45 protein-coding genes and 4 pseudogenes are annotated in these 57,671 nt (G+C 41.7%); 41 read left to right on the top strand and 8 right to left on the bottom strand.

Translation table 11 applies throughout. The features are described 5' to 3' along the window. The first annotated feature begins 25 nt into the window (after positions 1 to 25). From HEQ19_23090 to HEQ19_23080, 3 genes and pseudogenes are all read left to right on the top strand, one after another. On the top strand, positions 26 to 397 hold the full coding sequence (locus HEQ19_23090; protein WYM03557.1) for an IS607 family transposase: 372 nt from the start codon (positions 26 to 28) through the stop codon (positions 395 to 397). 41 nt (positions 398 to 438) lie between these two features. Continuing rightward, the gene (locus tag HEQ19_23085; protein WZI66992.1) at positions 439 to 1,617 is read left to right on the top strand and encodes a transposase; all 1,179 of its coding nucleotides are present in this window, start codon (positions 439 to 441) and stop codon (positions 1,615 to 1,617) included. Between the two features lie 131 nt (positions 1,618 to 1,748). Beyond that, positions 1,749 to 1,928 (top strand): annotated as a pseudogene (locus HEQ19_23080) (pyridoxamine 5'-phosphate oxidase). A 12-nt stretch (positions 1,929 to 1,940) separates the two neighbouring features. Here the strand turns inward: HEQ19_23080 and cysE are convergent. Together cysE and HEQ19_23070 are read right to left on the bottom strand one after the other, a co-directional pair. Continuing rightward, on the bottom strand, positions 1,941 to 2,705 hold the full coding sequence (gene cysE / locus HEQ19_23075; GenBank protein ID WYM01960.1) for a serine O-acetyltransferase: 765 nt from the start codon (positions 2,703 to 2,705) through the stop codon (positions 1,941 to 1,943). Positions 2,706 to 2,986: 281 nt separating this feature from the next. After that, on the bottom strand, positions 2,987 to 3,490 hold the full coding sequence (locus HEQ19_23070; protein WYM01959.1) for a hypothetical protein: 504 nt from the start codon (positions 3,488 to 3,490) through the stop codon (positions 2,987 to 2,989). A gap of 878 nt (positions 3,491 to 4,368) precedes the next feature. On the opposite strand from HEQ19_23070, the pseudogene HEQ19_23065 reads away from it, so the two are divergent. After that, positions 4,369 to 5,001 (top strand): annotated as a pseudogene (locus HEQ19_23065) (IS5 family transposase). A 274-nt stretch (positions 5,002 to 5,275) separates the two neighbouring features. Here the strand turns inward: HEQ19_23065 and HEQ19_23060 are convergent. Continuing rightward, positions 5,276 to 6,934, bottom strand: a complete 1,659-nt coding sequence (locus tag HEQ19_23060) for a DUF3352 domain-containing protein (protein WYM01958.1) — start codon at positions 6,932 to 6,934, stop codon at positions 5,276 to 5,278. A 23-nt stretch (positions 6,935 to 6,957) separates the two neighbouring features. Here HEQ19_23060 and HEQ19_23055 point away from each other — a divergent pair, with 23 nt between their 5' ends. The 7 genes and pseudogenes from HEQ19_23055 to HEQ19_23025 all read left to right on the top strand — a co-directional run bounded on the left by HEQ19_23055 (position 6,958) and on the right by HEQ19_23025 (position 12,199). Further along, positions 6,958 to 7,122, top strand: coding sequence for a hypothetical protein (locus tag HEQ19_23055; GenBank protein ID WYM01957.1), 165 nt, complete (start codon positions 6,958 to 6,960; stop codon positions 7,120 to 7,122). 89 nt (positions 7,123 to 7,211) lie between these two features. Continuing rightward, on the top strand, positions 7,212 to 7,571 hold the full coding sequence (locus HEQ19_23050) for a rhodanese-like domain-containing protein (GenBank protein ID WYM01956.1): 360 nt from the start codon (positions 7,212 to 7,214) through the stop codon (positions 7,569 to 7,571). Positions 7,572 to 7,637: 66 nt separating this feature from the next. After that, positions 7,638 to 7,760: pseudogene (locus HEQ19_23045) on the top strand (zinc ribbon domain-containing protein). 506 nt (positions 7,761 to 8,266) lie between these two features. Further along, positions 8,267 to 9,343 (top strand): heat-inducible transcriptional repressor HrcA, encoded by a 1,077-nt coding sequence (gene hrcA, locus HEQ19_23040; protein ID WYM01955.1) that lies wholly within the window; start codon positions 8,267 to 8,269, stop codon positions 9,341 to 9,343. A 202-nt stretch (positions 9,344 to 9,545) separates the two neighbouring features. Beyond that, positions 9,546 to 11,024 (top strand): transposase, encoded by a 1,479-nt coding sequence (locus tag HEQ19_23035; GenBank protein WYM03556.2) that lies wholly within the window; start codon positions 9,546 to 9,548, stop codon positions 11,022 to 11,024. Continuing rightward, positions 10,999 to 11,181 (top strand): hypothetical protein, encoded by a 183-nt coding sequence (locus HEQ19_23030; GenBank protein ID WYL98128.1) that lies wholly within the window; start codon positions 10,999 to 11,001, stop codon positions 11,179 to 11,181. Before HEQ19_23035 ends, HEQ19_23030 begins: the two co-directional genes overlap by 26 nt. A 157-nt stretch (positions 11,182 to 11,338) precedes the next feature. Beyond that, positions 11,339 to 12,199 carry a DUF4231 domain-containing protein gene (locus HEQ19_23025; protein WYM01954.1) on the top strand — a complete coding sequence of 287 codons (861 nt, stop codon included), beginning with the start codon at positions 11,339 to 11,341 and terminating at the stop codon, positions 12,197 to 12,199. A gap of 102 nt (positions 12,200 to 12,301) precedes the next feature. On the opposite strand, the gene HEQ19_23020 is transcribed toward HEQ19_23025, so the two are convergent. Beyond that, positions 12,302 to 14,572: a transglycosylase domain-containing protein gene (locus HEQ19_23020; protein ID WYM01953.1), complete on the bottom strand. Its 2,271-nt coding sequence runs from the start codon at positions 14,570 to 14,572 to the stop codon at positions 12,302 to 12,304. Between the two features lie 437 nt (positions 14,573 to 15,009). Between HEQ19_23020 and HEQ19_23015 the strand changes: the two genes are divergently transcribed. Further along, the gene (locus HEQ19_23015; protein ID WZI66991.1) at positions 15,010 to 15,657 is read left to right on the top strand and encodes a hypothetical protein; all 648 of its coding nucleotides are present in this window, start codon (positions 15,010 to 15,012) and stop codon (positions 15,655 to 15,657) included. A gap of 73 nt (positions 15,658 to 15,730) precedes the next feature. Here HEQ19_23015 and lspA read toward each other — a convergent pair whose 3' ends face one another. Both lspA and HEQ19_23005 read right to left on the bottom strand, forming a co-directional pair. Beyond that, the gene (gene lspA, locus HEQ19_23010) at positions 15,731 to 16,207 is read right to left on the bottom strand and encodes a signal peptidase II (protein WYM01952.1); all 477 of its coding nucleotides are present in this window, start codon (positions 16,205 to 16,207) and stop codon (positions 15,731 to 15,733) included. Between the two features lie 122 nt (positions 16,208 to 16,329). Then, positions 16,330 to 16,917 carry a biotin transporter BioY gene (locus tag HEQ19_23005; GenBank protein WYM01951.1) on the bottom strand — a complete coding sequence of 196 codons (588 nt, stop codon included), beginning with the start codon at positions 16,915 to 16,917 and terminating at the stop codon, positions 16,330 to 16,332. 244 nt (positions 16,918 to 17,161) lie between these two features. Here HEQ19_23005 and pstS point away from each other — a divergent pair, with 244 nt between their 5' ends. The 13 genes and pseudogenes from pstS to hpsA all read left to right on the top strand — a co-directional run bounded on the left by pstS (position 17,162) and on the right by hpsA (position 36,607). Next, positions 17,162 to 18,337, top strand: coding sequence for a phosphate ABC transporter substrate-binding protein PstS (pstS, locus tag HEQ19_23000; protein ID WYM01950.1), 1,176 nt, complete (start codon positions 17,162 to 17,164; stop codon positions 18,335 to 18,337). A 96-nt stretch (positions 18,338 to 18,433) separates the two neighbouring features. Then, positions 18,434 to 19,384, top strand: coding sequence for a phosphate ABC transporter permease subunit PstC (gene pstC, locus HEQ19_22995; GenBank protein WYM01949.1), 951 nt, complete (start codon positions 18,434 to 18,436; stop codon positions 19,382 to 19,384). Positions 19,385 to 19,404: 20 nt separating this feature from the next. Next, positions 19,405 to 20,286, top strand: a complete 882-nt coding sequence (gene pstA, locus HEQ19_22990) for a phosphate ABC transporter permease PstA (protein WYM01948.1) — start codon at positions 19,405 to 19,407, stop codon at positions 20,284 to 20,286. Between the two features lie 55 nt (positions 20,287 to 20,341). Further along, positions 20,342 to 21,148, top strand: a complete 807-nt coding sequence (gene pstB / locus HEQ19_22985; protein ID WYM01947.1) for a phosphate ABC transporter ATP-binding protein PstB — start codon at positions 20,342 to 20,344, stop codon at positions 21,146 to 21,148. A gap of 233 nt (positions 21,149 to 21,381) precedes the next feature. Next, on the top strand, positions 21,382 to 21,774 hold the full coding sequence (gloA, locus tag HEQ19_22980) for a lactoylglutathione lyase (protein ID WYM01946.1): 393 nt from the start codon (positions 21,382 to 21,384) through the stop codon (positions 21,772 to 21,774). Positions 21,775 to 21,834: 60 nt separating this feature from the next. Further along, positions 21,835 to 21,951: pseudogene (locus HEQ19_31280) on the top strand (hypothetical protein). Positions 21,952 to 21,960: 9 nt separating this feature from the next. Beyond that, the gene (locus HEQ19_22975; protein WZI66990.1) at positions 21,961 to 22,296 is read left to right on the top strand and encodes a hypothetical protein; all 336 of its coding nucleotides are present in this window, start codon (positions 21,961 to 21,963) and stop codon (positions 22,294 to 22,296) included. 142 nt (positions 22,297 to 22,438) lie between these two features. After that, positions 22,439 to 25,108: an ATP-dependent chaperone ClpB gene (gene clpB / locus HEQ19_22970; protein ID WYM01945.1), complete on the top strand. Its 2,670-nt coding sequence runs from the start codon at positions 22,439 to 22,441 to the stop codon at positions 25,106 to 25,108. A 649-nt stretch (positions 25,109 to 25,757) separates the two neighbouring features. Further along, on the top strand, positions 25,758 to 26,798 hold the full coding sequence (locus HEQ19_22965; GenBank protein ID WYM01944.1) for a glycosyltransferase family 4 protein: 1,041 nt from the start codon (positions 25,758 to 25,760) through the stop codon (positions 26,796 to 26,798). 5 nt (positions 26,799 to 26,803) lie between these two features. Continuing rightward, complete coding sequence (locus HEQ19_22960; GenBank protein ID WYM01943.1) at positions 26,804 to 27,991, top strand: glycosyltransferase family 4 protein; 1,188 nt, start codon at positions 26,804 to 26,806, stop codon at positions 27,989 to 27,991. 389 nt (positions 27,992 to 28,380) lie between these two features. After that, entirely contained in the window at positions 28,381 to 30,372 is a 1,992-nt protein-coding gene (htpG, locus tag HEQ19_22955) for a molecular chaperone HtpG (GenBank protein ID WYM01942.1), read from the top strand. A 285-nt stretch (positions 30,373 to 30,657) separates the two neighbouring features. Beyond that, positions 30,658 to 30,894 carry a 50S ribosomal protein L28 gene (gene rpmB, locus HEQ19_22950; GenBank protein WYM01941.1) on the top strand — a complete coding sequence of 79 codons (237 nt, stop codon included), beginning with the start codon at positions 30,658 to 30,660 and terminating at the stop codon, positions 30,892 to 30,894. An 877-nt stretch (positions 30,895 to 31,771) separates the two neighbouring features. Continuing rightward, entirely contained in the window at positions 31,772 to 36,607 is a 4,836-nt protein-coding gene (gene hpsA, locus HEQ19_22945; GenBank protein WYM01940.1) for a hormogonium polysaccharide biosynthesis protein HpsA, read from the top strand. 143 nt (positions 36,608 to 36,750) lie between these two features. Here hpsA and HEQ19_22940 read toward each other — a convergent pair whose 3' ends face one another. Beyond that, complete coding sequence (locus HEQ19_22940) at positions 36,751 to 36,936, bottom strand: hypothetical protein (GenBank protein ID WYL98127.1); 186 nt, start codon at positions 36,934 to 36,936, stop codon at positions 36,751 to 36,753. Between HEQ19_22940 and hpsB the strand changes: the two genes are divergently transcribed. The 16 genes from hpsB to HEQ19_22860 all read left to right on the top strand — a co-directional run bounded on the left by hpsB (position 36,909) and on the right by HEQ19_22860 (position 56,739). After that, positions 36,909 to 37,580, top strand: coding sequence for a hormogonium polysaccharide secretion pseudopilin HpsB (gene hpsB / locus HEQ19_22935; GenBank protein WYM01939.1), 672 nt, complete (start codon positions 36,909 to 36,911; stop codon positions 37,578 to 37,580). The two genes, HEQ19_22940 and hpsB, sit on opposite strands and share 28 nt — an antisense overlap. A gap of 33 nt (positions 37,581 to 37,613) precedes the next feature. Further along, positions 37,614 to 38,609: a hormogonium polysaccharide secretion pseudopilin HpsC gene (gene hpsC, locus HEQ19_22930; protein WYM01938.1), complete on the top strand. Its 996-nt coding sequence runs from the start codon at positions 37,614 to 37,616 to the stop codon at positions 38,607 to 38,609. Between the two features lie 26 nt (positions 38,610 to 38,635). Continuing rightward, positions 38,636 to 39,346, top strand: coding sequence for a prepilin-type N-terminal cleavage/methylation domain-containing protein (locus HEQ19_22925; protein WYM01937.1), 711 nt, complete (start codon positions 38,636 to 38,638; stop codon positions 39,344 to 39,346). Positions 39,347 to 39,941: 595 nt separating this feature from the next. Further along, a complete protein-coding gene (hpsE, locus tag HEQ19_22920) occupies positions 39,942 to 40,901 on the top strand; it encodes a hormogonium polysaccharide biosynthesis glycosyltransferase HpsE (protein ID WYM01936.1) in 960 nt (319 codons plus the stop codon). A gap of 174 nt (positions 40,902 to 41,075) precedes the next feature. Then, positions 41,076 to 41,732, top strand: a complete 657-nt coding sequence (locus HEQ19_22915) for a type II secretion system protein (GenBank protein ID WYM01935.1) — start codon at positions 41,076 to 41,078, stop codon at positions 41,730 to 41,732. Positions 41,733 to 41,764: 32 nt separating this feature from the next. Further along, a complete protein-coding gene (locus tag HEQ19_22910; protein WYM01934.1) occupies positions 41,765 to 42,403 on the top strand; it encodes a TIGR04282 family arsenosugar biosynthesis glycosyltransferase in 639 nt (212 codons plus the stop codon). 622 nt (positions 42,404 to 43,025) lie between these two features. Next, positions 43,026 to 43,865 carry an HpsJ family protein gene (locus tag HEQ19_22905; protein ID WYM01933.1) on the top strand — a complete coding sequence of 280 codons (840 nt, stop codon included), beginning with the start codon at positions 43,026 to 43,028 and terminating at the stop codon, positions 43,863 to 43,865. Positions 43,866 to 43,981: 116 nt separating this feature from the next. Then, positions 43,982 to 44,869, top strand: a complete 888-nt coding sequence (locus HEQ19_22900) for a glycosyltransferase family 2 protein (GenBank protein WYM01932.1) — start codon at positions 43,982 to 43,984, stop codon at positions 44,867 to 44,869. A 762-nt stretch (positions 44,870 to 45,631) separates the two neighbouring features. Next, the gene (nusB, locus tag HEQ19_22895) at positions 45,632 to 46,273 is read left to right on the top strand and encodes a transcription antitermination factor NusB (protein ID WYM01931.1); all 642 of its coding nucleotides are present in this window, start codon (positions 45,632 to 45,634) and stop codon (positions 46,271 to 46,273) included. 132 nt (positions 46,274 to 46,405) lie between these two features. Continuing rightward, the gene (gene ftsY, locus HEQ19_22890; GenBank protein ID WYM01930.1) at positions 46,406 to 48,091 is read left to right on the top strand and encodes a signal recognition particle-docking protein FtsY; all 1,686 of its coding nucleotides are present in this window, start codon (positions 46,406 to 46,408) and stop codon (positions 48,089 to 48,091) included. A 1,004-nt stretch (positions 48,092 to 49,095) separates the two neighbouring features. Next, the gene (locus HEQ19_22885) at positions 49,096 to 50,487 is read left to right on the top strand and encodes a PP2C family protein-serine/threonine phosphatase (GenBank protein ID WYM01929.1); all 1,392 of its coding nucleotides are present in this window, start codon (positions 49,096 to 49,098) and stop codon (positions 50,485 to 50,487) included. A gap of 118 nt (positions 50,488 to 50,605) precedes the next feature. Next, positions 50,606 to 51,151, top strand: coding sequence for a photosystem II reaction center PsbP (gene psbP, locus HEQ19_22880; GenBank protein ID WYM01928.1), 546 nt, complete (start codon positions 50,606 to 50,608; stop codon positions 51,149 to 51,151). A gap of 102 nt (positions 51,152 to 51,253) precedes the next feature. Continuing rightward, complete coding sequence (locus HEQ19_22875) at positions 51,254 to 51,847, top strand: nucleoside triphosphate pyrophosphatase (GenBank protein ID WYM01927.1); 594 nt, start codon at positions 51,254 to 51,256, stop codon at positions 51,845 to 51,847. Between the two features lie 1,111 nt (positions 51,848 to 52,958). Next, a complete protein-coding gene (locus HEQ19_22870) occupies positions 52,959 to 54,380 on the top strand; it encodes an HlyD family efflux transporter periplasmic adaptor subunit (protein ID WYM01926.1) in 1,422 nt (473 codons plus the stop codon). Between the two features lie 233 nt (positions 54,381 to 54,613). Beyond that, positions 54,614 to 55,771, top strand: a complete 1,158-nt coding sequence (devC, locus tag HEQ19_22865) for an ABC transporter permease DevC (GenBank protein WYM01925.1) — start codon at positions 54,614 to 54,616, stop codon at positions 55,769 to 55,771. 251 nt (positions 55,772 to 56,022) lie between these two features. Beyond that, positions 56,023 to 56,739, top strand: coding sequence for a DevA family ABC transporter ATP-binding protein (locus tag HEQ19_22860; GenBank protein WYM03555.1), 717 nt, complete (start codon positions 56,023 to 56,025; stop codon positions 56,737 to 56,739). A 45-nt stretch (positions 56,740 to 56,784) separates the two neighbouring features. On the opposite strand, the gene HEQ19_22855 is transcribed toward HEQ19_22860, so the two are convergent. After that, the gene (locus HEQ19_22855) at positions 56,785 to 57,603 is read right to left on the bottom strand and encodes a hypothetical protein (GenBank protein ID WYM01924.1); all 819 of its coding nucleotides are present in this window, start codon (positions 57,601 to 57,603) and stop codon (positions 56,785 to 56,787) included. Between the last annotated feature and the right edge of the window lie 68 nt (positions 57,604 to 57,671).

Raw genomic sequence — 57,671 nt, 5'->3', positions numbered from 1 at the left:
TGATTTAATTAGTCAAGCTCAGGCAATGGAACAGTTTGTACTCGCCCAAGGCGTTGCCATCACTGATTCAATTCAAGAGATTGGTGGTGGCTTAAATTTTAAGCGCCCCAAATTTTTACAGCTTGTGCGTTTCGCTATTCAGGGAGAAGTCAAAGTAATATATGTAGCACACAAAGATCGACTTTGCCGATTTGGATTTGAGTTAGTCGAACAGATTGTGTTGTGGGGAGGTGGTTTAATTGTTGTTGCCAACGCCGAAACCTTGTCTCCTCATGAAGAGTTGACCCAAGATTTGTTATCAATTATCCATTGCTTTTCATCTCGTTTGTACGGGCTGCGAAAATACAAGTCGAAAGTAAAAAAGATTGTTGACGGTATTGATCCTTGTACAGAATGAAGTATACTTAGTTTTGTAGACAAGTTTACTAAGATTTAGTTATGTATGCTATCAAACGAGAATTAAAACTGAATAAAGTTGAAACCTCCTTGATGCGTGGCAATGCTGGGTTTAAGCGATTTGTCTACAACCTTGGGTTGGACTTGCTCACAGCTTCTTGGAGTCTTGAAAACGTGAAAGCGTCTGACTCCAAAAGAATTGATGCCATTAAGAAAGTATTTACCCAAATCACAATGCTTCGTCCTGAGTATGCATGGATGAAATCATATCCATCCACTGTTTATCAGTCAGCATTCATTGATTTAAAAAATGCTTTTTCGAGATGGCGTGAAGGTAAGTCGGGCTTCCCAAAGAAAAAATCAAAAAAGAAGGGCGATTCCTTCACTGTTTACAAAACCTCTGGTATTTACCCAGAAAAAGGTAAACCTGCCTTACCCTTTACCAATCGAGTTGTGATTAAACCAGGTAAGCGAATTAATTTACCTGGGATGAAAACATTTAGAATTAAAGAACGAATCAACTTCATCTGTAGTTCTCAAACTTTTACAGTTTCAAGAAGTGCCAATAAGTGGTTCGTTTCTTTCGTATTGGATGCCGAAAAAATTCCGCCTATTATTCATCCAATCGAAAAAATTGGTGTGGATTTGGGCGTAAAATGTCTAGCAACAGCAACGGACGGTTCAAAATACGAGATGCCTGCTTCTACCACAAGAGCGAAAACCAAGCTCGGTAAGATTCAGTGGCGTAATCGCAATAAAGTCTTAGGAAATAAAAAGCTTAAGATCGTTGCATCAAAGAAAGCTCGTAGTTTTTATCTGAAAGTGGCTCAATTGAATGCGCGTATCGCTAATATAAGACAAGATACAACGCAGAAAATGACGACTTCTTTAAGTCGAAAGGCTTACATAATTCGGATTGAAGATCTCAACGTCAGCGGGATGATTGCCAATCACAAGTTAGCCAATGCTATAAGTAACAACTGTTTTTACGAAATTCGTCGTCAGTTTATTTATAAGCAGGCTCATTATGGAACAAAGGTAGAACTTGTAGATAGATGGTATCCAAGTTCTAAAACTTGTTCTAAGTGTAATTCTATCCAAGACATGAAGTTATCAGACCGAATATTTAATTGCAAAGTTTGTCAGCATTCTCAAGATCGTGATGAAAATGCTGCCAAAAATCTTGAGAATGCCCCTAAAAATAAAGTACGGTTGGCTTGACCGAAACTTAACGCCTGTGGACAAGAAGTAGCCGACTACCTTGGATGAAGCAGGAAGCAGACCCTCTAGAAATACTTATTTCTAGTTGAATGGTGAGACTTGAATAAGTTTAGCCAAGTTTTGTAGAGCAGGAGAAAGCCGCATTTACTCCACCACCACCCAACCCCAATCAGCCATTACCTAATTTTTGTCTATTGCTACTTGAACCTGTGCAAGTAGATCATTTAGAGTTGCGCGGTGAACCACAAAATCGCTGGCTATACTTACGGGACGATAACCACACTTGGTCTAGCCAAGAAATTAATCCTTGACGGCTCACTTTCTCAAATCCCTGCACCATCGAGGAATTTCTGAATCGCGTGATCTCTGAGGTTACACTGAAGAGCATCTGTTGGTAAATTACCTTCGTCATAGGCTAATTTACCCACCAAAACCGGAACTTTTGCAGAAGAGTAAAGGGGCTTGAGAGTTTGTATTTGTTGTTCTAGAGACTCAATGCGGTCAACTAAAGCGCGAATCACTTCGGCTTCAGAATCTGGTAAGTTGTTATGTTCTAGGGGAGCAACGCGCACACCAGAACGGTAGACAATCCGACCGGGTACGCCTACAACAGTGCAATTAGAAGGTACATCCCTGAGAACCACTGACCCGGCGCCAATGCGGACATTATTACCGATTTGGATATTCCCCAGGACTTTCGCACCAGCACCCACAACGACATTTTCGCCTACAGTGGGATGGCGCTTGCCACTGTCTTTACCAGTTCCACCAAGGGTGACACCTTGATAAATTAAGGCATAGTCGCCGATGATCGCAGTTTCGCCAATTACTACACCCATACCGTGGTCAATAAACACCCCTTTGCCAATTGTTGCGCCTGGGTGGATTTCAATCCCTGTGAAAAATCTACCTAAGTGAGAAATCAGACGGGGAATAAAAGGAATACCAATAATATGCAGCCAGTGAGCGAGCCGATGGCATAACAGGGCTTGCAAACCAGGGTAGCAAAACAAGACTTCCAACAAATTACGGGCAGCTGGGTCACGTTCAAATATGATACGAAAGTCGGTAAGCAGTGTAGATAGCACTAGTTAATACCCTCGGAAAGCAAAACGAGCTACACTGCTATATTATCGGTTAACGGTTGACCAATCCAATTTTAGATTTTAGATTTTAGATTTTAGATTTTAGATTGTTTCGGTATCTTGCAGGCTCCGCAGAATTTTAGATTTAATCCAAAATTCAAAACTTGTACTGAGCTTGTCATTGGCGTAGCCTCTGTCTACGACACGCTTCTCTTCTTAGGCTCCGCCAACGCGTAAAGCCTGCGGCATAGCTTTGCTTAAGCGTAGCGTCCCGTAGGGAACGGTCATTTGTCATTTGTCAGCTGCACTGTCAGAGTGTAGTTACGCCTAACGTCAGAATTGAATGTACCTACCCAAATTTTATAAATTCCTTTTTGCCATGTGCGGTCTGGAATACTAGCATCTTTACTCTTACCAGTGTCATCGCCGCAATGAATTTTATTTTCCTCTGGTCCTTGGATAACTAAAGTAGTGTCATAACCACCACTGTTGATGAGTATTTGTAGATTAGAAAAGTCTTTTTCCAAAACCAAGATGTGATCGGGAGTGGTATCAGCATACCCAACGCAAGCATTCTTATCGTCATCGCGGTTACGAATCGCTGACAAGGAGTAAGAACCCCCTGTGTAGCCAGAAACAGTTACTTTTTTTGTTGTTTGAAAATCTGATGACAGCTTGATGGGATCAAAATTTGCTGTCTGTGCGATTACAGGCGTAGCAGTGATCGCTGTCAATATAGCCAAAACCCAGCCGGCTCGAAACAGAAGTCGGGGGCGATGATACTTCATAGCAGCCCTCCAACAGGCTATTAAGTAGTTATTCTCTATACCTAGAGTAACAAAAAAACCGTGATTTCCCATAAGATGTGCCAGATTTTAATGTGCCACAATCTAGCGTTGTGAAAGAGCAGGGGGAGACTTGTACTCAGCGGAGCCGTTGACGTAGCCTCTGTCTACGACACTCGTCCCGCTCTTAAGGTAGAGAAATATGGGGGGATGATTGAGGTCTAAAGGCTCAACCCGGATTTCTCACAAGACCTAAGAAAACAAGGGTCAAATAAAATTCTGCATCTAGATTAATGGCTTAATTGCACAAAGAATATATAGCTTAACCATCGGCTATGCACGCTCTGCGAACGCAGAGAAGACACAAAGTATTTTTAAGTCAGTCAGACAAGGAATAAAGATAAGTTTTTGTTGTAATTAATTAGTTAGAAGATAATTTTTAATGATTGAAAATTACAAAAAGACGTTGTTTTCAAAACTTAGCAGAAATGCCCTATATCAGATGTTTATTGTCAATCCATAAGTCCTAATTTTATCGCTACATCAATACGCAATTTCTATTTTGGCGCAAATAAATGTTACCTTTAATCTCGGCAATCCATTATTATCTATTGCTTATTTGGTAAAGCTTTCAGGCATATTTATTTTTTTGTTTTTTGAAATATAGTTTCTTCTGCTACAACAAATTCATTTAATATTCGTCATATAAAAAATATTGATATTTGGTAGACTTGTAATTTTTTTCAAATAAAACTAGAATCTATGCATGTTAAGTAAAGCTAGTTGTTATCTAAGAGGTTGTTTGAAAAGTCGGGGATGTTGTAAAAAAGCTCTCTCGGTATAAGCTGTGAATAGATATTAGACAGCACCGAGAGAGCAACATGAGTAAAGCATACCCCAGCAATCTGACCAGTGCCCAATATGAATTTCTCAGTGATATGATTCCAGAACCGAAACCCGGTGGTCGCAAGCGTGAAGTTGATATGTGGCAAGTCCTCAACGCCATCTTCTATGTTCTAGTTGAGGGAGTCCAATGGCGAGCCTTACCCGGTGATTTTCCTGTGTGGCAGACAGTGTACACCTATTTTCGCAATTGGCGCAAAGATGGGACGTGGTTGAAAATTCATGATAGTCTGCTCTATTGGATTCGGATTGAACAGGAGCGCCATCCGAGTCCGTCGGAGGCGATTATCGACAGTCAAAGTGTGAAAAGTGCCGCGATGGTAAGTCAATCCGTAGGCTTTGATGCAGGCAAGAAAATCAAGGGACGCAAACGATTTATGACAGTCGATACCTTGGGGCTAGTTTTGCGAGTCTTGGTCACGGCAGTGTCGGTGAGCGTGTTCGCGTTAGCGTCCCGCAGGGAAGGAGGTAAGCAAGTTCTCAAACGAGTCAAGCAGTCTCAAGATCAGGTATTTCGCTTGACAACCATTTGGGTAGATGGCGGCTTTGATGGTGAGCCTTTCATGCAGTGGGTAATGAACTTTTGCCGATGGATTGTGCAGGTGGTTCTCCACCGGATAAATTTTAAAACAGCTAATAAGGGTTTGTTGGGTTACTCTGCGGGAACGCCTTGGCGCAGCCTCTCATATCATGTCCGCTTAATTACTTACTAAACCTGAAGAACCCCAAAGAGCCAAAGCTGTGCTTTGTCTCCCCTAAGCGCAAGCGCTTAGGGGTTGGGGGTGGGGTGTTTTATTATGGGTAATTGACCGGACATGATATCATAGAGAAGGGCGAACGCAAAGCCTCAACCCAACCTACGATTTTCTCCTAACTCCAAACTCCTCAAGGCTGGATTTGGAAGAAGATACCACCTTTGAGGAATCCGCTATCGCTACCGTAACTACTAACTGTGAGCGATCGCAGGTTGTGGAATAATGGTTTACCTACTATTTCTACTAGTTTGAGTATCGGTTGTTGACGCTCTAAAAGTTTTTGAGTTTTTGTCCAGTCCAGATATATATAACCTTGGTTGGGTTGGGGAATGACCGCGATATTATTTTGGAAATTGGGGTTTTCAATCAGGGAATCTTCCTTAGCTATCAGGATTTCGTTGATTGTTTCCAAGTTGGAAGCGAAAATTTCGTAATTTCCCAGGGTTGTATGTACAGCCTGTACTTTCGCCTCGATACTAAAGGATGGTTTGTCTTTGGTGTCGGTTTGTTGAGTAGCAGGTGTTAACTCTGTCCAGGCGAAGATTTTTTGCTGATCGAGGCTGAGGGAACTAGTGTTAAGTCCATTGGCGGAGGCGATCGCATCTAAATGAGCAATACCTTCTGATAATCCTGGGGATTTTTCGACGACAAACACCCAATTGGCTATTGTTTGCTCCTTTTGGGCTAATAATGCTATGGCGTATTCTCTTTCTACCCAACTGAAAATATCTTGTGACAAGTTTAGACCCCAGCGTTTTTGCAGATCTGCTAAGGGTTTGACTAATTTAGAAGTTATATCTTCCCCAGCACCATATAGCGTTGTTGTCGCTTGTCTTGTGAATTTGGCTAAATCGCTGTCTCCCAAATTGCTCAAATTGGCGCCAGCAATTACCAAGCCAGCAGATTCAGGAATATATTGCAATGCGCCTACAGGTTGAGCCAGTGGCGCAGATGGGGGTACGATTTCTGTTACACTCAGAAGGCTAGTTTCTGCCAATAATCCTTGAGGATTCAATACCAAAGAAATAATTTGGCTAGTATAAGTTGGTTCCCTCAGTTCTAAACCTTGCCATTTGGCGACAATTGGCAGATTCAGGAAGGCTGTAGCCAAAGCACCTTTGGGTAATTGTTGGATAGTTTTTTGATATTCGCTAGAACTGCTTAAATTTACATCGGGAGCTTGGACGTTATTAATAGCTTCCCGCAGGACTTTGGGATCATTAGCAAACAATACAAAACCATTGCCAACAAATGCACCAGCTAGCAGGTCCTGCAATGGTGGCTGATTGTCATAAAGCAGCTTCACACCATTATATTCTTCGGTGGCTAAGTTTCCTCCAGCTAATACCCGCTTAGAAAACAACAATTCTAAAAACTCGCGGCTTTTCTCTGGTTGTCTAGTTGCTAGTACCATGAGATACCCTGGCTGCTGTCCATTCTCTGGGTCGCGATCCAGGTCTAAGCTGGTGACAGCCAATGTAATTTCATTCCCTAACCAGGGTTTAATATCTTGTTCGTAATTTATGGCACTATTAGCCAATAAACTGGTTTTGAGTTGAGAAACTTCTCCTTGACGCTCCAAAGCCTGCAGTCGGTCTGGATTATCCAGCAATGACACCATCACCGGAGCAAGTTTCGATACAAATATAGCAGCACCAGGCTGGGAGGTAGGAGCAATCAGGCTAACCGGACTTTTGGGAAAAAACCAGTAAAAGCCAGCAATAACAATCACTATCAGTGCGATCGCACCAGCAACTAAAAAACCAAATAATGAGCGTTGGCTATTCACATTAGACCTGTCTTAATTGGGAAATGGGGATTGGGGATTGGGGATTGGGGATTGGGGATTGGGGATTGGGGATTGGGGATTGGGAAATGGGGATTGGGGATTGGGGATTGGGGATTGGGAAATGGGGATTGGGGATTGGGGATTGGGGATTGGGGATTGGGGATTGGGAAATGGGAAATGGGGATTGACAAATGACAAATGACAAATGACAAATGACAAATGACAAATGACAAATGACAGCCGTTATAAATAATATAGGATTGTTTACAAAAAACTTATGACAGGGAAATCTTTTAGTCAACCCATTACTCAAATTAGTGTAGAGGATCTGGCAGAACGTTTGTCTGCTGGTGATTCTAGTATTCAGTTAGTGGATGTGCGCGAACCCCAAGAATTGGCGATCGCTAGTATTGAGGGTTTTGTTAATCTACCCCTGAGTGAATTTGTCGAATGGGGCGATCAAGTCCCTACTCTCTTAAATCCCCATGCTGAAACCCTTGTACTTTGTCACCACGGTATTCGCTCTGCCCAAATGTGCCAATGGTTACTTGCTCAAGGATTTACAAATGTTAAAAATATTTCCGGTGGTATTGATAACTACTCCCGGTTAGTTGACCCTACCATTCCCCAATATTAGCTCCCATACTTCTTCACAAGCCAGGACTGTAGTAATTGTGGTGCTAGAGTTCAGAAATCCCTAAGCACTCGTACCCATTCCTGTCCACATTGTGGATATGTATCCCAACGAGATGTGAATGCAGCCAAAGTAATTTTAAGTCGTGCAAACGCTACCGTCGAGCAGACGGGAAGTAACGCTTTTTCGTGATGTTCCCTCTACTTCTATTGGTCGCATCGCCCTTGGCGTCTCCCCTTGGGAGAAGACCTGTAAAAGCAAGGAACGTCAGTGACGCTGGAATCCCCCGGCTTTAGCCGTGGGGAGTGTCAATTAAACAGATAAAATATATCTGAAAAACATAAAAAAATTAGTATCTAAACTAACAATTTTATGTATAATAATATGGGAAAATACGGGTAAAAGGTGCATAGCTCAACCTAAATACAGAGTAGCCATCTCAGACTGAGTACAAAACACTACTACCTACCTATTGCCTAGCGCCTTGTTCATTTGTCCTGATGTCCGCCTTTGATGACCAAGTTATCCACGCCGAGCAAGCCACTAAATTCTATTTATGGGGGCGGGGAGTGTCAATTTTACTATAAAATCAAATAACTTGCTATCTTAAATAACTATTATTATTTTTACCTTTGGCGATAAAACCAAAAAATATTTGCAAAGTTTCGTGAAAATTTGCCTTCAGTAACAGATTTCTTATGCAAGTCCAGTTGACAAATCGACAACAGCATATACTTTGGGCAACTGTAAGGCACTATATTGCTACAGCAGAGCCTGTTGGTTCAAAAGCACTGATCGAAGAGTTTGACCTGGGTGTCAGCCCAGCAACAATTCGCAATGTGATGAACGTCTTAGAAAAATCTGGGTTACTTTACCAACCACACACCTCTGCTGGACGAGTACCTTCTGACTCTGGTTATCGCATTTATGTTGACCAGCTAATTACACCTTCAGAAATTTTAGCAAAAGAGGTAGAACTGGCACTGCAAAATCGGCTCCACTGGGAAGATTGGAGTTTAGAAGCGCTACTACAAGGCGCGGCGCAAATTTTGGCTAATTTAAGTGGTTGTATTGGTTTGATTACCATGCCGCAAAGCAGTAAAGTAATGTTGCGACATTTGCAATTGGTGCAAATTGAAGCAGGAAAGATTATGCTGATTGTGGTGACAGAAAGTTATGAAACACATTCGCGATTGATAGATTTGGCGTCATCATCAGCAGAAACAAAATTCGATCCAGAAGTCATAGATCGGGAATTGCACATTGTTTCTAACTTTTTAAATAGCCATTTGCGGGGGCGAAGTTTGTTGGAATTAGCCACTCTCGACTGGACTGAATTAGATCAGGAATTCCAACGCTATGGCGAATTCTTGAAAAATTCCCTGGCCGAATTGACCCGTCGCACTTTAGCACCAGCTGCTACACAAATTATGGTTCGGGGTGTGGGAGAAGTTTTACGCCAGCCAGAATTTTCCCAATTACAGCAAGTGCAAACAATTATCCACTTATTAGAAGAAGAACAAGACCAACTGTGGCGATTGATATTTGAGGCTTCCGAACCTGAAGATTTAGGTAAGTCGCGGGTAACTGTTCGCATTGGCGCAGAAAATCCCCTAGAACCAATACGCACTTGTACTTTGATATCTTCTACCTATCGTCGAGGTAAAGTACCAGTAGGAAGCGTGGGCGTTTTGGGACCTACGCGCCTAGATTATGAAAATGCGATCGCCGTTGTCGCTGCTGCTGCTGAATACCTGTCGGAAGCCTTCAGTTAACTAATTAAAATCATGTGCCTACTTAGCTTTCGCGCCTTAGCCTGGCACCATAACTGTACTCAGTTTGGTGTCGGGATATAAGGCGATTAATTACGAAACGCCCCAATTACCAATATTAGCCATAGGCTGATTCGGTAATTGGGGCAGTTGAGTAATTAATAATCTTTTGTTTTATTTTGGCTTGTCTTGGGATTCAACATAGTTGACTTTTCCTTCTCGATACTTTATAGTAATAAACGTCAACACTAAATGCAATCAAGTAGGTGATTTCCTTATACTGCTTAACTATCAGTACCGCGCTTATCCAGACACCAAGCAAAAAATCCAGCTAAACAATTGGTTAAGAATTTGTCGATACTGGTACAACAGGCAGTTAGGAGACAGGTTCGACTGGTATCAGTATAATCGGACTGCAATTAATTTTTGTCCGTTAATTTGTTCAATACCAAAATTACGAGACAACCCCGACTATTACTCACAAAAAAAACAACTTCCTGTTATTAAGTCCGACTTGATAAAGGTAAGTCATTCTGGTGAACTACTAGACTTTACAAGTGTTCCATCTCAGACATTACAGGATGTATCCAAGCGTGTAGACTTGGCTTTTTCTCGCTTTATTGAAGGTGATTACAAAGGAAATCGTAGTGGCAAACCTCGTTTTAAAAATGCTGCGCGTTATCGCACAATAAAAATTGAAGGTCAAGCTATTACTGTCGAACGTGTTGAGCAAGAATGGCTATTTTTGTCATTTTCAAAATTAAAAGGCTGGGTAAAGGTGCGTTTACATCGCCCATTACCTAATGGATTTATTTTAAAAAATGCTCTTTTGACAAAAAAGGCGGATGGGTGGTACGTAACCATTTGTTTGTCAGACCCAAATATTCCTACCTTTACACCTGATGAAATTGCTCCAACTTGGGAAAACAGTCTTGGATTGGATGCAGTATTACATGAAGATGATTATTTGGCAACTTCAGAGAATACCAAGCTACCATCGCTAAAATCTTTCTCTAAGTCCGAAAAGAGACTAGCAGATATATCCAAACGTAAATCCACCAAGAAAAAGGGCAGTAAATCACGCCGTAAATTAGCTAAAAAAGAAGCAAAAGAACATCAACGTATTGCCAGAGCTAGAATTGACCATGCTTTTAAAACTGCCCATACCTTGCTCAAAACTGGGAAGAAAGTTTTTGTATATGAAGATTTAAATTTAAGAGCTTTATCAAAGAAAAATAAAGCCAAACAAGATGAAAATGGGAAATATTTACCCAACGGTCAATCAGCTAAATCAGGATTAAATAAATCCTGGAACGATGCTGCATTTGGACAATTTTTCACAATCCTAGAATACATAGCCCGAAAAGCTGGAACTAGGACAATAGCAGTCAAACCTGCATACACATCTCAATTGCTTGCGTATCGTGATGAATTTATCTTCACTGATTGCAACATTCGTAATTATTGGGACGAAAAAGAATCGCTTTTGGTTGATAGGGATATTAATGCCGCTATCAACGTAAAGCGCGTTGGGCTGGGACTGTTCCCAACGATAAAACGCCGTAAAGGGAATCCGGTAGTGGATGGTTCTACTACTAATAGTACCTCTAAGGAAGTTCTGGCAGCATTGCGAAATGTACCAGAAGCCTATACCGTATTTGGTACTCCAAATCGGTGTAGGTAGTTCACGAGATGATCTGGCGCGTCGCGGTTGGCAAAATTACCGGGTTTTCTGGTTCATAGCTTTGATTCCGTTATTCGGTCCGTTAATTTACTTGTCTGTGCGTCCACCTTTACCAGCAGCGGAAGCAGATTTGAAGTTGTTGACGGTTGACGGTTGATGGTTGAGGCTTGCTAAAAATAGCAAATCTTAAATAATACTTAATATTGTTGGTATAAAAATGACAAGTTGATATTTTGTCTCATATACTCGATGATTAATCAAGTCAAGTGTATTATTGACAATTGACTAAATTCTGACCCGATAAAGAATTAAGTATGACCACTTCTGATCTGACAAATTTTAACCAGCAAAGCCAACAGGAATTTTCCTACACTGCAGGAAGTTCATTCTCTTCTGCAGGACAAAAAAACTTGTTGATCTTTAAGGTAATTGAGTCTGTATTACTGGCTGCTGTTGTGGGTGCTGGTTGTTTGATTGTTCTTTGTTTAGATAATCCACAAGCTGTAATTGCTGGAGCAGCAGGTCTGACCTTGGCGATTTTGTTGTTCTTCATTAACAGAGAAGTGCTTCAAGAATCCAAGAAAGCTGCTAACCAATCTCAACTTGCCAATAAAGCTGAACTCTATACTTATCTATTGAGCAATAATAGTGCTTTGGAAAAAACTTCCCTAACTCCAGCCAGAGGCAAGGCTTTACAGTATAGTCAAGATTTGATTGACGATTACAAAAACATTCGGAATTTATCCAGGACTCTTTACTATGTTCTGCAACTTCTCACCGTTATTTTATCAGGAGTTACACCTGTTTTAGTCCTGGTAGACAAATTGGAAGCAGGACAAGCATGGCTCAAATGGCTCCCTGTAATCTGTCCCGCTGTTGCTTCTATCGTTGCTAGTATAGTTACCTCCTTTCCTTTTCAAAAGAATTGGGTTGCTGCTAACACCGCTGTTGAATTGTTAGAAGCTGAACAAGAGAAATTTATCTTGGGAATCACTCCGCCTTATCGTTGCTATGATTTAGCAGACGAAATCCAGCAGCAACAAAAGTCCAGCCAAGCGATAGAATACTTTGTTGTGCAAGTAAATAACATTCATCTCCAGCAATTGCAGCAAACTGAGGAGAAGAAGCAAGAGAAAATAGAGTCAGCGCCAGCTAGCGAGTCAAAGTCGGAATAAGCTCAATCTAGCTAATTTGTATCAACAGTGTCCAAAAGTAGTAATAACTGGAAATCTTTTGATGATTTCTGCGTAGTACTCGGAGTTTTAACAGTTCAAGCGCTATTTTGTAATTCTCCCCATATAATTTCCCCATAACTCCGCCGCTTGAGCGCTGCTACCAGATGTGGGGGAGTTGTTATCATTTCCTAACCAAATACCGGTGACGAGTCGCTGACTGGGTATAAAGCCAATAAACCATAAGTCAACGTTTTTATCTGTTGTCCCGGTTTTACCAGCTTCCCCCAATCCAATGGCCGCACTGCGACCAGTTCCCCTGGAGATTACCCCACGCATCAAACTAGTCATGGTTTGGGCTACGTCATTGGGTAGTACTCGTTTGTTGGCGTCTGGGTCTTGGTCGAAGGAATAGATGACACGACAGGTTTTAAAATCATTGAGATCGCGACAATCACCACTGTCTAAAATCCGGCTAATTGCATGGGGAGGATTCCACACACCACGATTGCCAATTGCACCAAAAGCTCCTGTCATTTCTAATACATTAACCACGCTTTGACCCAGTACTAATCCGGGTACTGGATCTAGGGATGACTTTACCCCCAAACGCTGTGCCATCGCCACTACTTTATCTAGTCCGATTTCCCTAGCAATCCTGAGCGCAATCGGGTTTTCTGAAAGGGCAAGTCCTGTAGCCATGTCTAAACTAATACCAGAACCAGAACGACAGGGTTTGTAGGTAAAGCCTTGCCAAGTTAAAGGATCACAGGAATAACTTTTACCTGGTGAAATCCCTTGCAAAATAGCGGCAGTATAAGCAAAGATTTTGAAGGTGGAACCTGGTTGTCTTTTGGCTTGGACGGCACGATTAAATTGACTTTTTTTGTAATCTGTGCCTCCCACCATTGCCAGAATACTACCGGTGCTGGAATCTAGGGTGACTAAGGCCCCTTGCGAAAACCCAAAATTTGAGCCATCCCTATTGACAGAATTCCGCAATGATGCTTCTGCTTGGGCTTGAATTTTGGGATCTAGTTGGGTTTCAATAATATAGTTGCCTTCTTTGGCTGCTCCCTCCCCCAAGATTGATTCGAGTTCTTGAAAGACGTAATTATAAAAATAAGGACTAATTGTTTTAGATTGCAGCTCGCAGACTTTGGCGCTGACTTTGACTGTCGAGCGTCTGGCTCGATTCGCCTCTTCTGGTTTGATTTTACCCATTTCCAGCATTCGCTTAATCACGCGATTGCGGTATTCGGCTGCTTGGAGTTTATTTGGACCATCGCCACAAAAATCGAAAGCGTTGGGACCTGGTAAAATTCCCACCAAGGTTGCTGCTTCCGCTAAACTTAAATCTTTCGCCGGTTTATTAAAGTAATACCGAGACGCATCTTCAAAGCCTGAGGTATCGGCGCCCAGGAAAACTCGATTTAAATAAGTCAGTAAAATTTCATCTTTGCTGTAAAATGTTTCTAATTTCAGAGCAACAACAGCCTCTTTTAATTTGCGTGCTAGGGAGTCTTGCCTACCTACATAATCACGGAACAAACTCCGAGCGACTTGCTGGGTAACAGTACTAGCACCTTGTTGCACATCACCGCTGCGGCTATTAATTAATAAAGCTCGCAAAATCCCCAGTGGGTCAACCCCAACGTGCCAATAATAACGGCTATCCTCTGAAGCTACCACAGCAGCGGGCAAATAAGGGCCAAAGTCCGCCAATTGCTTCATGTCTATGTGAGCAGTAGTCCTTGGCTCACGGAGGGGGGTTTGTCCATCACGGGCGTAAACCACAATTGGGGCGCGGGTAGCTGTGGGTAGGGGTGTGACGGAAAATTTCAGCCATTCCACGCCAATTACCAGGGACAACAAACCGGTGACACCACCAACACCATAAGCGGCTACAGTTCCCGCTTTGACATACCAAGGCGGTGGATCAAAGTATTGTACGCGGACAGAAGCCTGGAGTTCTGGTGGACCGAGGGTCAGGACATCGCCGTGACGTAATTCTAGGGAAGTGATCCGACGCTTACCACGATAAATACCATTGGTAGAGTTTTCATCTTTAATGACGAAAACCGGCGTGCGTTGGCTAGAGTCCCGCGAGAGTGACAGGTGAATTTGGCTGACTACTGGGTTACGAATGACTATATCACAGGATTTAGAACTACGACCGAGGATATAGCGATCGCCCAACAGAGGATATACCTCCGCCTTATCCACCCCTGCATCCTGCACCCAAAGTTCCGGTACTTTGGCATTACGTTTGAGCGCCAGTTTGGAAAAATCAACCCTAGCTTGAATTGTATGTGCTGCCTGAGTCAGTTGACCAAGTAACGTTTGTGGCTTTTGGGGGGGCTGGGGAGAATTCATCGGCTATTTACATCATATTTTATTCGTGAATAATCAGGCGAATCGCAATCGTGATCTTCTTATTCCATCATTTTACTCATAAGCCAAAGCAGAAATTAGCTGTACTGAATTATTTCCGCTTCAATCTTACACCAAGACAATAAATAGCTAGCAGATTTACGTGGCTCATTTTGAGCAATTATTTACATAGACAACAATTCTGAGTTTTTGCCGATAATCTTGATTATATCTAGTGTTATTAGTTCTGAGAACGAAAGCTAATCGGCTTGTTTTTGTATTCTAAAAAACCAATCAGCAACAAATCAAGTCTGTAACCTTTTCCGCCTTAACATATCCACACAGTTTTAAGCAAAGATATATATCCTCTTTTAGGAGGATTTTATAAAATTTTTTGTGAGATTTAATTAGCCCAGTATTCCGTTGAGGTTAATTTCAGAATGAAGGGAAAATCTCTGAGCCTGATTGGTACAGCACTAACTTTGGCACTAACTAGCGGTGTTGCTGTTGCCCAATCAAGTGAATCCCCCATCGCCGAATCCAATAACACATCGATTAGTTCTCCAACGGAAATCAAGATGTCACCGCAAGGGATGAAAATTCTGTGTGAGTATTTCCCACTGAATTCCCGTTGTCCTGGTGGCACAGCACTCACGCCTAGTAATCTTGATCGCAGTACAACTCCAGAAACCAAGCCTGCTGAAGGCAGCACTACTCCTAACAGCACGACTGTACCAGGAACCACAATTGAGCGTCAAACGCCAGGTAGCACTAGCGAACCAGGGACAAAACTTCCTGACTCCACCACGCCAGGTAGCATGATTGTACCTGACTCTGGCACACCCAGCAACCCAATTCCAGCCCCAGGTAACATGACTGTACCTGAGTCTGGCACACCCAGCAACCCAATTCCAGCCCCAGGTAACATGACTGTACCTGACTCTGGCACACCCAGCAACCCAATTCCAGCCCCAGAAAGCACGACTACACCTAAGTCCAGCACCCCAAATAGCAGTACTGAACCTGGTGGTAAGCTTCCTGACCTCACCGCTCCAGGTAGCACTACCGAACCTGGTACTACCAAGTAAATTTCCTACCCTGGATTTCCATAAGTAAACAATTGTATCCCCGACGGCCATTCCAGGCAAGTCGGGGATAATCTTATCGTGACCGACGATGAGTAGTTGGTGTTTTTTGGAAGGAGGCTATCAGCAGACAAACAATGCCGATACTAATAAATGAATCTGCCACATTAAATACAGCAAAGTTAATTAGGCGAAAATCGAGAAAATCGACAACATAGCCTAAAACAAAGCGATCAATCCCATTACCCATAGCTCCACCTAAAATCAAGCCATAGCCCAGTTGATCCCAAAGACTTAACACAGGACCCAACAAAGCCACGCCGATCAATACCAAACTTACTCCCAAAGATAGCCAACGCAACCACTCGACTTTTCCACTTAGCAGGCTAAAAGCTGCACCTGTATTGGTGACATAGGTCAGGTGAAATATCCCTGGTAATAGTGGTATTGTTTGTCCCAATTTAAAGGATTGTACCACCCAGTATTTTGTCAGCTGGTCCAAGAAAAAAGCTATCAAAGCAGCAATCCAGAAGAAGCGATTTTTTAAACGCATGGAACTAGGGACTAGGGACTAGGATCTGGGGACTAGAGATTAAGAAGTAGGATTTGGGAATTGGAGGAATTTTTAATTTTAAATTTCTCGCCCCTAGTCTCTAGCTCCTAGTCCCCTCATAACTAATAAAACATTAAGTGACGTAAGATATAAGCTATTACAGAAATGGCGCAGATGACAGCTAGTTGCCCTGGTAGTGCAAACCACGAATATTTGAGGATTGCGGAGATCAAGCCTAGACTTTCTGTACCTTGCCACTGGAAAAAATAGCTCATAATCAAATAACTAATACCGCAGATGTGGACAGTTAACAAGCCACACAGGCAACTAAAAGTCAGAGTTTCTAGCCGGGGTCTAGCTTCAAAGGCTAAATAGCCACAAATCCAAGCCCCAGGAATAAAGCCCAGCAGATAGCCAAACTGAGATAGCTTGACATAACCGATACCGCCACCTTCAGAAAATACTGGTAATAAAGTTAACCCCATAACTAAATAGGCAATTTGCGAGAGGGCGCCAGCATTTTTACCGCCTAAACAACCCACCAGCAGCACCGCGCCAATTTGATAGCTGACACCTAAAGAAAAAGTCTGAATTCCGTGCTGGCTCCAACTCCAAGGTAAGGTGATACCATGAGCTTCTAGGAAGGTGCCACCCATTGTCAGGAGTAAGCCTATCATCGACCATAATAATTGATTGGAAGCGGCAAACATTTATAATGAAAAAGGGGAAAGGCAAAAGATCAGAGCAATAGCCACCAGTATAGGCATTAAAGTTCTACTCACACCTTCAGAAGTAGCATATTTTCTTTCACCTTTTTGGTTTGGAGCTTTTCACACCTGTTTACCAAGAAAAATCATTCCTCTCAGCTTGTTAACCTTTTATTAACCTTGTTGTTAACGTTTTAGCGGTATCTTAGAAGCGCTCACCTGCAAATTTATCAAAGAATTGACAGCGATGCTATCAAGTCTGATTTATATAAAAAAAAACAAATTCACAGCATCAATATCCACATTAACACTGATATTGAGCCTAACTGCTTGCGGCGGACAGCAAACCACAGACAATCCTACCGCTAAAGAAACTCCTGGTGGTGCAACAGATACCACTGCCACCAACCCAGGCAAAAAATTGGATCTTGGTGGTAACATCAGCTTAACGGGTGCTGGTGCATCTTTTCCGGCACCACTGTATTCTAGTTGGTTCATTGACTTGAACAAAAAATATCCTAACCTGCAAGTTGACTATCAATCAATTGGTAGCGGTGCTGGTGTTGAGCAATTTATCAAAGGTACTGTAGACTTTGGTGCCAGCGATGTGGCGATGAAGGATGAAGAAATCAAGAAGGTTGATAAGGGCGTAATTTTGCTACCTGTCACTGCTGGTAGTATTGTACTAGCTTACAACTTGCCAGATGTGCCTGAACTCAAGCTACCAAGAGCAGTTTATACTGATATTTTACTAGGCAAAATCAAGTCTTGGGATGACCCCCTGATTGCTAAGGCTAACGAAGGAGCCAAGCTGCCTAAACTGCCGATTACAGTAGTGTATCGTGCTGATGGTAGCGGTACCACCGGTGTGTTCACAAAACACCTCAGCGCTATCAGCCCAGAGTGGAAAGATAAAGTGGGTGATGGTAAAAGTGTCAAATGGCTTGTAGGCGTTGGTGCCAAGGGTAATGAAGGTGTAACAGCCCAAATCCTACAAACTCAAGGCGCAATTGGTTACACTGAATACGGCTACGCCAAACAAAATAATCTCAAATTTGCTGCTTTAGAAAACAAAGCCGGTAAGATTGTGGCTGCTACCGAGGAGTCGGCATCTAAAACTTTAGCAGCAGTAACTCTACCAGAAAACCTCCGCGCCTTTATTACAGACCCAGAAGGTGCAGATTCCTATCCCATCGTTACCTATACTTGGATTATGGCGTATAAGAAATATCCTGATGCAGCCAAAGCCAAGGCTATGGAAGCTATGATCGAATACGCTTTAACTGATGGTCAGAAGCTGGCCAAAGAACTAGGGTATGTTCCTTTACCTGAAAAGGTAATTGCCAAGGTAGCCGCTGCTGCCGATCAAATCACTCCAGACTATAAAATTGCTGTAGGCGGCGGTACTAGCGCTAGCAAATAGCAGGAATAGTCAACAGTCCACAGTGAATGTTTGGACTAATGACTAATCTGGTTCCCTCACAAATTTTATCTAATTTAATCATTAAATTCCGTAGTCATGACTACAAATTCACAGAATCTGTCATCAGAGATTAAACAGCGCTCTGAACTAGACAAATCGCTGGATCGGAGCTTTATTTGGCTGACTCGGATTTTCGCGCTCTCTGTAGCTGGCATCTTATTATGGATTACGTTACAGGTGACGATTGGTGCTTGGCCAGCTATCCAAGAGTTTGGTCTGGGCTTTTTAGTTAAAAGCAGCTGGAACCCTGTTAAAAATGAGTACGGCGTGCTGCCTCAAGTTTATGGCACTCTAGTTAGTGCTTTGATTGGGCTGCTGATATCTGTACCCATTGGGGTTGGTACGGCTGTTTTATTGAGCGAGGATTTTCTCCCAGTAAAAATGCGGTTGGTATTGGTATTTTTGGTAGAACTTTTGGCTGCCATTCCCAGTGTGGTCTACGGGATATGGGGCATTTTTATTTTAGTGCCAATTACAACTAGTGTCGGTAAATGGCTTAATGAGTCCTTGGGCTTCTTACCATTTTTTAACACTCCTCCTACAGGACCGGGAATGTTACCTGCGGGGATGATTTTAGGGATTATGACTTTACCTATTATTACCGCTATATCCCGCGATGCGTTGATTTCCGTTCCACCGAGTTTACGCCAAGCGGCTGTAGGACTGGGCGCAACTCGCTGGGAGACAATTTTTCAAGTTATCATCCCAGCTGCCTTTTCTGGCATTGTGAGTGCGATAATGCTAGCACTCGGTCGGGCAATGGGCGAAACAATGGCTGTGACAATGTTGATTGGAAATTCCAACAACATTAGCTTATCACTTCTAGCACCAGCCAATACAATTTCTTCTCTACTGGCAAATCAATTCTCTGAGGCTAGTGGTTTGCAAGTAGCGGCGTTAATGTACGCGGCGTTAGTTCTATTTTTCTTGACGCTTGTAGTCAATGTACTGGCAGAGTTTATTGTTCTGCGAGTCAAGCGAATTTAGCATAGTTATAGGATTGCTATATGATTTCTAATTTTCCCGAAAGCAGCTTGACTCGCGCCCCCATGTCTAAGCGGACACTGTTTAATTCAGTGATGACAGGTGTCGCTTTTGCATGTGGGGTATTGGCGCTTGTGCCTTTGCTAGCAGTGCTTTCTTACGTTATCATCCAAGGTTTTAGCAGTCTGAGTCTCGATATTTTTACTCAACTCCCACCAGCACCCCTAAGAAAGGGAGGCGGTTTTGGTAACGCCATTTTAGGTACACTGTTGATGGTAGGCATTGGGGCGTTAATTAGCGTCCCATTCGGTGTTTTGGCAGCAATCTATTTAACAGAATTTAGTTCTGCTCAAATAGCTAGAGGAGTACGTTTGGCAACTAACATCCTCAGTGGAGTTCCCTCAATTATTGCTGGGGTATTTGCCTATGGAATTGTGGTTTTGACCTTGACAAAATACAACTTAGGCTCATACTCAGCGATAGGTGGGGGTTTTGCATTAGCAATTTTGATGTTACCAATTATCGTCCGCACGACTGACGAAGCCTTGCAGTTAGTATCCCAAGATTTGCGACAAGCATCTGTCGGGTTAGGCGCAACTAACTTTCAAACTGTCAGCCAAGTAGTGTTACCAGCAGCGCTACCAGCAATTGTCACAGGATCTACCTTAGCAATCGCACGGGCTGCAGGCGAAACCGCACCTTTACTATTTACGGCTTTATTCTCCCAGTTCTGGACTGATAGCTTATTCAAACCCACCGCGTCTCTGGCTGTTTTGGTTTATAGGTTCGCGATTAGTCCCTATAAAAATTTACAGTCCCTAGCTTGGGCAGCGTCACTGATTTTGGTACTAATGGTGCTGATTACCAGTATTATCACTCGCTGGGCAACTCGTCAAAAGGCCTAGTTAAAAAGTATCTCCAGGGCGCATTACTATCCCTATAACTTACAGTAGAGTGTTTATGGCTACTAACATTAGCACCGCGAATGACACGGAAACCGTTTTACGTACAGAAAAGCTCAACATTTACTACGGTAACTTTTTAGCTGTGCGGGACGTTTGGCTAAATATTCCCAAAAATCGCGTTACAGCTTTTATCGGTCCTTCTGGCTGTGGTAAAAGTACATTACTGCGCTGCTATAACCGTCTCAACGATTTGATAGAATCATTTCGGGCAGAAGGTGAGGTTTATTTTTACGATAGAAACTTGTATGCACCGGAAGTTGACCCTGTAGAAGTGCGTCGTCGAATTGGGATGGTGTTTCAACGACCAAACCCATTTCCGAAATCAATTTATGACAATATTACTTTTGGCGCCAAAATCAATGGCTACACAGGTGATATGGATGAATTGGTAGAACGGAGTTTGCGCCAAGCTGCTTTGTGGGATGAAGTTAAAGACAAACTGCGAGAAAGTGGTTTATCTTTATCTGGTGGACAACAACAACGGTTATGTATTGCGCGGGCGATCGCCGTCCAACCAGAAGTTATACTGATGGATGAACCTTGCTCTGCCCTTGACCCCATCTCGACTCTACGGGTGGAAGAACTAATTCAACAACTTAAAGAGCAATATACCATCGTCATCGTTACCCACAACATGCAACAAGCTACACGGGTATCGGATATGACGGCATTCTTTAACGTCCAGAGGTCAGAAGGCGGTAGTCGTAGCGGCTATTTAGTTGAGTATGACGCGACAGAAGTAATTTTTAACTCTCCTCAGCAGCAAGATACTAGAGATTACATTAGTGGTAGATTTGGTTAAGGCAATACCAAAAAATAAATTATCCAATATTCCTAGTACTCTGTCAAGATAAAAATGATGGACTGTAGTGCGGGCATCTTGCCCGCGTGAGCGAGACGCTCACACTACCAAAAATCCCTCAAAACAAAATTGACAGACTACTAGGGTGCGTTAACGAAGTGTAATGTACCATTTTTCCTCACTAAAATATTGATAGAATTGAATACAAAACTTAACAAAGACAAAAGATCAATATGCGTGTATTACACACAATGCTACGAGTAGGGAACCTGGAAGAGTCCTTAAAGTTTTACTGTCAAGTCCTGGGTATGAAATTACTGCGCCGAAAAGATTATCCAGGGGGAGAATTTACGCTGGCTTTTGTCGGGTACGGTGACGAAAGCGAGAATGCAGTCATAGAACTCACTTACAACTGGGGAGTAGAAAAATACGAATTAGGTACTGGGTATGGTCACATTGCTCTTGGCGTCGATGATATTTACGCCACATGTGAACAAATCAAAAATCATGGCGCTAAAGTAACGCGAGAACCAGGTCCAATGAAACATGGTTCTACAGTCATTGCTTTTATTGAAGATCCAGATGGGTATAAAGTAGAACTGATTCAAGTGAAGGTTGACGGTTGACCCTCCGAATTTTAGATTTTGGATACTTCGACTTCGCTCAGTACAAGTTTTGGATTTTAGATTTTTGGGAAGCAAGACATAGGGAAAAATGAACAATGGAAAACACGTCTTAATTTAGGTAAACGTACAAACCAAAGCTTTACTCAAATACCACATGCTAAATTTATCGAGATCCTGACTTACAAATTGGAGCGAGTCGGTATTACCGTTAAGGTTGGAGAAGAATCTTACACGAGTTTGGCTTCTTTTATTGATTGGGACAATATCCCAATTTACAAACCTAACAACTTCGTGAGGTACGTCTTCAATGGAAGACGTGTTGAAAGAGCGTGGTATATCAGTAAAAATGGTTTGAAGATTCATGCCGACGTGAACGCAGGGTACAACATCGGCAGAAAAAGTAATCCTGAAGGATTTGACTGTCTCCAGTCTATTCTAAGGGATAGGGGGTGTCTGGTAGTACATCCAAGGCGGATAACTCCACTATTTAAGCGTGTCCATGCTGAAAGTAGAGTCGCTTAAAGCTAAATTGCATAAGTCTGACTATGTTTGACTATGTGATTTGGAACTATAGCATACAGATATCTCTATCTTTTATCCTTCCCGAATCCGCAATTTTACACTAAAATCCAAAAACTAAAACCCAAAAGCCAAAATTCTAAAGATGCAGCCTACAGATCCGAATAAATTTACTGATAAAGCCTGGGAAGCAATTGTCAAATCTCAGGATATAGTCCGTGGTTATCAACAGCAGCAATTAGATGTGGAACATTTAATGATTGCTCTGTTAGAAGACCCAACTAGTCTGGCCATCAAGATTCTAGCTCGTTGTGAGGTAGATCCCATCCGCTTACAACAGCAATTAGAAGCCTACACCCAACGTCAGCCTAAGGTTGGTAAAAGTGACCAACTTTACCTCGGTCGTAGTTTAGACGTAATGCTTGACCGTGCTGAAGAAATTAGAACCAAGATGAAGGATGCTTTTATCTCGGTAGAACACATACTCTTAGCTTTTGCTGAGGATGAACGCATCGGAAGGCGGATACTCAAAGGCTTTAATGCGGACGCTCCTAAGTTGGAGGCTAGTATCAAAACTGTTCGTGGTAGCCAAAAAGTGACAGATCAAACCCCAGAGTCTCGCTATGAAGCTCTCCAAAAATTTGGCAGAGACTTGACAGAACAAGCAAAATCTGGTAAGCTAGACCCCGTAATTGGGCGTGATGACGAAATTCGGCGGGTAATCCAGGTATTGTCACGCCGGAGTAAAAATAATCCGGTTTTGATTGGTGAGCCTGGGGTGGGTAAGACTGCGATCGCTGAGGCTTTGGCACAACGAATGGTTAACGGCGACGTTCCCGAATCTCTCAAAAACAGGCAATTGATTTCATTAGATATCGGTAGTTTGATTGCTGGGGCTAAATATCGAGGCGAATTTGAAGACCGTCTCAAAGCAGTCCTGCGGGAAGTCACCGAATCTAACGGTCAAATTGTCTTGTTTATTGACGAACTGCATACCGTTGTGGGAACCGGTTCCAATCAACAAGGGGCTATGGATGCGGGGAATTTGCTCAAACCAATGCTGGCGCGGGGAGAACTGCGCTGTATTGGCGCTACTACCTTGGATGAGTTCCGCAAACACATTGAAAAAGACGCGGCCTTAGAACGCCGCTTTCAGCAAGTATTTGTAGATCAGCCCAGCGTCGAAAATACAATTTCCATCCTGCGCGGGTTGAAAGAACGTTATGAAGTCCACCACAACGTCAAAATTTCTGATTCAGCCTTGGTAGCAGCAGCCACCCTGTCAGCACGTTACATTTCTGACCGGTTCTTGCCTGATAAAGCCATTGACTTAGTGGATGAGGCTGCGGCACAGTTAAAAATGGAGATTACCTCCAAACCTGCAGAATTAGAAACTATTGATCGCCGCCTGATGCAGCTAGAAATGGAAAAGCTGTCATTGGCGGGAGAAGAAAAAGGTACAGCGCAAACTAAAGAGCGTTTGCAGCGAATTGAGCAAGAAATTGCCAATTTGACCGAAAAACAGCATGTATTTAATGAACAATGGCAAGGTGAAAAGCAGGTATTAGAAGCAATTAGCGCTTTGAAAAAAGAAGAAGATGCTTTGAGAGTACAAATTGAGCAAGCAGAACGCGCCTATGACCTCAACAAAGCTGCCCAACTTAAGTATGGTAAACTGGAAGGAGTGCAGCGCGATCGCGAAGCCACAGAAGCGAAACTCTTAGAAATTCAAAACACAGGTACAACCCTGCTACGGGAACAAGTCACCGAAGCCGATATTGCTGAAATCGTCGCCAAATGGACTGGAATTCCCGTAAATCGCCTGTTAGAATCGGAAAGGCAAAAATTACTCCAACTCGAAAGCCATTTGCATCAACGAGTCATTGGACAACAGGAAGCCGTAGCCGCAGTAGCAGCCGCAATTCGTCGCGCCCGTGCGGGAATGAAAGACCCCAGTCGTCCCATTGGTTCATTTTTGTTCATGGGACCGACAGGAGTAGGTAAAACCGAACTCGCTCGTGCATTAGCGCAGTTTCTCTTTGATTCCGATGACGCTTTAGTTCGCCTCGATATGTCCGAGTACATGGAAAAACACTCCGTGTCTCGCCTTGTGGGTGCGCCTCCCGGATATGTCGGCTATGAGGAAGGTGGTCAACTTTCCGAAGCTATTCGCCGCCGTCCCTACTCGGTGGTACTGTTGGATGAAGTGGAAAAGGCACATCCAGATGTGTTTAATATTTTATTACAGGTGCTAGATGACGGTAGAATTACTGATTCCCAGGGGAGAACAGTAGATTTTCGGAACACCGTTATTGTCATGACTAGCAACATCGGTAGCGAACACATCTTAGATTTATCAGGTGATGACTCCAAGTATGAAATGATGCAGAAACGAGTCACCGAAGCCTTGCGATCGCACTTCCGCCCCGAATTTCTCAACCGCGTCGATGATATCATTATCTTCCACACCCTCAATCGCTCAGAAATGCGCGATATCATCCGCATTCAGCTAAAAAGGGTGGAAAATCTCCTCAAAGAGCAAAAAATCTCCTTCGATATATCCGCCGCCGCCTGTGATTACCTTGTCGAAACCGGCTATGATCCAGTTTATGGCGCCCGTCCCCTGAAACGAGCAATTCAGCGAGAAATCGAAAACCCCATCGCTACCAAGTTATTGGAGAATACCTTCATATCTGGAGACACAATTTTCATTGATCAGAGTGAAAATGGTCTGTCTTTTAGTAAAAAACCGGCGGTGAAGGTTGCTGTATCTCCAACTGCGGTCAAATTGTTGGAGGGAACGATTAACAGTTAAGGGATTTCCAATTAAAAAAAATCTCCCATCTGTAGGGTGCGTCAAACTTATAGCTTCTTGTGATCACATGAGGTATATCATAGCCCAATACAGTTCAGTTAAGGAAAATGGTCGTAGGGGCACGGCACGAATAAAATTGTCATTAGAAGAAAAGATTTTGGATGCCGTGCCCGTACACTGTATAGCATTGGAGTCTAACTGAACTGTATTGTATTATAGCCCCCTCCTCGCTTGCGCTTAGGGGGTTGGGGGTGGAGTTCCCCTGGCTAAATCCGAGTTGTTTGGTTTTCTAACGCACCCTACGCCTTATTGGTACGTAGTAGGTTGCAGATGTCGCCAATATCGATTTAAGTGTATAAAATAATATTGTGCTTTCGTCCTATTTGATGCTGTGACAGTCCAATAGGATTAAAGCCGTTTGTCATATTTTTTTGTAAATCACTTTTCCCAGATAAAAATCGCAAATCCTTCCATTGAACTTTGCTGGGTGGGTAAGTTCGTAGTCAATAATAAAGTCCTGATATCATGTCCGGGAGCTTACCCATAATACCCGCAATGTAGAGACGTTACATGTAACGTCTCTACAGAATATTTTATTACGGTCATATAACCGGACATGATATAATACGTATTTTGTGAAAAATCAAATATGAAAGTAATCGCCTATCCAGCCTTTAAAACTAAATATAAAAATCCTTATAATTGGCTTTTATATACAAATATGTTAAAACAAGACGTAACAGTAGAAGAATTTTCGCCCAAAAAGATTCTGCTAGAAAAATATGATATTTTTCATGTTCATTGGGTAGTCGAAACGATTGTTAGACATCCTCATCCATTAATAGTATGGATGAGAGCTATAATTATGCTCATCTTGATAGACTGGGCAAAGATTAGGGGAACTCGTATTATCTGGACAATTCATGATGAAAACCCCCATTTTATATTACATGTAAGGATAGCAGATTGGTTTCAAAAAGAATTTATCAAACGCATTGATGGGTATATTAGTTTAAGTGGAGCCGGAAAAGATATCGCAGAAAATTGTTTAGCGCCTTTAAAAGATAAACCCTGTTGTATTCTTCCTGCTGGACACTATCGAGATTTTTATCCTAATCAAATTACCCGTAATCAAGCAAGAATAGAACTAAATCTACCTGATAACTATCGAATACTGCTATTTTTTGGTTATATAGATATTTACAAAAATGTCCCACATTTAATCAAGATTTTTCGACAGTTAGCTCCGCCAGATTGGTTATTAGTAGTCGCAGGGAAAATAGAACGTCCTCACTTGGAGAACGAAATATTATCTGCATCGGAAAATGATGACAAAATTAAGTTGGTTTTGAAATATGTACCCGATGATCAAGTTCAGCTATATTTCAAAGCTGCGGAATTAGTTGTTTTACCGTTTAAAGAAATTCTCAATTCTGGAAGTGCTTTATTAGCGCTTTCCTTCGACTGTCCTATTTTAGCCCCTCACCTAGGTTCTATGCCAGAACTTCATTCAGAAGTGGGAGAAGATTGGATGAAACTTTATACTGGGGAATTAACCCAAGAAAATCTCCAGGAAGGCTTAAATTGGTCGATACAGCAACCACGTCCGCAAAGTCCACCCCTAGACAAATTAGATTGGTATAGTTTAAGTCAAAAAAACGCGGAATTTTATCGGTTAATTAAGAGGTAATTGGAATGAAACTAGCTTATGTAAGTACCTATGATATTCTGAACACTTCAGGCTGGACAAAACATAATGTCGGAAATTATGGGTCAAATTATTACATATTTCAAACCTTAGCACAACAGAGTATATCTATTGAGAATGTAAGTAATTTCCAGAAAAAATATTCTTGGTTAACTAAAAGTAAATGGAGTTTTTATAGATACTTCTTTCACCAAGATTATTATAGATGGGCTGACCCAATAGTCAGTAAAAATTATGCAGCCCAAATTGATAAACAGTTGTCTAATCTAGATGTAGATATCATCTTGTGTACAGAAGGGTCTGCACCAATAGCATATCTGAATTGTCAAAAACCATTAGTGCTTTGGGTGGATACAGTTTTAGCAGCATTGATAGATTTCTATCCATATTTAAGCAATCTTTGCCAAGAAACCAAAAAAAGCATTTATCAGCTAGAGAAATTAGCTTTAGATAAATCTAGTTTAGTCATTTTTGCATCGGAATGGGCGGCTAAAAAAGCCACAGAAATTTACAATTTAGAGCAAAATAAAATCCAAATCATTACTAGAGGCTCAAATCTAGAATTAAAGCCAGAGAGAACGATTGAAGATATTAAACTTTTGCTAAAATCGAGAAGTACAGAGATTTACAAATTGATTTTTATTGGCATTGATTGGCAAAGAAAAGGAGGTAATATCGCCCTAGATGTAAGTAAAGAGTTAAAAAAAATGGGCTTTAATATAGAACTCAAAATTATCGGCGATTTACCAAAAGATAGCGGAAATCTCCCAGATTTTGTCAAGCCAGTAGGATACATTAACAAGTCTACACCTGCAGGCAAGCAACATTTTTATGATTTGCTCGCTGATTCTCATTTTCTCATTTTACCGACTCAGGCAGATGTAACTCCTAATGTATTAATTGAAGCCAACGCTTTTGGTGTTCCTTGCGTAACCACCGATTTAGCAGGCATTCCTAGTATTATCAAAAATGACCTAAATGGCAAAACTTTTCCTGTAGATGCCGATATCAGAGATTACTGTAACTATATTGCAGATTATCTTACTGATGAGCAAAAATATGAAAAATTGGCTCTTTCATCATTTAATGAATATATAAATCGTTTAAATTGGTCGATAGCTGGTCAAACTGCTAAAAAGTTGTTTCTGGATTTACAGCCATTTTCAGGTAAATAGACCACAGGGTAGGGGCGCAAGGCCTTGCGCCCCTACGAAGATCTGTGGTTCAAATGAATGAAAATTGCTGTAATTTAACAAATTTCGGGTATTTACAGCAATTATGGCTCAAAATCTACTACTCCACCACATAAGTTTTGATAGCTTGAAAATAGTTGCGCCCTTGGGCGTACCGACAATCAAGAGCGCTCTTAGCCCAACTACGAACAAATATATCAGGAATCAGGACTCTTTCGAGCTAGTTAAGTTTAATACTGCTATCATATTACATTGATCGAGTAGGGAAATCCGAATCGCCTATTGGGGACAAACAAACCTCTCAAGTAGAGCGATCGCATTAGTTCTGCCCTTAAAATCCTCAATTAGAGACTTTCATACCATCATACATTATGCTAGAACAAGGAACTATCAGTATCCATACTGAGAATATTTTCCCGATTATCAAGAAATCACTCTACTCTGACCATCAAATTTTCTTGCGAGAACTGGTATCCAATGCTGTAGACGCTATCCAAAAGCTAAAAATGGTATCCCGTGCTGGGGATTATGCTGGTGACATTGGCGAACCAGAAATTCAAATCGCTATCGACAAAAACAACAAAACTGTTTCCATTTCCGATAATGGTATCGGGATGACCGCTGAGGAAGTAAAAAAATATATCAATCAGGTTGCTTTCTCTAGTGCGGAAGAATTTATTCACAAGTATCAAGGTAAATCAGATCAACCGATTATCGGTCACTTCGGTCTTGGTTTCTACTCCTCCTTCATGGTCGCGCAAAAAGTCGAAATCGATACCCTATCATACCAAGAGGGGGCGCAGGCCGTTCACTGGAGTTGTGATGGTTCCCCTGCGTTCACCCTAGATGAATCAACCCGCACAACTCGCGGTACCACCATTACCCTCACTCTCCAGGCGGAAGAAGAAGATTATTTAGAATCAGCACGAATTAAGAATCTTGTCAAGACCTATTGCGACTTCATGCCAGTTCCCATCAAACTGGAAGGTGAAGTATTAAATCAGCAAAAGGCACCTTGGCGGGAATCTCCCACCAACCTCAGCAAAGAAGAGTATTTAGAATTTTACCGCTACCTGTATCCTTTTCAGGAAGAGCCTTTACTGTGGGTACATCTAAATACAGATTATCCCTTTATCATCAACGGAATTCTATATTTTCCCAAAATGAAGCCCGATGTCGATGTGACAAAAGGGCAAATCAAGCTATTTTGTAATCAAGTTTTCGTGAGCGACAACTGCGAAGAAATTATCCCGCAATTTCTGACACCGATGCGGGGTGTAATTGATAGCACCGATATTCCCCTCAACGTATCGCGCAGTGCTTTGCAAGGCGATCGCACCGTGCGGAAAATCGGCGATTATATAGCCAAGAAAGTAGGCGATCGCCTCAAGGAACTTTACCGCGACAACCGCGAACAATATATTAATGCTTGGAAGGATCTCAGTACATTCGTCAAATTTGGCGTTCTCAATGACGAGAAATTTAAAAAACAAGTCGAAGACATCATCATCTTCCGCACCACAGCGAAAGTAGCAGAAAAAGCCCCAGCCGAAACACCCGCCGTTGAAGTACAATCCCAAGAAGGCGACCTTTGGCAAGATATTACCCCCAAACCCAGCAGCCCTGAAAATACAGGACTCAGCACTCCCTATACAACCCTGAAAGAATACCTAGAGCGTAACAAAGAACGCCACGAAAACCGCGTTTTCTACGCCACCGATGAAACCACCCAAACAACATACATAGAATTACACAAAAGTCAAGGTTTGGAAGTCCTATTTTTGGACTCCTTCATTGACACCCATTTCATTAACTTCCTAGAAAGGGAATATAATGATGTGAAATTTACACGGGTAGACTCCGACCTAGATAATACCCTGTTGGATCAAGATAAATCCGGGGAAATAGTTGACCCCAAAACCAACAAAACCCGGACTGAGGTCATCAAAGAGTTATTCGAGAAAGCCCTCAACAAACCTAGGCTGAATATTCGCACCGAAGCCTTAAAATCCGAGAATCCCCTAGGGACACCACCAGCAATGGTGCTATTACCAGAAATTCTCCGCCGCCTGCGGGAAATGAACGCCATGATGCAGCAGCAGACAACAGAATTTCCTGAAGACCATATTCTACTGGTAAATACAGCTCATCCCTTAATTCAAAATCTCGCGAATCTCAATCAAGGTAGTATTATTCAAGCTGATGGTCAGTCACCGACAAATCCCTTGGTAAACTTAATTTGCCAACACGTCTACGATTTAGCACTGATGTCACAGAAAGGATTTGACGCCGACGGAATGAAATCCTTCGTCGAACGCTCAAATGATGTACTCACCAAGCTGACAGAACAAGTTAGCAAGTAGCCATCATTCCCGGCGTATACCAGGACACATAAAAAACTCTACCCACAAGGGCATGGGGCATAGGGCATAGGGCATGGGGCATGGGGCAATACTGCGTAGGATTTGCAGGGGAGGCAGGGGAGGCAAAACTCAACGCCAGCCTCCATTTCTCCCCCTGCTCCAAGAGCTTGCCTCAACCAAGAAATTCCAAAACCTACGCAGTATTGCTCCCCCATCTCCCCACTTGAGGCCAAAGCCCCTAAAATAGAAAGGCTGTATGGAAATCATCATCTGGAGATACGTGCTATGTCTCGTCGCTGTGATCTAACTGGTAAAAAGGCAAATAACGCCTTTTCAATTTCTCACTCCCACCGCCGCACCAAACGCCTTCAGCAAGCCAACCTGCAAACCAAGCGCGTTTGGTGGGCGGGTGGAAATCGTTGGGTGAAACTGAAGCTGTCTACCAAAGCAATCAAAAGCCTAGAAATTAAAGGTTTAGAAGCAATGGCAAAAGAAGCTGGTATTAACCTCAATCACTACTAAGGGACTTCCAATTATAGCTGGGGACACAACGACCGCTCAGTGCATCGCTGGGGACTGGGTTACAAGTCTGATTGTGTCTAGGTTTTATCATCAGTTAATGTCCTATAGCGTTTCTCGCCCTAGTGAGGTACATCGGTAAGGGCACGGCAGTGCCGTGCCCCTACATCGCGTGATACAATTTTGTACCTCATCTGAATAGGAAGTGCTATAAGCACTTTGGCGGTTGCTATAAAAAAATATCCAACGCCCGATCTCCACAAATAGCCTAGGGCGTAATTCCTGTATTGGATGATTTATTTTTTGTCAGTCCCTAATTTCTGAGCCTTTGCCAAAGCTTCAGAATATTCACTACCTCACCTCCCCAAAATGGGGAGGTTTTCAATTTTAAAATTCCTTCATATTATTTTGCCCCTAACTGATATGTTTCCTTTAACAGATGGGTATTATAAATTTACCTTCACTAATAACATCTTCATGAAGTTGCCTTCATATGAAATATATTTTGGTAAACTTCATGTGAAGTTTTGATGTTATTTTCCGTGAGAGGCCATGAATTAACTAACTTTGAAAAAATCAGTATTTTCCGATTTAATAGGCAATATTGAGCCATGATATAACTTGAACAAACCATACTTTTGTACTGCACCCGGATTTATTTTTATTTTTTATAAAAACGGGTGAATGTTTCCATCAATAACAACTCAAATTCTGTCTGTTGAATTAGTTAAGGGATATCGAAAAAATAAAAACAATCACTTGTGTTAGCTGTTAACATTTGCGATTGAATATTTTTGATTTAGAAGTCCCTAACTAGCATGATTGCCCATATTTACAACATTTTTACACCCGTCATCAAACACTTGACAGGAAAGCAGATATGTCTAAAAAACGCCAGCCAGTCAAGGCAATACATAAACTATTCAATAAAGCTAGCAAGCAGTTTTTATCTGCTATTAAAAAGCAAATAATTTGGCTATTACGAACTTTTTTTACTACCAGGAGAAAACGAAGTTCAGTCAACGCTGGGTTTGTGTTACCAACAGTAGTGTTAGTATCTCTAGTATTAGTACTGGTGACAACTGCAATTTTATTTCGATCTTTTGATCGGTCGAAAAATGCCAATAATGTTCGCGTAAATGAGACGGTTATTAGAACAGCCGCACCTGCTCTTGATCGCGCCAAAGCCAAATTAGACAAGTTATTTATAGACCCTAGATTGCCCCGATCAACCCCAACAGATGTATCCTTGAGCCAAGTCATTAATGACAATATTAACGAATATACATTTGGTGATGAAACACAATTAAAATTGGTTAAGGATGTTAATGGCGACGGCTCTATTGCTGACGATGAAAATATCAAATCAGTGTGGAAATATCCTGTTGATACTGATAATGATGGCAAATTTGATAGTTTCACTCTCTATGGCATTTATTTTCGGACTCCTACTAGTACCAGAGCCAGAAGTCCCCTAGAAGCAAGGGCGCAACCAATGGACGAAGGTGCTACAAGTGGTCGATGTGTGAGTAATGTGGCTACTAGTGCTGACTTAGTAGGTAGTCAAGGTTGGTATAAAGTTGGTGGTAAGCTTAAGAGAAGCATTTTTGTTTACACAACTACAGTACCGATCACAGATAAACCAACTAAAGAGACATTTGGTAATGACCATACCAAGTATGAGAAGTTTACAAGCAATAAAGGTTTTGTTGCTTTAGAGTATCAGCAAGATAGAGAGCGGATTCCATTGAGCAATAATGCAGTCGTCTACGAAGATGATTTAGAAATAACCCCTGGAGCAGGGATAAATTTGAATGGACGCATTTTTACTAATGGTAATTTTCTGACCAGAAAATTCGGTAGTGATATCAGATTTTATCTAGTAAGCAGTCCTAAATCTTGCTATTATTCAGAGGAAAATAGCAAGATTGTTGTCGCTGGAAATGTGATCAATAGCCGCGTTAATGAAACTTCCAAGGGTAGCAGTGTACAAGTAGATTTATTTGACAAAAATTATGATGTCACTAACCTAACCCTCAGCACTTCTACTATTGATGACACAAATAAGTCTGTACCTCAAGCTGTCTATGGTAATACCGCAGCTTACAATGATAAGGCATATGTTGACCGTATTCAGCGGTTAATAGATGCAACAAATACTAGCTATCCAGATAACACCTCTCTTCCAGACGAAGTTCAGAACAGCATTAACAGCGATCTAATTGCTGACCCAACCCTTGACAAGGTAAAACTACGTGATGATAAGCTAAAAATCTACTTTAGAAAGAGGACTCGACGGGTTCCTTATGTTGAAGTTCCTTTTGATAAAGGTGAAGATGCACTTAAATATGGCAGCGTTGATTATAAAACAAACAGCCCGCTGCAAGGAAGTGGAAACTCCCTACGACCAGTGGATGCATGGGCATTTCCCTTCAGTCCATCCGATGGTACAACTGCTACTGGTTATGCTGGGATAAGCGTTAAAACCAATAGTACAAAAAAACTTTATCTATCGGCGACAGACCCACTTGTACAACTAAAAGATGGAAAAGAAACTCTATTAGGCGATCGCGTTTTAGTTGGCAACAATATGCCCGAAACCTGGTATGATTCGAGTGCGAGTGCAAATAAATTTGTCGCTTCACCAGATCAAGGACAGCTGATTTCTGGTAGAGAGTGGGATAACAATACTAATGCTCGCAAACGCTACTCCCAGGCTTACCAATTAGACAACTTAGGCGTTACAGACCGGGACGGCTTTTGGGAAAAATCAGCAGCCCAACAACCCACAGGGCCTCTGGATGTGGTCGGGGGCTTAAGAGTCATTACAGGTGCTGGTATTTACTTGCCTAATGACTACAACCCTAGTACCAAGACTTTTAATAACACAATAAAGACAGTCTGGCCAGATACAATGGCAACTGGTGTGACTAGTCAGAGTCAAGGCTTACCTAATGATAAAACACCCTATCTGCAAATGCGGACTACAGTAGTTTATCATTACCAAGATGACCCCTACGATCCCAAAACTCCCACAAACTATCAAACTCCCATCGCCTGTGTCAGCAGCTATTACGACCCTACAAATAAAGATGCAGCGATGAATCAGTCAGGTTTACCAAATGTTAGGGACAGAACTACTAACAGGGCTTTAACAGGGCTACCCACAGTTAGTGATACTACTGGCAAATCTAATAATGGTGTTGTCTACTCAGCTTCCTCTCTGGCTACAACAGGTTATACAGACATATTAAATTACCAAGCAGCACTAAAATACCCTAATGGACGCCTAGTCAATGAACGACTTAGCAGTGCTTTGGCTAAAATCGCAGCTAGTGGAAATCTGACGCTTTCAGAACAATCGGCTGTAGATTCTGCCATGTGTGCTTTAAAAATTTTAGATGGCACTATTGGCAATCCTACAGATGCTGCAATTCCGCATGGTGCTATTATGGAAACTGCTTTTCTTGATGCCAGACAAATTAAGGCAATTGATAAGACTGTAAATTCTGCAAACTATGATTTGGGTATTGAATTCCGTCAGCCATTAGAAATTCGTGCCACCGTCTTGGATTTGGATTTATTGCGCCGAAAAGCCAAGAATAATGGCGAGTTTCTATTTCCCAATAGTGGGGTTATTTATGCCACCCGTGATGATGCACTTCCAGACCAAAGCGATGCTACCAGTCCAGATGTGAGTGCGACAGATTTTAGGCTAGACCCTACTCGCCGTCCTAATGGCATCATGTTGATTAATGGTCGTGACTTAAGTCGTAACTCTACCTATCAAGCAGCAGAAAAGGGTCTGATATTGACATCTAATCTGCCAGTTTATATCCAAGGAGATTTCAACAAGCACACCAAGGAAGAGTTCACAGAATTAAACGCCTGGGGTGATGACTTCTATAAACGTAAAACCCTCGATTCTGACTTCGCCTGTCGCAAGGGTCAGTTTTCTAGTTGCACGACTGGTGAAACTTGGCGACCAGCCACAGTACTTGCTGATGCGATTACGGTTTTGTCTAGTAATTTCAAATTGGGCTACCGCCAAGATGGAGATTATGACCTCAGCGACAATTATGGTAATTATCCTGAAGGCTATGACCTTAACGGTATTTCTGGTCTAGAAACAACACAAATAACACTAGATGAAACAGCAATTAAATTTGACCTAAATGTTGATGGTGATATGCTTGATACTGCCATCAATACTTTAGATGAAACAGCCCTGAAGGCTGACATCAATAGTGATGGCGATACGACAGACACAGCAGTACCAATTACTGAAAGCAATATCATTGCCACAGTCGCTGCTAGGTTAAACGGCTTTTGGGATAACAACTTCGTCACCAGCCGTAGTGTTATAGACAGCCGTAATGTTATAGATAGTGACTACTCTACTAGTAGTGGTACAGGCCCAGGTAGCTCTTACTTCAACAACTTTGTTACCCCAATTCAACGCCGGGGATCATTTCCAGAGTACGTCATGGAAATTTGTCGCAAATCAATAATTACAGCCTGCAAGCCCGATGATTGGGTGGTTGGTACGGTTGATGATCCTAATTTAAAAGCAAGTCAACTAATACCAAATAATTCTAGTTATACCGTTAATAAGCTCAGAGCAGGTACTACAGCTAGACCGGCGTCGCCGAAAACAGAACAGAGCTTCCCTCGCCGAGTAGCATTCCTGCGGGACTCTAGCGGTAACTTAATCTTAACTGGTACGGCTCCTAATCTCAGACCAATACCTTTAGGAATCAAAAAGGGTACTGATGTTACCAAGACTACTACAGATTTAATAGTTGACTCAGGACAGGTAAATTATTATCCTTTTGATGATGTTACGTTAAATAGTGTTCCATACCCAGCATACAGTTCTAGCAACAGACCTAGACTACACTACAACGCTTTGTGGTTTAAGACAGATAATGCCTCCGTAGCCAATTATGGTCAGAACTATTTTCTGTGGATTGAAAATCGCACTGGACTTACTAATACTAGAAAGATAGACCAACCTTTGTTAGTACCAGTATTGCAACTTCAGTATACCTCCATATCTCCAGCAGCAAACACAGCTACTCTGAGCAACGGTCTAGATGCAACGTCTTTAAACTGGATGCAACGTGCTACTGCAACAGAAACCAATTTGGTGTTTGCTCAAGGTAATACTCCAGAACGCCCTCCAGTCTCTAACCTTGGTGAAACTAATGGAGGTTTGGAAAACTTTGTACGTTACTTAGAAACTTGGGACTTGGGTACTACCACCATAAATCACAAAGCTGCTGGTTCTTTCATCCAATTTAAACGTAGTAGCTATGCTACAGCCCCTTGGCAAACTCTGATTGCTTCCCCAACACCAACAGGTCTGATTTTTGGATACCCGCAATCTTATCAAGCAGCCACAGCCAATTCGGGTCGTTCACCTTTTTATGCTGCTCCTAGCCGTTCCTGGGGTTATGACGTGGCTTTGCTGACCCAGCTACCTGACTTATTCTCGCAGCGTTTTACAGCACCAGGACTCAACCCGCCTAATGAGTTTTATCGAGAAGTTGGTCGAGATGACAATTGGGTGAAAACTTTGCTCTGTGCAGTCCAAGAAAGCACCTTATCTGGTGGCTATGAAAACGCTGCTGCTGCATATAACGTCACTACTCCAACTGCTATTAGCTACAAATACGCTATTAGGTCAGACCAACGTCCTAGTACCTGCCCTTAATTACAATACAGTTCAGTTAGACTCCAGTGGTATACAGTGTAGGGGCACGGCATCCAAAATCTTTTCTTCTAATGACAATTTTATTCGTGCCGTGCCCCTACGACAATTTTCCTTAACTGAACTGTATTGCCCTTAATTAGCCATTAGGCTTTTAATTTTACCATGTTGGCAAAAAAGTCGGTATTGCGAAACTTAAATATTTCCCAAACCCTTATCAATGACAAATGACCAATGACAAATGACCAATGACAAATGACCAATGACCAATGACAAATAACAAATGACAAATGACAAATGACAAATGACAAATGACAAACAGCAGCAAGCATCTGTATCTAGTCAATCAGGCTTCACGATTATCGAGTCGTTAGTAGCTATTCTGGTTGTTAGCCTTTTACTAGCAGCGATCGCACCTGTGATTGTCTTGTCTGTAGCCACGCGAGTGCAAGCAAAGCGCATTGAAACAGCAACTGATGCTGCTAAAAGCTACATTGATGGTGTGAGATCTGGCACAATTACAGCTCCTCCTTCTCCCCTCACAGGTACAAGTGACACAGCTCTATCCAGCTATGCTGCTCCTACGGCGGGAAGTTTAACCTGTGGTACTGGTAGTGGTTACTGTACTGCACCTGCAACTAATTTGTACTGTTTCTCTGTTGATGGTAATAATTGTACAACTACCAGTACCATAAACTTTGTGATTCAAGCGTTTAGGTATAACAAAGCTACAACTACTACTACAAGTGGCTATCAGTTGGGTATACGTGTTTACAGAGCAGATGGTTTTGCTAGTGATGGCGGCGTTCTGAAAACAGCACCGAATAAACAAAATACTTTCACTGCGGGTTTAGGCGATCGCAAAGCACCATTAGTAGAAATGACCACAGACATAGGCAAAGGGGTGTCATTTAGTGATTTTTGCGATCGCCTTAAACCAACTACTACTAATCCTAAATCTCAATCTAAATGCTAAATATCTGCAACTCTCAGGAGAAAATGTAGCATCATGAGACCTTTTAAATGGCTTTTAAGTAATCAGCTAAAATACTCTCACACGAAACAAAAAGGCTTTACCCTCATCGAATTACTGGTTGGTATCGCCCTAGCTTTTCTGATAATCACACCAATGCTGGGATTTATGATCAATCTGCTCGACAATGACCGTAAAGAGCAAGCTAAAGCAACTACTGATCAAGAACTTAAAGCAGCACTTGACTACATTGCACGAGACTTGCAACAGTCAGTATACATCTACGATGCTGATGGCATAGATAATATTCGCTCTCAATTACCTAAATCATCTACAGATGATAAGAAAAAATATTTTCCTGTTCTTGTGTTTTGGAAGCGACAGTATATTTCTGGAGGGCTTGTTGTGAAGACAACAACTACAACAGGTGCAGACGGGAAGACGAGTACTAGTACCGAAAATGATGATACTTTTGTTTACTCATTAGTCGCTTATTATTTGATTAATGATGGTGACACTACATGGTCTAAAGCAGCCCGAATTGGTAGATTCCAAATCAGTAATGGCTATGGACAAACTGATACAGATAAACAAAGCACTAGAGATGCTGGTTTTCAGTTGTTTAATCTCGACGATGAAGGAACTCTTAAGACCAAAATGAATAAATGGACAAAGAAAAGTAGTGAAAATTATTCTCAAGACATATTGCCTCTAGTAGATTATATTGATCAAACCACCACAGATACTACAAGTACAACCAACCAAACACCCTCTTGCTCAACTGACTACCAAATAGTGCCAAAATTTTCTGGTAGTGGAGATTCTGTAGCTACAGATAATGTTAAAACACGCGGATTTTACGTCTGTGTTGACTCAAACAATACTGTAGCAGAAGTTTATTTACGCGGTAATGCTCTCGCTCGTATTCAAGACACAAATATAGATTTCGATCAAACTAGTCAAAACAGAAAAATATATTTTCCCCAATCAAGTATCCGAGTTCAAGGAATTGGATTCTTATTTACTAAATAAGCAATTAAATAGTATTAAATACCGCAATGTATAATCTATTTTTCAAGAAAATTCTACAGAAAATCTCTGTAAATATATTAACTGCAAAACCAAAAGACTCATTATATTTAGCTACAAACAATGCTGGATTTAGCCTAGTTGAGATTTTGGTTGTGTTAGTTATGTTGGGAGTTTTGGCAGCAATTAGTACTCCTAATTGGATTGCATTTCTCAATAGACAACAGGCTAATAAGGCGAATGATGTTGTTTTGGCAGGAATCCAAGAAGCTCAGAGACAAGCTAAAAGGCAAAAACTTGGTTATAGTATTAGCTTTAGAACTGACAATAATATTCCCCAAATTGCTATTTATCCTAAAGATTCTGACCCCACAAAATTATGGCGTAATTTGGGTACAGATGTAGGAATAAAATCAGGATCAATAGTAATTGGAACTAATCTCACTAATATAAATACTACGACCAGCACCACTTCTGTAACCTATGCCGCTGCTTTCAATTCTACCGCGCCACAAACAATTACCTTTGACTACACAGGTGCTTTGGATTTGGTAGTCAAGACAAATACTAGTAGTTTAACATCAGTCCAGAACGATAAAATTACTAGCAAAGGTTTAATTGTAGCTGTTGCTGTGGCTCAATCTGGCTCTCCTACTCAAGCTACTAACCTCAAGCGATGCGTGATTGTCAAAACTCTATTAGGTTCAATAAAAACAGGAAAAGATACTGAGTGCAACTAAAAGCTTTATTACTATAAAATCAAATAATTAACCAATCAATTTAAAAAAATATTGATAAATACAGCTAGGTAGGGCATTGCCTAGTCCCGCGATTTCAAAGTCTTATACAATACCACTAAAACGCTGACACATGTAGGAGCGAGTGGGGGCACGGCATTGCCGTGCCCCTACAGATGGTATCATATCGTGTGGATTTAGGGGTATCTAAAAATTTATCCGGCTAAACAAATAGTTTGAAATCGCGGGACTAGCCTACAGATACCACAGATATAGGACTAATATCAATACTGAGATTTCTTTCATATAGCAGGGGACTGGGGACTGGGGACTGGGGACACTTCGGCAAGCTCAGTGCATCGCTGGGGACTGGGTTACAAGTCTGATTGTGTCTAGGTTTTATCATCAGTTAATGTCCTAAGCACTTTGGCGGTTGCTATAAATCAAATATGATTCCTATATCTTGAAAAATCAAACCGGATTGCTATAGTTAAGCAATTGTTCTACAAATATCTAGTAAATATACGGTATTCGGAGACGGCTCTATAGGTTCAGAATTAATTCATCAGATTAATTTTTTCTGTAGGGTGCGAAGACTATGTACCTTGACTTTAGCGTGGCAATTCCAACTTTCAATGGTGCAAACCGATTACCTGAATTACTGGAACGACTGCGAAATCAAGCCAACACTGAAAACTTATCTTGGGAAATTATTGTTGTAGACAATAATAGCACAGATAATACAGCAAAACTTGTTCAAAGTTATCAAGAAAATTGGCCATATCCTTACCCTTTAAAATACTGCTTGGAAACAAAACAGGGAGCAGGATATGCCAGAAAACGGGCAGTGCAAGCAGCAAAAGGTAAATTTATTGGCTTTTTGGATGATGATAACTATCCAGAATTAAACTGGGTAGCAGCAGCTTATGATTTTGGAAAAAATTATCCACAGGTAGGAGCTTTTGCTAGCCAAATTCATCCTCAATGGGAAGTTGAACCACCAGAAAATTTCCAGCGCCTTGCTCCATTTTTGGCAATTACAGAACGGGGTAATTTACCTTTGCTGTATAAACCAACTCAGAAATTATTACCTCCCTCTGCTGGACTTGTAGTCCGTCGGCAAGCTTGGTTAGAAAGTGTACCCAATCAGTTGATATTGACTGGCAGAGTTGCTGGAAATATGCTGACTAGTGAAGATTTAGAAATGTTGATATATATCCAAAAAGCTGGGTGGGAAATTTGGTATAACCCAGATATGGAAATTTATCACAAAATACCAAGTTGGCGATTACAAAAAGAGTATTTAATTCCATTTTTTCAAGGTATTGGACTTAGCCGTTATATTACTCGGATGTTGAGTATAAGGAACTCTTGGGCTAGACCAATGATTTTTTTTGCTTATTTTATAAATGATGTGCGTAAAGTTTTTTGGCATTTAGTTAAATACCATTTAAAGGTTAAAAATGACTTGGTTGCTGCCTGTGAAATGCAACTAATGTTTAGCAGTTTAATTAGTCCTTTTTATTGGCTTAAGAATGGTTATAGGAATAATATCTGATTATTGAAAATATCTAAATAGTAGCGCCATATATTAATAAATATTTTTTCGTTATAGCGCTTCTCGGTTGAGTGAGGTAGAAGAACCCCACCCCCAACCCCCTAAGTGCAAGCGAGGAGGGGGCTATAAATGTTTGATTTCTTATTTAAAGTACACTAATTAATATAGGGTCAAATGACAACCACAAAAAATATTTTGGTGCATTTTCTTGTAAAAAATATTTTTCATAATTCCTCAAATACTGGTTTTGCACTAGTAGAGATATTAGTAGTTACCTTAATAATTGGTTTATTAGGATTAATTGCACTACCCCAGTGGATGGCTTTTGTAGATGTTCGTCGCCTGAACAGTTCCCAGTACGAAATTTACCGTGCTATGCGCGAAGCCCAAAGCCAAGCTAGCAAGGAAAAATTAACCTGGCAAGTCAGTATTCGTGAACAAAATGGCATCGTTCAATGGGTAATTCATCCGGCAGAAAAAGGAATATTTATACCCAATTATGTAAGTAACAATGATAAAATATGGGATAGTGTTGAACCAAATGTTCGCATTGTTCAAGATAAAAATCAAAAAGGTAAAAACGAGACAACTTTTCCTAAACAACTTTCACAACAAGTATGGCGAGTTTTATTTAACTATCAAGGTTGTCCTGTCTATGAAGTGGGAGATGAGTGTACTAAAACCGCACTCAGAACACTAGGACAGATAACTTTTTATAGTCAGAATGCTGGTAAAGCTAGGCGTTGTGTCTATGTTTCTACGGTTTTAGGTGCAATGCGAACTGGAAAAGAGCATATAAAACCCAATACCGACAACAAATATTGCTATTAAGATATTTGTTGTTTGTTCAAACAAGGTATCACGTGTTGAAATTACCAGATAGCCCAAAACAGCACCTGATTATTTTTACTCGTTATCCCGAACCAGGGAAGACAAAAACCCGACTAATACCTGCTTTGGGTATGGTTGGTGCTGCTAATCTGCAACGACAGATGACCGAATATACAATATTTCAGGTTAATGAATTGCAAAAAGCAACTGGGATAAGCTGCGAAGTGCGGTTTGCAGGTGGTAACTTGCAATTAATGCAAGATTGGCTGGGGTTGGGTTTGATTTACCAGTCTCAAGGTGAAGGAGATCTAGGTGAGCGGATGGCGCGATCGCTTTTCGATGGGTTTCAAAGGAGTGCAGAACAAGTAATCATCATCGGTACTGATTGTCCGGGGGTGAATTCCCAAATCTTAGCAACCGCCTTTGAGCAACTCCAAACCGTTGACCTGGTTATTGGTCCGGCGATTGATGGTGGTTATTACTTGATTGGTTTGCGTTGTTACATCGCGGAATTATTCGCTAACATTGACTGGGGTACCGCTGAAGTATTGCAACAAACTTTGGACATAGCCCAAAAACTTAATTTATCACACATCCAATTGCCTCCCTTGGCAGATGTTGACCGTCCAGAGGATCTTCCCATCTGGGAACAAACTCTTCAGGGGAGTTGACACTCTCAGGTCTAAAGACACTGAGATTCTTTAAGACTTGCTTAAAAGGGATAGTCAAGTATCCCCCTAGACGCTCAAAACAACTACCCAAAGGTATTGCAATTGCGCTTACTTTTCTTTTTTTTGTTTTCCGAGTCCATCACAACGCCAGTTCGGTACGCTTCATGTTTTCCCATTACAAGTTTTACCCAGAATCGCAACCCGTGCGAATGCGAGGTAAATCAGGGGTTACTCCTTACAAAACACTTCAACACGTAGATGGTTATTCCTACTCACAATTTGATCATATCATTTTCCACAGTTGTTAAAACAAGCCGTGGCGTGTTTCCTCCACGCATCTATTGCCAAGTGGCTTCTACACGACCCGTGATGTTTTTGTGAAGGGAAAGGATGTACATACTTTTACTTAAGCGAAGGTAGTATAGTATAACACCAGGATTTTTCTGACGACAGTCTAAAAGACAGATGCTACCGTGGTGTGGTTCCAAACCAAAAGGCAGATATTATGTATCCAAAGTATACCTACATGGTATTTTTATACAACAGTTAAGGCCATTGGCAGAATCTTCAAGTAACTTTAAATAGGACAATCACTCCTAATTTAGTACAAGACTGAAAAAATATGGTTAACCGGTTTGCTTCTGTAAATGCTCCCCTCACACTCAAAGTGGTGGGAGTTACCTTAATTCTTTCCTTTTTGCTTGACTTTTTGATTTTGTTGTTACCCTTCCAACCGACCGACCGGGGATGGCAGATCAACTTAGCAACAGCGCTAGTTGACCGGGGAATTGTGCCTATGGTGGGTTTGGGATTTCTGTTCACTGCCTATTGGATCGAGAATGCAGGGGATGGCGATCGCTCAAGAACCCTAGATTTAAGAGTTCCCGGACTAATACTATCAAGTATTTTAGGGTTGTTATTCTTGTTGATTTTTCCCCTGCATCTTAATAATGTGAATCAAGCCAAAACTCAAACAGTAACTCAAATCACTCAGGAAGCAGAGCAGGCAGAAAATCAACTAAATAGTCGGTTATCGCAAATGCAAGCCCAACTGAATACTGAGCAAGGCAAAGCACAGCTAGAACAGTTGCGGAACCAAACTAAAGCTCAGTTTACGGAAATCCTCAAAGACGAGCAGAAATACAAGCAAGCACTTGCGAGTCCTGAACTTTCCCCATCGGTGAAAGAGTTGCTGCAAAAAGCTAAAACAGATCCTAAGGTACTTGACAAAGCTATCGAACAGCAAACAGATATTCAGGTGGTACGCAATCAACAACTGAGCCAAGTCCGCCAGCGCAAAGAAGAAGCTGAAAAGCAAGCTAAAGATGTCGCTTGGAGATCTGGACTGCGGATTGGGATTAGCAGTTTACTGTTGTCAATGGGTTACATTATCATCGGCTGGACAGGATTAAGAGGTATAGGTTCTTTACAAAGTGGTGGACGTAAAGCTCCCGCACGCTAATTTAGCATTTCCATCAGTCAATAGTGAACAGTTAACTATTAACTGTTCACTGTTGACTGTTGAGTGTTCACTTTTCCCTGACCAAGTGAGAGAAAAATTTTTACTAAGAGTTGAGAATGTTTTCCATTTACATACTGACATATAACGAAGAATTAGATATTGCCGCTTGTATAGAGTCGGCGATGCTATCAGATGACATTATTGTTGTAGACTCATGTAGTAGCGATCGCACCATAGAAATTGCCAATCGCTATCCCATCCGCGTTATTCAACACCCTTTTGAAAGCCACGGAACCCAGCGTACTTGGATGCTAGAGTCTATCCCTCCCAAGCATGAATGGGTATACATTCTAGAAGCCGATGAGCGCATGACACCAGAACTGTTTGCAGAGTGCGAACAGACAATTTTGCATCCAGACTATATCGGCTATTATGTCGCCGAACGTGTGATCTTCATGAATACTTGGATTCGTTATAGCACTCAGTATCCCCGTTATCAAATGCGCCTCTTCCGCCACGGTAAAGTCTGGTTTACAGACTATGGTCATACTGAACGGGAAGTGTGTCATGGTGCAACTAGCTTCTTAAAGCAAAGTTATCCCCATTACACTTGTAGTAAGGGCTTGAGTCGTTGGATCGAAAAGCACAACCGTTATTCTACAGATGAAGCCAGAGAAACACTGCATCAAATAAATCAAGGAGATGTTAGCTGGCGATCGCTCTTTTTTGGCAAATCAGAAATTGAAAAACGCCGCGCCCTGAAAGATTTGTCTTTACGTTTACCTGCTAGACCGCTGCTACGCTTTTTGTATATGTATTTGTTCTTGGGTGGCTGCCTAGATGGGCGGGCTGGTCTAGCTTGGTGTACACTTCAGACATTCTATGAATATCTAATTTTGCTCAAAGTTTGGGAAATGAAGCATATGCCCACACCGAGTTTAGACACAAGTACAAAACTGGCGCCAAATTTGAGTTCACAAAGCACACAGGCTGATCCGGCTTAAGTCAAATTGCCCGGATTTGAAAGGCGCAGGCGATCGCCGTGGAAAAATCTTCAAATTAATCGCGCAAAGTTACCGAAGCACTGGGTTTAGAGCCGCCGTCCTTCTAGGACGGCTTTTTGTGATAGATTTAAATTGTCTGTTGTAGAATATCCGCCGATACAGGACGACTCAAATGAGTGAAACACGACCGGTCGGGAAACAATAAAGACAACTCGGTGGCGAATACGAGTATAAAAATAGCTAGCGAAATTAACAAAGTAGCACCAACCAGAAAACAAAATATTTTTCTCCATAAATGTATCGTGGGGCGCACGAAAACGCGCTAGGCTTAATATCCTAGTAAGTCTCTGGAGATGTAGCCCTCTGGTGGGGTCAACTAAGTTGAGCTATTTAATTGGTTCTGTTGAACGGTTAATTGGTTTAAGCACTGCCAGCAATGGACAGTTGATTTTAAGGTGTGTCGGCACTCGTGAGAAAAATCAAGGGTTTGGGTTGGGCATATGGGGGCGCATAGGGCAGGAAAAATTAACCAATGCCCAATGCCCAATGCCTGATCTCCACGAATAGCCTCGCCGCGTAAGTCCTGCCCATCTTTGAGCTTAACGGAATCACGGAAGTCCCCACCTTCAACGAAGTAAGGTGGGGATGGACAGTGGACGATGACGAAAACATCTTGAGCCGACATCAACCGCCTGGTTGATTAGAGATAGCGAAGCAAGCCGGAGTACTTCACTCAGTCCTGATATATTCAAATTCACTTTTATGCAAGACCGTAAACCTCAGCAACTAGCTCGTGAATTGGCGCTGTTAAGCCTGAGCCAGTTACCATTAAATCCCAAAAAATTGACAGAGGACCAACTACCCAAGTTAGTCCTAGCCGCCGTACGCACCCTGCGATCGGAAGTACAAGATACTCTGGATAATGCTGCAGGTGAACTGCAACGTAGTCACGATCGCGTTTTAAGTAGTCAAACTCGCGCCTCAGACATCAATTCTGCTAGAACAATGCTACAAGAGGCAATTTCCTTTACCCAAACGGCAATTAATCAGCTGGGTGCAGCGGTGGAGTTCCCGGAATTGATTCAGCTAGCAACTCAAGACAAGACAGTCAGCAAATACGCTATCCAAATTGTCAGAACAGTCAGCGACGAACGAACTATTATCGATGAACAGATTACCTATGCTTTGGTAGATTGGCAAGTCACGCGCCTCGCCCAAATCGACCGGGATATTCTGCGAATCGCTGTAGGGGAAATGCTGTTTTTAGGATTACCAGACAGTGTGGCTATCAACGAAGCAGTAGAACTAGCCAAACGCTACAGTGGAGATGATGGACATCGCTTTATTAATGGTGTGCTACGCCGATTCACAGAGCAAAAAAAGCTCCATAGCGTTGGTTCATAACGAAACCAACCCTTATGAGTGTTAAGTTTTGAGTTGAAAGTCAGGAGTGAGGATATCCAGACGGTTTTTACTGCTAGAAACAGTCAGGAGTTATTTTAAACTCTTAAACAAGAACTATATCGCGCTTCTGTAATGGCTTTTAATTGGTTCCGTCGTCAATATAACGATTCCTCTGAGACTCCCCCAGAGCAAAAACAGGGAGAAACTCCTCCTGAACAAGAACCCCAAGCACAGCCAACCCCAGCTGCTGAAACTCCACCAGAGTCAGCGGCTGACTTGTTGGCGTTTGCTAAAGCAGCTTACAAAAATATCCAGGAAAAACAACAATCTTTAGTAGAAATACCTCCGGAGTCAGCGCCTGTAGCTGAACCGGAAACTGGAGAAACCGCACCACCCCCCGAAATAGATGCAACTGTTACCCAAGCAACTATTGAAGAACCGACGGAAGTCGCCCAAACTACAGAAGTTGGGGAATTAGATAGAGCTAATATCCCAGTAATTACTGAGGAAATATCGGTAACGGAGGAAGAAAGCACAGCAAATTCTTCAGTGGCAGATGTCTCTAGCCAAGAACTAACGGTAAGTGAGGCAGAACCAGTAGCCACTGAATCAATTATTGCCACAAGCGACGACCAGACACAACCGACAGCGCCAGCCAGCCGATCCTTTTTAGAACGGGCTGCGGCTGAACGACAAGCAAAGCAGGAAAGACTGATAGCCAGTGCAATTCCAGTACCAGAACCAGAGGTAGTACAGCCACAGGCTACCACTACTGTTACACCACAGACAACAGAAGAAATTCCCGAATTGGCATTTGATGAAGGATTTGTCTGGTCAACCGAAGTCTTAAAAGCCCAAGGTAGGCGAGTCCAAGATGTTTCGATAGAAGAAATTACCTGGCTGAAAAAGCTACGCCAAGGTTTAGACAAAACCCGCCGTAGTATACTTAATCAACTGAAGGCAATAGTCGGTCAAGGTCCGCTAAATCAAGCGGCGGTAGCCAAAATCGAGGCATTGCTTCTGCAAGCGGATGTGGGTGTAGAGGCAACAGACTATATAATTAATGCTCTCCAGGAAAAACTGCGAACAGAAGTTACTCCACCAGAACAGGCGATCGCCTACCTCAAACAAATTATCCGGGATATGCTGGATGCTCCCATCCAAAAATCCCTCAAACCTACTTTTTCCCCAGAAAAAGAAACTTTGAATATTTGGTTAATTACCGGGGTAAATGGTGCTGGTAAAACCACTACTATCGGTAAAATCGCTCACTTAGCCCAAAAATCTGGCTATAAATGCTTGATTGGTGCAGCCGATACCTTCCGCGCCGCCGCTGTCGAACAGGTCAAGGTTTGGGGAACCAGAAGCGGTGTGGAAGTTATTTCCAATCCCGGTAAGAATACTGATCCTGCAGCAGTGGTGTTTGACGCGATCGCCGCCGCCCAAGCACGGGAAACTGAATTACTTCTGGTAGATACCGCAGGACGACTGCAAAACAAGAAAAACTTGATGGACGAACTCAGTAAAATCCGGCGGATTATTGACAAAAAAGCCCCGAATGCCATAGTAGAATCATTGTTAGTCCTAGATTCCACTTTAGGGCAAAATGGATTACGGCAAGCCGAAGTTTTCTCTCAAGCTGCCCAACTCAGTGGTGTGGTATTAACCAAGCTTGACGGCACCGCCAAAGGAGGCGTTGCACTGGCTGTTGTGCAGCAGCTAGGTTTACCAATTCGCTTTATTGGTGCTGGTGAAGGCGTCGAAGACCTGCGTCCCTTCTCCAGTTACGAGTTTGTCGAAGCGCTATTGAGCGGCTAGTTTAAGAGCTTTCACTTAAGATTTTTCTTGGAAAAGTAATAAATTTAGGACTTACGGCTCTGGTATTATCACTTGATTAATTTCACTTAAAATGCTGGAAAAACCCTAAGTCCTAAAATCATAAATTTTCCACCAAATGTGGATAATATTTGCTAGAATTTCACTTTAATGCTGTATTTTTTAGCCCCTGAACAGAGTTATTAAATAGAGCAGGAAAGACAACTATTCCAGGGAAGCAGTAATCAAGCTACTATACCCTGCCTTGAGCCGCTTTGCATCTACAAAATCACTGAAACACTTGCAATGTAAGGACTGAGAAGCTTGCCCCTTCACTGAGATCGAGGGCAAGATTGAGCATTCTACATAGCGTTAGTAGGTGTATTAGCAGCGAATACTTTTTCAACAATTCAAGAATATTTTCTGGCGACATTTAAATGTGTCAAATGTGATAATTAAACTAAAACATCAGAGTCTAAACTTTCGATTTCCAGGTTTCAGGGTCTGGATATTATGCCTTTTGTGTGACTATCTGCTAGTTTTTTGCATAATATAAAAGCATCTGAATAGGCATATTTTCCGATGTAAAAATGAGTGCCAAACCCTGTACCCCCAATCATCAAATAAACCCCGAAACCCCTAGCCCCCTAGACCCCTCAGTTTAAAGATGAAATTTGATAGTGTAAGTTTTTTTACGAAAAACGGATATTTTTATATCTAAAGGTATATGAATGAGTAATTAATTTATGGAAAAATGAAAAGCTTTATACGGACTGAAAAATTTAGTGATTATTACGGAGAGAGTTTTCACGAGGAATACATGGCGTTAAAATGCAATATTTAGCAATAAATGCTATAAGCAAATGCAATACTTGTAAAAGTTACGTCTTACGTCTTTTTACTCTTGCTAAAGTGACAAATCTTGTCCCAATATGGTTTAGCAATCCCAAGACCAAAGATTTTCTCCGTAATCTAAAATTTGCTGATCTTAAAGTGCAATAGTACCCGTGCCTGTGTCTCAACTGCCCTCTCAACCCACTGACAGTAATAGTAGTGCTACGACGGATGTCACACCAGTCGTGGCACTGAAGGAACTCGTGGCTAGGCTGCACCGGGAACAAAACAAAATCCAAGATTTGCTAAGTTCTTTAGGATTTGCCTTAAGAAGCTTCAATAATTTGAATCAATTTTTGGAGCTGATACCGCTGATGGCAACAAGAGTAACAGACGCAGATGGTAGCGCTCTGTTTCTCTACAAACCCAACGGTCAAGTCAGATTAGAGCAGCTACACTGGCAAGATAGTCGCCAGCGTAAAAACATCCGCAAAGCCCTAGAAACAGCTACCAGTCAAATTACACTTATACCAAATACTGCCCCATTAGCAAGCGCCACGGGGATGTTGGACGATCAGATGCATCGTTACTTGGGGCCAGATGTACAAATCTTTGGTACTGCTATTCTGGTGAAGCATACAGAACGGGGATGGCTATATGTCTTAAGCCGCGATCCAGAATATAGCTGGACAGAAACCAGACAAAAATTAGTCCGGTTAGTTGCAGATCAAACAGCAGTAGCTATCGAAAACGATGAACTAGCAGTAGAACTGAGGAAAAAAGAACGCCTAGACCAAGAATTAGAAATTGGTGCCGAAATTCAAAGACGACTCTTACCACGTCAATGTCCCACCATTCCAGGTGCAGTCTTAGCCGCACGTTGTAAACCTGCCAATCGTGTCGGGGGCGACTACTATGATTTTATTCCCACCAATCACAAGCAGATTCAACCACATACCAAAAGTAGCTCGGAAACTGTCCCCTGGGGATTGGTAATTGGGGATGTCATGGGCAAAGGAGTCCCCGCCGGGTTGATTATGACAATGATGCGGGGAATGCTAAGGGGAGAAGTATTACACGGTAATACCCCATCGGGAATTCTGCAAAACTTAAATCGAGTGATGTATGCGGATTTGGAAAATTCCCACCGCTTTGTTACCCTATTTTACTCAGAATATAATCCCCAAACCCAAGTTTTATCTTATAGTAATGCCGCACACAATCCTCCTTTGTGGTGGCACGCAGCCACAAAAACTGTGACCAGATTAGATACCATAGGAATGCTCATTGGTTTGGATGCCAATAGTCAATATGAAGATGCCCAAGCCCAATTAGAGCCTGGGGATACAGTTATTTACTATACAGATGGTTTAACCGATGCCGCTGCTGCAAGTGGCGATCGCTTCGATGAAGAAAACTTCGTTACTGCCTTCAATACTGCTTGTAAATATTGCAATGGTCCACAAGAAATTGTGGATTATCTTTTTGACCAAGTTGAGCAATTCATCGGACCGGATAAGCAAAACACCGATGATATGACATTAGTTGTTTTACAAATTCAATAGTCAGTTGTCATTTGTTTCCCCATCACCCCATCACCCGAAGCGTGCCTGTTAATGGGAAAATGAAAACCAGACATGACGCTTGCCTTGTGTTGCTTCCAGGCGAAAGGAATCTGTAAAAATGTGGAAACGAATTGTATTGATTTTGGTATTGGTATTGAGTTTGGGCCTGAGTAATTCTGGTGTAGCGGCTGCGGCTGGACTCAACAGCTTTGTAGACACTATTGATGGGTATGAGTTCTCATATCCCAACGGCTGGGTGCAAGTTAAAGTTGCTAATGGGCCTGATGTGGTATTTCACGATTTGATTGAGTTTAGTGAAAATGTCTCTGTAGTGATTAGTCCGGTTCCCGAAGGTAAAACTTTGGCAGAACTGGGCACAGCAACAGAAGTAGGATATAGGCTGGGCAAAGCTGCTCTTGCTCCTCCTGGCTCTGGTCGTTCAGCGGAATTAGTCAATGCTGTTGAACGAGAATCTAACGGTAAGATATACTACATCCTGGAATATGCAGTTAAACTCCCCAATAATCAACAGCGACACAACATTGCTAGTGTAGCCGTTAGCCGTGGTAAGGTTTTTACCTTCAACGCCTCGATCCCCGAAAACCGTTGGCACAAAGTTAAATCCATAATTGACGATGCGATAAATTCTTTCTCGGTGTATTAATTGGGATTGGGGCATGGGGCAGAGGGCATGGGGCATGGGAATAGGATATGCTGAATAGGAAATCCTTCTCTCCATCCCCCTCCTTTCCCTATCTCCTCTATTATGGGCATACCAGCCTTTGTCCTAGCCTCCGCTTCCCCGGCGCGACGCCGCTTGCTGCAAACTGTTGGTATTGAACCGATAGTTTGTCCCAGTGATTTTGATGAGTCGCAAATCCAACTGAATGATCCTGGTCAATTAGTGCAAACTCTTGCCAAGTGTAAGGCAGAAACTGTGATTGGGCAATTTGATTCGGCTTTAATCATGGGTTGCGATTCGGTTTTGGCGATTAATGGAGAGATTTATGGTAAACCAGCAGACCCTTCAGAAGCGATCGCCCGTTGGCAAATTATGCAAGGTAACTTTGGCGACCTTTACACAGGCCATACCTTGATTGACCTTTCCCAAAATCGCACTTTGGTAAAATGTCAGGTGACAAGAGTTTATTTTGCTCAAATGAGCGATCGCGCTATTGCAGCCTATGTGGCTACAGGTGAACCCCTAAAATGTGCTGGTGCTTTTGCTCTCGAAGGTTTTGGTAGTCTATTCGTGGAAAAAATCGCCGGTTGTCACAGCAATGTCATTGGTCTGAGTTTACCCCTGCTGCGGCAGATGTTAGCAGAACTTGGATACGATGTTACGGATTTTTGGAAATAGTCAGTCATCCAAAGTTAAAGACCACAGGACTTACCATATCTTCTAGGGTGCGTCAGATTTGAGCTTTTCATGATGAACCACAGATTTTTGCCATCTCACGCACCCTACGAATGTGCCCGGAGAGTAGGTCCATGACTCAATACAGTTCAGTTAGACTCCAGTGGTATACAGTGTAGGGGCACGGCATCCAAAATCTTTTCTTCTAATGACAATTTTATTCGTGCCGTGCCCCTACGACAATTTTCCTTCACTGAACTGTATTGGTCCATGACCAATAACAAAATTCCCCCATCTTCCCATCTGTAGGCTCTGTTACGTTTTCCTGCAACTGATGAATGTAGAATTCATTTAACCAAAGTTTGATGGAGTCAGAAAAAATCTTAGGGAGAACAGTTAGGTCTTTGGAATGGATATCCAAAGATGCTTCGTTGTCTTCATTAGCTATCAGCAAGCAACCCTATTTGCAGATTGACCAGCAAGTTAAGGAAAATATGATGTTAACAATACTCGAAGTAAGTAGACCCAAATAAACAAAACTATGTACTTTACGTAAAGTTACCTGAAACCTTTACCAATCAACAATAGCACAGCACCATCATACTCCACGGTATCACTTCAATTAGGGAACTCCAAAAAATAAAAACAACCACTTGAAGTTGTTGACTGTTGACAGTTATCAGCCAAAAGTTGCGATTGAATATTTTTTATTTCAGAAGTACCTTAACCAGATGTATCTCACCACATTTACCAAAGCATCTATTCCGTGGCACAAGATCTGTAGGCTCTAAAAGTCTTTAAAACTAAGAAAAGTTTCTTCATGATTGGCAATGTTTAAGACATTTGTCACAAAATTATCTTTGTTATAAGCGGCTGAATTGGCTGTTTATTCAATACATTTTGTGAGTCATATAACTGTGCGTAAGTCGGTGGAAATAAACATAACTATGTCAGTAAATATCTACCTAAAACTTTTGCAAATGACAAATGACAAATGACAAATGACAAATAACAAATGACAAATGACAAATGTGAATTTTATGGACGCCGACCTACTTAACTCACTTGTTTTTACTACCATCAGCACAATTTAGATAAACGGGCAAAACATACCATGTCAAGGGTGACTGAGAAGCCAAAGTTAAGGGAGCAGCCACTTGAACAAGCTAAGGTTTGGTGGAGCATTGCTGTAGCCTTACCAATAGTAATCGCGGCGGGTTTATTAGGTACAGCTAAAATTGAGCAGCTCAAAAAGCTAGCCTCCACTGTATCAATTAACCCAGTTGCTCACAACATTAGTGCTGTGGGGCGTTTGGAACCGCGAGGAGAGGTGATTAAATTATCTGCACCAACAGCAGGAGTGCAAAGCAGTTCAAGAATTCAGCAACTCCTGATCAAGGAAGGAGACCGAGTGAGCAAAGGTCAAGTGGTTGCGGTTTTGGACAATCACGAAACCCAAGTAGCAGCGGTAGAACAAGCCAAAGCAAAACTGCAGGAATCTCGTGCTAATTTAGCGCAAATTAAAGCAGGTTCCCCAAGAGAGATTCAAGCTCAAACATTTGTAATTGCTCGCCTACAAGCGCAGTTAGGTGGTGAAAGGGATGCTCAACAAGCCAGCATCACTCGCATCGCAGCTCAGTTAAGTTCAGAAAAGGTCGCCCAACAAGCAACGATTAATCGCCTAGAAGCTGAACTCGAAGGGCAAAAAGATACTTTAAGAGCAACGTTGTCTAGGATACAAGCAGAGCAACGCAATACTCAAGTCGATGCTCAACGCTATGAGATGTTATACAACGAAGGTGCTATTTCCCAACAGGAACGGGATAGAAGACGCCTAAGTGCAGAAACTAGTAATCAGCAGGTTGTTGAAAGCCAAGCCACCTTGAAACAGGCGATCGCCACTCTCAAACAACAAATTGCTGAGGGTAGAGCCAACCAGGTAAAAACTTTAACAACTTTGCAACAGCAATTGATCGAAGCCAAGGTGAATCGCGATAAAACCATCGCTACTTTACAACGCCAAATAGAGGAAGAACAAGCCAAATTGAACCGACTGATGGAAGTTCGTCCTACTGATGTGCAAGTGGCACAAGCACAAATCAGCAATGCGATCGCAATGCTAAGAAAAGCGGAAGCAGAGTTGAGGTTGAGCTATGTCAAAGCACCTATTAATGGTGAGATTTTAAAGATCCACACCAAATCAGGAGAAGCCATCGGTCAAATGGGTATTGCTGAAATTGGCCAAACCGATCAGATGATTGTTATCGCTGAAGTACCTGAAGATAGTATTAGTAAAGTGCGTCTCGGTCAACACGCTATTATCACTAGTGATAATGGCGCATTTAACGGCGAATTAAAGGGAACTGTCACTGACATTGGCAGACAAATCGGCAAAAAAGATGTACTCAATACAGACCCCGCCGCTGATGTTGATGCGAGAGTTGTAGAGGTAAAAGTTGCTCTCTATCGAGAAGATAGCCAATTAGTTGCAGGGTTAACTAACGCTAAGGTAATGATTGAAATTAATTCTAAGTAAGCAGGTAAATGGAAATAAACCTAATACCGCTACGGGGAATTAACAATTCAATATTTACATCAATATTCACAATTAATCCAACTTCAGCTTTTGAGAGATTTGGAATGGGTGTTTTATTTACGCCGTGCTGTACTAGTACTTTATGTAAACACACAAAAACCCTTACCAATGAGCAATAATCAATGACAAAGGACGACCATGACCAGTAGTTTCATTGTGCCCACTTACTTAAAATGAAAGGTAAAATACCTCTATCATGGCTACAACTAACACGAGAAAAAACACGTTTAGCGGTGGCTCTAGCAGGCATCGGTTTTGCTGATGTTCTGATGTTTATGCAACTCGGTTTCCGAGATGCTCTATATTATAGCAATGTTCGCCTACATACTAGTTTGCAGGGTGATATTGTTTTAATTAACCAGCAATCTAATGCTGTACTGTCAATGAAAAGCTTTTCTCAACGGCGGTTATATAAAGCTTTAGATTTACCAGCAGTACAATCAGTACATCCTATATATTTAGACTATACAAGTTGGAAAAATCCTGAAACAGGACGCCCTCGTAGTATCCTAATTTTTGGCTTCAATCCAGAGGTTAATTTATTCAATTTATCTGGAGTTGAACAAAATTTAGATAAACTAAAACTGCCTGATGTGGCTTTATATGACCGTTCTTCTCGTGTAGAATATGGTCCCATTGCTGCCAATTTTGAGCAAGGTAAAACTGTGATGGCAGAAGTAAGAAGGAGGCGAATTAAGGTCGGAGGTTTATTTACTTTAGGTGCATCCTTTGGAGCCGATGGAAATTTAATTACTAGTGATGTCAATTTTTTCCGAATATTCAATAATCGTCAACGAGGATTAGTTGATATTGGTTTAATTAGATTAAAGCCCGGAGCAGATGCTAATACTGTTGTCAAAGAGTTGAAAAAATATTTACCTCAAGACGAAATAAATGTGTTAACCAAGCAGGAATTTATTGATTTCGAGCGTAATTACTGGGCAACTAGTACCGCGATTGGGTTTATTTTTACTCTAGGGACAATTATGGGTTTTATTGTGGGAACTGTGATTGTTTATCAAATACTTTATACTGAAGTTGCTGATCACTTGGCTGAGTATGCAACCCTGAAAGCAATAGGATATACACAAAATTATTTATTAACCGTGATTTTACAAGAAGCTTTGATATTAGCAATTGTCGGATATCTTCCTGGATTTACTTTTGCTATGTTTTTGTATAAACTTGCTAGAGATGCCACACTTCTGCCAGTTATCATGAGTCTTGAACGTGCTATTTCTGTAATAATTTTGACTATTATTATGTGCTTTATTTCTGGAGCTATTGCTGTCCGTAAATTGCGCTCTGCCGACCCAGCAGATATTTTTTAATTAGTTGTCATTGGTCATTGGTAAGTATTTTTGTAGGGTGGGCAATGCCCACCTTATTACTCAGAAAAATTGGCTACATTAACAGCACTCCTAACTTTTAGTAAATAAATATGAATCACAAATTATAAATTAAAGCTGAAATCTGGGGTTTTGGCAAAATTAATATTTTATAATTTATAAGTGAGGAATTATAATTTCTTATGGAAACTCCAGTTCTGTCTGGTAACTGCCAATTTATCGATAATCATTGTATGAAGAAAACGGAACCTGTAATTGCCATTAAAAATCTCAATCATTACTATGGTAAAGGTACACTGAAAAAACAGATTTTATTTGACATTAACCTAGAAATTTATCCAGGAGAAATTGTAATTATGACTGGTCCATCGGGGTCAGGTAAAACCACATTACTCAGCTTGATTGGTGGTTTACGGTCGGCTCAAGAGGGAAGTCTGAAATTTTTAGGTACAGAACTATTGGGTGCTAGTCAGAACCAATTAGTACAAGTCAGGCGCAAAATTGGTTATATTTTTCAAGCTCACAATTTGCTGGGGTTTTTAAGTGCTAGGCAAAATGTGCAAATGGCGGTGGAATTGAATGACAATATTGCCCAAAGCGAAGCAATTGCTAAGTCAGAAGCTATGCTAAAAGCAGTTGGGTTAGACGAACGAATTAATTACTACCCAGACAATCTTTCTGGTGGGCAAAAACAAAGAATTGCAATAGCTCGCGCCTTGGTTAATCGTCCACCACTGGTGCTAGCAGACGAACCAACGGCTGCATTAGACAAACAATCAGGACGGGATGTTGTGCAAATCATGCAGGGACTGGCCAAAGAGCAAGGAACTTCGATCTTGTTAGTGACTCATGACAACCGCATTTTGGACATTGCTGATCGCATTGTCGAAATGGAAGATGGTCTTTTAGCACGTGATTCCCAAAGTGTAGTTATCAATCACGATTCTTGATGATAAAATTTTGACATAAAATTATGCACCCTCAAGTGATGATCATTATTTAGCAAAGCCTGAATTTTTGATTTCAGATTGTCGCTGCTGTTTTGAGTTATTAGCTTGGCGACTAGTGCGAAAAGTCACATTTACGCCTTCATTCGATTGTTCCAGTACTAGTAAAGGCGTAGGCTTCGCCTTTTGATCCCAATGCATTGAGGCAATCCGACCTTGAATAGTTGGTTGCCAAGTATCTTCGTCTTCCATTGGGCTAAGGTAAGTTTCAATACAATCAATAATTTGGCTAATAGTAGCAGAAGTTGCTTGTGTTGGTAACTTCATTAACCTAATTTGAATGCGAAACAGCACTCGTTTAGCAGAGTTTGGTGGAGTCCCAGTTTCATACTCGACATCAAAAATCTCATCCACCTGTCGTGCGGCGTTACTGGCAATTCCTACTGTACCTTGTTGGGCTTGACTAGGACGCAGAGCTTGAGAAACTTTTTCTTTAACCTGGATTTTAATTTGATTAATGACCGCAAAATGAAACACCTCCTCTGACATCCGCATTCGCAGATAATCCAGGTTAAAGTCCCGTGAATTCACCAAGTCGGGATTAGTTTCCATTTTGCGAATTGTTTCCAGCGCTAGCTTAAACTTTTTTTCTAGTTCCCGCGCCCGGAATTGTTCAAATTTATTTTTTTTCTCCAGTTTATTAATCAAAATTTTGCTATAAACAATCAAAGCAATCACCGCAAAAGTCAGCCCCCCAGAGGTGATGACCAACAATGGTGGTATTTGCTGAGTGCTAGTAGATACTTCGTGATATTCCTTTTTTGTCTTTGACCCTGAGGATTGGGCAATCAATATGGAACTAAACATGATGATAAACTAAAAAACTTGACTTCTGAAATTTAGGATGCCCCAATCTTGTCTGTCATTCGGCATTA

It is taken from the genome of Gloeotrichia echinulata CP02 (assembly GCA_038087035.1).
GTDB classification, from domain to species: domain Bacteria; phylum Cyanobacteriota; class Cyanobacteriia; order Cyanobacteriales; family Nostocaceae; genus Gloeotrichia; species Gloeotrichia echinulata.
Note: the sequence above shows the minus strand (reverse complement) of the source record. Positions and strands in the feature narration are given on the sequence as shown.

Bases quoted from the DNA above. Each gene is read 5' to 3' on its own strand.
- HEQ19_23090 (WYM03557.1), top strand. From the start codon at position 26: ATGGAACAGTTTGTACTCGCCCAAGGCGTTGCCATCACTGATTCAATT.
- HEQ19_23085 (WZI66992.1), top strand. From the start codon at position 439: ATGTATGCTATCAAACGAGAATTAAAACTGAATAAAGTTGAAACCTCC.
- HEQ19_23070 (WYM01959.1), bottom strand. From the start codon at position 3,490: ATGAAGTATCATCGCCCCCGACTTCTGTTTCGAGCCGGCTGGGTTTTG.
- HEQ19_23055 (WYM01957.1), top strand. From the start codon at position 6,958: ATGGGGATTGGGGATTGGGGATTGGGGATTGGGGATTGGGGATTGGGG.
- HEQ19_23050 (WYM01956.1), top strand. From the start codon at position 7,212: ATGACAGGGAAATCTTTTAGTCAACCCATTACTCAAATTAGTGTAGAG.
- hrcA (WYM01955.1), top strand. From the start codon at position 8,267: ATGCAAGTCCAGTTGACAAATCGACAACAGCATATACTTTGGGCAACT.
- HEQ19_23025 (WYM01954.1), top strand. From the start codon at position 11,339: ATGACCACTTCTGATCTGACAAATTTTAACCAGCAAAGCCAACAGGAA.
- HEQ19_23020 (WYM01953.1), bottom strand. From the start codon at position 14,572: ATGAATTCTCCCCAGCCCCCCCAAAAGCCACAAACGTTACTTGGTCAA.
- HEQ19_23015 (WZI66991.1), top strand. From the start codon at position 15,010: ATGAAGGGAAAATCTCTGAGCCTGATTGGTACAGCACTAACTTTGGCA.
- lspA (WYM01952.1), bottom strand. From the start codon at position 16,207: ATGCGTTTAAAAAATCGCTTCTTCTGGATTGCTGCTTTGATAGCTTTT.
- HEQ19_23005 (WYM01951.1), bottom strand. From the start codon at position 16,917: ATGTTTGCCGCTTCCAATCAATTATTATGGTCGATGATAGGCTTACTC.
- pstS (WYM01950.1), top strand. From the start codon at position 17,162: ATGCTATCAAGTCTGATTTATATAAAAAAAAACAAATTCACAGCATCA.
- pstC (WYM01949.1), top strand. From the start codon at position 18,434: ATGACTACAAATTCACAGAATCTGTCATCAGAGATTAAACAGCGCTCT.
- pstA (WYM01948.1), top strand. From the start codon at position 19,405: ATGATTTCTAATTTTCCCGAAAGCAGCTTGACTCGCGCCCCCATGTCT.
- pstB (WYM01947.1), top strand. From the start codon at position 20,342: ATGGCTACTAACATTAGCACCGCGAATGACACGGAAACCGTTTTACGT.
- gloA (WYM01946.1), top strand. From the start codon at position 21,382: ATGCGTGTATTACACACAATGCTACGAGTAGGGAACCTGGAAGAGTCC.
- clpB (WYM01945.1), top strand. From the start codon at position 22,439: ATGCAGCCTACAGATCCGAATAAATTTACTGATAAAGCCTGGGAAGCA.
- HEQ19_22965 (WYM01944.1), top strand. From the start codon at position 25,758: ATGAAAGTAATCGCCTATCCAGCCTTTAAAACTAAATATAAAAATCCT.
- HEQ19_22960 (WYM01943.1), top strand. From the start codon at position 26,804: ATGAAACTAGCTTATGTAAGTACCTATGATATTCTGAACACTTCAGGC.
- htpG (WYM01942.1), top strand. From the start codon at position 28,381: ATGCTAGAACAAGGAACTATCAGTATCCATACTGAGAATATTTTCCCG.
- rpmB (WYM01941.1), top strand. From the start codon at position 30,658: ATGTCTCGTCGCTGTGATCTAACTGGTAAAAAGGCAAATAACGCCTTT.
- hpsA (WYM01940.1), top strand. From the start codon at position 31,772: ATGTCTAAAAAACGCCAGCCAGTCAAGGCAATACATAAACTATTCAAT.
- hpsB (WYM01939.1), top strand. From the start codon at position 36,909: ATGACAAATGACAAACAGCAGCAAGCATCTGTATCTAGTCAATCAGGC.
- HEQ19_22940 (WYL98127.1), bottom strand. From the start codon at position 36,936: ATGCTTGCTGCTGTTTGTCATTTGTCATTTGTCATTTGTCATTTGTCA.
- hpsC (WYM01938.1), top strand. From the start codon at position 37,614: ATGAGACCTTTTAAATGGCTTTTAAGTAATCAGCTAAAATACTCTCAC.
- HEQ19_22925 (WYM01937.1), top strand. From the start codon at position 38,636: ATGTATAATCTATTTTTCAAGAAAATTCTACAGAAAATCTCTGTAAAT.
- hpsE (WYM01936.1), top strand. From the start codon at position 39,942: ATGTACCTTGACTTTAGCGTGGCAATTCCAACTTTCAATGGTGCAAAC.
- HEQ19_22915 (WYM01935.1), top strand. From the start codon at position 41,076: ATGACAACCACAAAAAATATTTTGGTGCATTTTCTTGTAAAAAATATT.
- HEQ19_22905 (WYM01933.1), top strand. From the start codon at position 43,026: ATGGTTAACCGGTTTGCTTCTGTAAATGCTCCCCTCACACTCAAAGTG.
- HEQ19_22900 (WYM01932.1), top strand. From the start codon at position 43,982: ATGTTTTCCATTTACATACTGACATATAACGAAGAATTAGATATTGCC.
- nusB (WYM01931.1), top strand. From the start codon at position 45,632: ATGCAAGACCGTAAACCTCAGCAACTAGCTCGTGAATTGGCGCTGTTA.
- ftsY (WYM01930.1), top strand. From the start codon at position 46,406: ATGGCTTTTAATTGGTTCCGTCGTCAATATAACGATTCCTCTGAGACT.
- psbP (WYM01928.1), top strand. From the start codon at position 50,606: ATGTGGAAACGAATTGTATTGATTTTGGTATTGGTATTGAGTTTGGGC.
- HEQ19_22875 (WYM01927.1), top strand. From the start codon at position 51,254: ATGGGCATACCAGCCTTTGTCCTAGCCTCCGCTTCCCCGGCGCGACGC.
- HEQ19_22870 (WYM01926.1), top strand. From the start codon at position 52,959: ATGTCAAGGGTGACTGAGAAGCCAAAGTTAAGGGAGCAGCCACTTGAA.
- devC (WYM01925.1), top strand. From the start codon at position 54,614: ATGAAAGGTAAAATACCTCTATCATGGCTACAACTAACACGAGAAAAA.
- HEQ19_22860 (WYM03555.1), top strand. From the start codon at position 56,023: ATGAAGAAAACGGAACCTGTAATTGCCATTAAAAATCTCAATCATTAC.
- HEQ19_22855 (WYM01924.1), bottom strand. From the start codon at position 57,603: ATGTTTAGTTCCATATTGATTGCCCAATCCTCAGGGTCAAAGACAAAA.